54 protein-coding genes, 1 tRNA gene, 1 other RNA gene and 2 pseudogenes (2 of these 58 cut by a window edge) are annotated in these 57,671 nt (G+C 37.5%); 12 read left to right on the top strand and 46 right to left on the bottom strand.

What is annotated here, in order from left to right; all coding sequences use genetic code 11:
* From OOL07_RS01205 to OOL07_RS01185, 5 genes are all read left to right on the top strand, one after another.
* Window positions 1-222 carry the 3' portion of a DMT family transporter gene (locus OOL07_RS01205; protein ID WP_264694376.1) on the top strand. It extends 681 nt beyond the left edge of the window, so the window shows 222 of its 903 coding nt (coding positions 682-903); its start codon lies beyond the left edge, outside the window; the stop codon is at window positions 220-222.
* Between the two features lie 63 nt (window positions 223-285).
* On the top strand, window positions 286-462 hold the full coding sequence (locus tag OOL07_RS01200) for a hypothetical protein (RefSeq protein ID WP_264694374.1): 177 nt from the start codon (window positions 286-288) through the stop codon (window positions 460-462).
* Between the two features lie 27 nt (window positions 463-489).
* Window positions 490-1,101, top strand: a complete 612-nt coding sequence (locus OOL07_RS01195; protein WP_264694371.1) for a dioxygenase family protein — start codon at window positions 490-492, stop codon at window positions 1,099-1,101.
* 133 nt (window positions 1,102-1,234) lie between these two features.
* Complete coding sequence (gene gcvPB, locus OOL07_RS01190; protein WP_264694369.1) at window positions 1,235-2,683, top strand: aminomethyl-transferring glycine dehydrogenase subunit GcvPB; 1,449 nt, start codon at window positions 1,235-1,237, stop codon at window positions 2,681-2,683.
* A 51-nt stretch (window positions 2,684-2,734) separates the two neighbouring features.
* Window positions 2,735-3,676, top strand: coding sequence for a carbohydrate kinase family protein (locus OOL07_RS01185; protein ID WP_264694367.1), 942 nt, complete (start codon window positions 2,735-2,737; stop codon window positions 3,674-3,676).
* On the opposite strand, the gene OOL07_RS01180 is transcribed toward OOL07_RS01185, so the two are convergent.
* Window positions 3,648-5,732, bottom strand: coding sequence for a thioredoxin domain-containing protein (locus OOL07_RS01180; RefSeq protein ID WP_264694365.1), 2,085 nt, complete (start codon window positions 5,730-5,732; stop codon window positions 3,648-3,650). The two genes, OOL07_RS01185 and OOL07_RS01180, sit on opposite strands and share 29 nt — an antisense overlap.
* Before the next feature lie 87 nt (window positions 5,733-5,819).
* On the opposite strand from OOL07_RS01180, the gene rluD reads away from it, so the two are divergent.
* Entirely contained in the window at window positions 5,820-6,776 is a 957-nt protein-coding gene (gene rluD / locus OOL07_RS01175) for a 23S rRNA pseudouridine(1911/1915/1917) synthase RluD (RefSeq protein ID WP_264694363.1), read from the top strand.
* Window positions 6,777-6,793: 17 nt separating this feature from the next.
* Here rluD and nuoN read toward each other — a convergent pair whose 3' ends face one another.
* The 24 genes from nuoN to carA all read right to left on the bottom strand — a co-directional run bounded on the left by nuoN (window position 6,794) and on the right by carA (window position 32,635).
* A complete protein-coding gene (gene nuoN, locus OOL07_RS01170; RefSeq protein WP_264694361.1) occupies window positions 6,794-8,239 on the bottom strand; it encodes an NADH-quinone oxidoreductase subunit NuoN in 1,446 nt (481 codons plus the stop codon).
* A 24-nt stretch (window positions 8,240-8,263) separates the two neighbouring features.
* Window positions 8,264-9,778 carry an NADH-quinone oxidoreductase subunit M gene (locus OOL07_RS01165; protein ID WP_264694359.1) on the bottom strand — a complete coding sequence of 505 codons (1,515 nt, stop codon included), beginning with the start codon at window positions 9,776-9,778 and terminating at the stop codon, window positions 8,264-8,266.
* 5 nt (window positions 9,779-9,783) lie between these two features.
* Entirely contained in the window at window positions 9,784-11,739 is a 1,956-nt protein-coding gene (gene nuoL, locus OOL07_RS01160; protein ID WP_264694358.1) for an NADH-quinone oxidoreductase subunit L, read from the bottom strand.
* Between the two features lie 6 nt (window positions 11,740-11,745).
* Window positions 11,746-12,051, bottom strand: coding sequence for an NADH-quinone oxidoreductase subunit NuoK (gene nuoK, locus OOL07_RS01155; protein ID WP_197744620.1), 306 nt, complete (start codon window positions 12,049-12,051; stop codon window positions 11,746-11,748).
* A 15-nt stretch (window positions 12,052-12,066) separates the two neighbouring features.
* Entirely contained in the window at window positions 12,067-12,663 is a 597-nt protein-coding gene (locus OOL07_RS01150) for an NADH-quinone oxidoreductase subunit J (protein ID WP_264694356.1), read from the bottom strand.
* A 30-nt stretch (window positions 12,664-12,693) separates the two neighbouring features.
* On the bottom strand, window positions 12,694-13,182 hold the full coding sequence (gene nuoI, locus OOL07_RS01145; protein ID WP_264694353.1) for an NADH-quinone oxidoreductase subunit NuoI: 489 nt from the start codon (window positions 13,180-13,182) through the stop codon (window positions 12,694-12,696).
* Between the two features lie 16 nt (window positions 13,183-13,198).
* Window positions 13,199-14,221 (bottom strand): NADH-quinone oxidoreductase subunit NuoH, encoded by a 1,023-nt coding sequence (nuoH, locus tag OOL07_RS01140; protein WP_264694351.1) that lies wholly within the window; start codon window positions 14,219-14,221, stop codon window positions 13,199-13,201.
* A gap of 3 nt (window positions 14,222-14,224) precedes the next feature.
* Window positions 14,225-16,615: an NADH-quinone oxidoreductase subunit NuoG gene (gene nuoG / locus OOL07_RS01135; RefSeq protein WP_264694349.1), complete on the bottom strand. Its 2,391-nt coding sequence runs from the start codon at window positions 16,613-16,615 to the stop codon at window positions 14,225-14,227.
* Between the two features lie 33 nt (window positions 16,616-16,648).
* A complete protein-coding gene (gene nuoF / locus OOL07_RS01130) occupies window positions 16,649-17,914 on the bottom strand; it encodes an NADH-quinone oxidoreductase subunit NuoF (RefSeq protein WP_264694347.1) in 1,266 nt (421 codons plus the stop codon).
* On the bottom strand, window positions 17,911-18,405 hold the full coding sequence (gene nuoE / locus OOL07_RS01125; RefSeq protein WP_264694345.1) for an NADH-quinone oxidoreductase subunit NuoE: 495 nt from the start codon (window positions 18,403-18,405) through the stop codon (window positions 17,911-17,913). Before nuoE ends, nuoF begins: the two co-directional genes overlap by 4 nt.
* 31 nt (window positions 18,406-18,436) lie before the next feature.
* Window positions 18,437-19,690, bottom strand: a complete 1,254-nt coding sequence (locus OOL07_RS01120; protein WP_264694343.1) for an NADH-quinone oxidoreductase subunit D — start codon at window positions 19,688-19,690, stop codon at window positions 18,437-18,439.
* On the bottom strand, window positions 19,683-20,369 hold the full coding sequence (locus OOL07_RS01115) for an NADH-quinone oxidoreductase subunit C (RefSeq protein WP_413774097.1): 687 nt from the start codon (window positions 20,367-20,369) through the stop codon (window positions 19,683-19,685). Before OOL07_RS01115 ends, OOL07_RS01120 begins: the two co-directional genes overlap by 8 nt.
* A 35-nt stretch (window positions 20,370-20,404) precedes the next feature.
* On the bottom strand, window positions 20,405-20,881 hold the full coding sequence (locus tag OOL07_RS01110) for a NuoB/complex I 20 kDa subunit family protein (protein ID WP_197744612.1): 477 nt from the start codon (window positions 20,879-20,881) through the stop codon (window positions 20,405-20,407).
* Window positions 20,872-21,228: an NADH-quinone oxidoreductase subunit A gene (locus OOL07_RS01105; RefSeq protein ID WP_264694336.1), complete on the bottom strand. Its 357-nt coding sequence runs from the start codon at window positions 21,226-21,228 to the stop codon at window positions 20,872-20,874. Before OOL07_RS01105 ends, OOL07_RS01110 begins: the two co-directional genes overlap by 10 nt.
* A 166-nt stretch (window positions 21,229-21,394) precedes the next feature.
* Window positions 21,395-21,479, bottom strand: a tRNA-Leu gene (locus tag OOL07_RS01100).
* Window positions 21,480-21,488: 9 nt separating this feature from the next.
* A complete protein-coding gene (gene secG, locus OOL07_RS01095; protein ID WP_264694334.1) occupies window positions 21,489-21,950 on the bottom strand; it encodes a preprotein translocase subunit SecG in 462 nt (153 codons plus the stop codon).
* Window positions 21,951-21,958: 8 nt separating this feature from the next.
* The gene (gene tpiA / locus OOL07_RS01090; protein WP_264694332.1) at window positions 21,959-22,717 is read right to left on the bottom strand and encodes a triose-phosphate isomerase; all 759 of its coding nucleotides are present in this window, start codon (window positions 22,715-22,717) and stop codon (window positions 21,959-21,961) included.
* A 71-nt stretch (window positions 22,718-22,788) separates the two neighbouring features.
* Entirely contained in the window at window positions 22,789-24,135 is a 1,347-nt protein-coding gene (gene glmM, locus OOL07_RS01085; RefSeq protein WP_264694331.1) for a phosphoglucosamine mutase, read from the bottom strand.
* A gap of 2 nt (window positions 24,136-24,137) precedes the next feature.
* Entirely contained in the window at window positions 24,138-24,929 is a 792-nt protein-coding gene (gene folP / locus OOL07_RS01080) for a dihydropteroate synthase (RefSeq protein ID WP_264694330.1), read from the bottom strand.
* A gap of 205 nt (window positions 24,930-25,134) precedes the next feature.
* Window positions 25,135-27,048 (bottom strand): ATP-dependent zinc metalloprotease FtsH, encoded by a 1,914-nt coding sequence (gene ftsH, locus OOL07_RS01075; RefSeq protein ID WP_264696302.1) that lies wholly within the window; start codon window positions 27,046-27,048, stop codon window positions 25,135-25,137.
* Window positions 27,049-27,128: 80 nt separating this feature from the next.
* Window positions 27,129-27,755, bottom strand: coding sequence for an RlmE family RNA methyltransferase (locus OOL07_RS01070; protein WP_264694328.1), 627 nt, complete (start codon window positions 27,753-27,755; stop codon window positions 27,129-27,131).
* A gap of 8 nt (window positions 27,756-27,763) precedes the next feature.
* Window positions 27,764-28,240 (bottom strand): transcription elongation factor GreA, encoded by a 477-nt coding sequence (gene greA, locus OOL07_RS01065; RefSeq protein ID WP_264696301.1) that lies wholly within the window; start codon window positions 28,238-28,240, stop codon window positions 27,764-27,766.
* A 2-nt stretch (window positions 28,241-28,242) separates the two neighbouring features.
* Complete coding sequence (carB, locus tag OOL07_RS01060; RefSeq protein WP_264694326.1) at window positions 28,243-31,464, bottom strand: carbamoyl-phosphate synthase large subunit; 3,222 nt, start codon at window positions 31,462-31,464, stop codon at window positions 28,243-28,245.
* A 16-nt stretch (window positions 31,465-31,480) separates the two neighbouring features.
* Window positions 31,481-32,635, bottom strand: a complete 1,155-nt coding sequence (gene carA, locus OOL07_RS01055) for a glutamine-hydrolyzing carbamoyl-phosphate synthase small subunit (RefSeq protein WP_264694324.1) — start codon at window positions 32,633-32,635, stop codon at window positions 31,481-31,483.
* Between the two features lie 207 nt (window positions 32,636-32,842).
* Between carA and hemB the strand changes: the two genes are divergently transcribed.
* Both hemB and aroE read left to right on the top strand, forming a co-directional pair.
* A complete protein-coding gene (gene hemB / locus OOL07_RS01050; RefSeq protein ID WP_264696299.1) occupies window positions 32,843-33,808 on the top strand; it encodes a porphobilinogen synthase in 966 nt (321 codons plus the stop codon).
* Window positions 33,809-33,811: 3 nt separating this feature from the next.
* Window positions 33,812-34,639, top strand: coding sequence for a shikimate dehydrogenase (aroE, locus tag OOL07_RS01045; protein ID WP_264694322.1), 828 nt, complete (start codon window positions 33,812-33,814; stop codon window positions 34,637-34,639).
* Window positions 34,640-34,656: 17 nt separating this feature from the next.
* On the opposite strand, the gene ssrS is transcribed toward aroE, so the two are convergent.
* The 3 genes from ssrS to OOL07_RS01030 form a co-directional block, all read right to left on the bottom strand.
* Window positions 34,657-34,844: non-coding RNA, 6S RNA (ssrS, locus tag OOL07_RS01040), on the bottom strand.
* A gap of 30 nt (window positions 34,845-34,874) precedes the next feature.
* Window positions 34,875-35,204, bottom strand: coding sequence for a cell division protein ZapA (locus OOL07_RS01035; protein WP_264694320.1), 330 nt, complete (start codon window positions 35,202-35,204; stop codon window positions 34,875-34,877).
* Window positions 35,201-35,413 carry a TIGR02449 family protein gene (locus OOL07_RS01030; RefSeq protein WP_264694318.1) on the bottom strand — a complete coding sequence of 71 codons (213 nt, stop codon included), beginning with the start codon at window positions 35,411-35,413 and terminating at the stop codon, window positions 35,201-35,203. The genes OOL07_RS01035 and OOL07_RS01030 overlap by 4 nt, the downstream gene beginning before the upstream one ends.
* Window positions 35,414-35,584: 171 nt before the next feature.
* Here OOL07_RS01030 and pepP point away from each other — a divergent pair, with 171 nt between their 5' ends.
* The 3 genes from pepP to OOL07_RS01015 are packed head-to-tail and all read left to right on the top strand — an operon-like array spanning window position 35,585 to window position 39,348.
* Window positions 35,585-36,895, top strand: a complete 1,311-nt coding sequence (gene pepP, locus OOL07_RS01025; RefSeq protein ID WP_264694316.1) for a Xaa-Pro aminopeptidase — start codon at window positions 35,585-35,587, stop codon at window positions 36,893-36,895.
* A gap of 6 nt (window positions 36,896-36,901) precedes the next feature.
* Entirely contained in the window at window positions 36,902-38,113 is a 1,212-nt protein-coding gene (ubiH, locus tag OOL07_RS01020) for a 2-octaprenyl-6-methoxyphenyl hydroxylase (RefSeq protein WP_264694314.1), read from the top strand.
* The gene (locus OOL07_RS01015; RefSeq protein WP_264694312.1) at window positions 38,110-39,348 is read left to right on the top strand and encodes a UbiH/UbiF/VisC/COQ6 family ubiquinone biosynthesis hydroxylase; all 1,239 of its coding nucleotides are present in this window, start codon (window positions 38,110-38,112) and stop codon (window positions 39,346-39,348) included. The genes ubiH and OOL07_RS01015 overlap by 4 nt, the downstream gene beginning before the upstream one ends.
* A gap of 141 nt (window positions 39,349-39,489) precedes the next feature.
* On the opposite strand, the gene OOL07_RS01010 is transcribed toward OOL07_RS01015, so the two are convergent.
* From OOL07_RS01010 to OOL07_RS00930, 17 genes and pseudogenes are all read right to left on the bottom strand, one after another.
* Window positions 39,490-39,702 (bottom strand): hypothetical protein, encoded by a 213-nt coding sequence (locus OOL07_RS01010; RefSeq protein WP_264694310.1) that lies wholly within the window; start codon window positions 39,700-39,702, stop codon window positions 39,490-39,492.
* Between the two features lie 281 nt (window positions 39,703-39,983).
* Window positions 39,984-40,244 carry a hypothetical protein gene (locus OOL07_RS01005; RefSeq protein ID WP_264694308.1) on the bottom strand — a complete coding sequence of 87 codons (261 nt, stop codon included), beginning with the start codon at window positions 40,242-40,244 and terminating at the stop codon, window positions 39,984-39,986.
* Window positions 40,245-40,357: 113 nt separating this feature from the next.
* Window positions 40,358-41,029, bottom strand: coding sequence for an RDD family protein (locus OOL07_RS01000; protein WP_264694306.1), 672 nt, complete (start codon window positions 41,027-41,029; stop codon window positions 40,358-40,360).
* A 112-nt stretch (window positions 41,030-41,141) separates the two neighbouring features.
* Window positions 41,142-42,206, bottom strand: a complete 1,065-nt coding sequence (gene fba / locus OOL07_RS00995) for a class II fructose-bisphosphate aldolase (protein ID WP_264694303.1) — start codon at window positions 42,204-42,206, stop codon at window positions 41,142-41,144.
* A gap of 78 nt (window positions 42,207-42,284) precedes the next feature.
* Complete coding sequence (gene pyk, locus OOL07_RS00990; protein ID WP_264694301.1) at window positions 42,285-43,754, bottom strand: pyruvate kinase; 1,470 nt, start codon at window positions 43,752-43,754, stop codon at window positions 42,285-42,287.
* Window positions 43,755-43,816: 62 nt separating this feature from the next.
* Window positions 43,817-44,992 carry a phosphoglycerate kinase gene (locus OOL07_RS00985; RefSeq protein ID WP_264694299.1) on the bottom strand — a complete coding sequence of 392 codons (1,176 nt, stop codon included), beginning with the start codon at window positions 44,990-44,992 and terminating at the stop codon, window positions 43,817-43,819.
* A 71-nt stretch (window positions 44,993-45,063) separates the two neighbouring features.
* The gene (gap, locus tag OOL07_RS00980; protein ID WP_264694297.1) at window positions 45,064-46,077 is read right to left on the bottom strand and encodes a type I glyceraldehyde-3-phosphate dehydrogenase; all 1,014 of its coding nucleotides are present in this window, start codon (window positions 46,075-46,077) and stop codon (window positions 45,064-45,066) included.
* A 77-nt stretch (window positions 46,078-46,154) separates the two neighbouring features.
* Entirely contained in the window at window positions 46,155-48,152 is a 1,998-nt protein-coding gene (tkt, locus tag OOL07_RS00975) for a transketolase (RefSeq protein WP_264694295.1), read from the bottom strand.
* Between the two features lie 162 nt (window positions 48,153-48,314).
* Window positions 48,315-49,115 carry a 4-hydroxy-tetrahydrodipicolinate reductase gene (dapB, locus tag OOL07_RS00970; protein ID WP_264694293.1) on the bottom strand — a complete coding sequence of 267 codons (801 nt, stop codon included), beginning with the start codon at window positions 49,113-49,115 and terminating at the stop codon, window positions 48,315-48,317.
* Window positions 49,116-49,137: 22 nt separating this feature from the next.
* Window positions 49,138-50,250 carry a molecular chaperone DnaJ gene (gene dnaJ / locus OOL07_RS00965; RefSeq protein WP_264694291.1) on the bottom strand — a complete coding sequence of 371 codons (1,113 nt, stop codon included), beginning with the start codon at window positions 50,248-50,250 and terminating at the stop codon, window positions 49,138-49,140.
* A gap of 58 nt (window positions 50,251-50,308) precedes the next feature.
* Window positions 50,309-52,189 (bottom strand): molecular chaperone DnaK, encoded by a 1,881-nt coding sequence (gene dnaK, locus OOL07_RS00960; RefSeq protein WP_413774116.1) that lies wholly within the window; start codon window positions 52,187-52,189, stop codon window positions 50,309-50,311.
* Between the two features lie 141 nt (window positions 52,190-52,330).
* The gene (gene grpE, locus OOL07_RS00955) at window positions 52,331-52,936 is read right to left on the bottom strand and encodes a nucleotide exchange factor GrpE (RefSeq protein WP_264694287.1); all 606 of its coding nucleotides are present in this window, start codon (window positions 52,934-52,936) and stop codon (window positions 52,331-52,333) included.
* Window positions 52,937-52,983: 47 nt separating this feature from the next.
* On the bottom strand, window positions 52,984-54,048 hold the full coding sequence (gene hrcA / locus OOL07_RS00950) for a heat-inducible transcriptional repressor HrcA (RefSeq protein ID WP_264694285.1): 1,065 nt from the start codon (window positions 54,046-54,048) through the stop codon (window positions 52,984-52,986).
* A 24-nt stretch (window positions 54,049-54,072) separates the two neighbouring features.
* A pseudogene (gene dnaQ, locus OOL07_RS00945) lies at window positions 54,073-54,756 on the bottom strand (DNA polymerase III subunit epsilon); the annotation flags it as partial.
* Window positions 54,757-54,792: 36 nt separating this feature from the next.
* Window positions 54,793-55,224: pseudogene (rnhA, locus tag OOL07_RS00940) on the bottom strand (ribonuclease HI); the annotation flags it as partial.
* Window positions 55,217-55,975 (bottom strand): class I SAM-dependent methyltransferase, encoded by a 759-nt coding sequence (locus tag OOL07_RS00935; protein WP_264694283.1) that lies wholly within the window; start codon window positions 55,973-55,975, stop codon window positions 55,217-55,219. The pseudogene rnhA and the gene OOL07_RS00935, both read right to left, overlap by 8 nt.
* A gap of 78 nt (window positions 55,976-56,053) precedes the next feature.
* Window positions 56,054-57,034, bottom strand: coding sequence for a dihydroorotate dehydrogenase (locus OOL07_RS00930; protein WP_264694281.1), 981 nt, complete (start codon window positions 57,032-57,034; stop codon window positions 56,054-56,056).
* Window positions 57,035-57,056: 22 nt separating this feature from the next.
* On the opposite strand from OOL07_RS00930, the gene trmL reads away from it, so the two are divergent.
* Window positions 57,057-57,515 carry a tRNA (uridine(34)/cytosine(34)/5-carboxymethylaminomethyluridine(34)-2'-O)-methyltransferase TrmL gene (gene trmL / locus OOL07_RS00925; RefSeq protein ID WP_264694279.1) on the top strand — a complete coding sequence of 153 codons (459 nt, stop codon included), beginning with the start codon at window positions 57,057-57,059 and terminating at the stop codon, window positions 57,513-57,515.
* Here trmL and hemF read toward each other — a convergent pair.
* Window positions 57,505-57,671, bottom strand: the final stretch of a protein-coding gene (gene hemF, locus OOL07_RS00920; RefSeq protein WP_264694277.1) for an oxygen-dependent coproporphyrinogen oxidase. It continues 763 nt past the right edge of the window; 167 of the gene's 930 nt are visible here — the last part of the coding sequence; its start codon lies off the right edge, out of view; its stop codon occupies window positions 57,505-57,507. The two genes, trmL and hemF, sit on opposite strands and share 11 nt — an antisense overlap.

Genomic DNA, 57,671 nt, shown 5'->3' with positions numbered 1-57,671 from the left:
AGTATTTTATCAAGTGCCTTAGGTTGGATTCTTTGGCTCTACGCCCTGCAGCACTTATCAGCTAGTATTACTAGCTTAAGCTCTCTTGGAGTTCCAGTGATCACTATTATCCTTGCAGGCATGATTCTTAATGAAATCCCCACACTGCCTGAAACAGTTGGTGTCATACTTATCTTAATAAGCCTTGCTATACTTAGTATAGCTTCCTCCTTAAGGCATTGAATTTTATAAATTAAACGAATAATTCTACCTTTAAATTATATTGGTAAGACTAAAACTAATTAGATGATCTCAGATAAAGTTATTAACTCTTTTAATAGTGTAGAGAAAATGCCCATATTATTTTTGGGGCACGGTAGTCCGATGAACGCTATTGAAGAAAATGAATTTGTTATTGAATTTCGAAACCTTAGTAAGAAAATCCCAAAACCAAATGCTATTTTATGTATATCAGCACATTAGGAAACCCAAGGAACCCAAGTAACAGCTATGGAAAATCCAGCTACTATTCACGATTTTTTTGGATTTCCTCAAGAACTCTTTGAAGTACAGTACCCAGCACCAGGTAGCCCTACACTCGCAACAGGAATAAAATTGCTTATAAAATCTACTGAAGTAAGTTTAGATTATACTTGGGGTCTTGATCATGGAGCTTGGTCGGTAATTAAGCATCTTTATCCAGATGCAGATATACCTATTGTTGAAATGAGCCTAGATGTTAATAAAACACCTCAGCAGCATTATGAATTAGCTCAAGAATTAATACCTCTTCGGGAAAAAAGTGTACTAATCATTGGTAGTGGTAATATTGTTCATAACCTTAGGAAAGTAGACTGGCGAAAACTAAACGAAGAATTTGCTTATGATTGGGCGATGGAAGCTAATGAAAAAATAAAAAAGCTTATTTTAGATGATAATCATCAGGCACTTATTGATTTTGAAACCCAAGGAGCAGCCTTTCAGCTTGCTATTCCTTCTGTGGAGCACTATCTTCCACTACTATATATTCTTGGATTGAAAGAAAAGAACGAATCAATTAGTTTCTTTAATGATAAACCAATAGCTGGTGCCTTATCTATGACTAGCTTAAAAATTGAGTGAATATAGATAGATTGTAATAAAGAAATTTTAAGTACCTATATTCTCACTATGTACTAATTAATGTTAACCAGCTTCTTGCTATATTACACTTGAGAGACAAATTTTTTTAATAAACTAAAATCTATTTTACACTATGCTGATTTTTGAATCTTCACGCCCAAACCGACATGCACCAACTCAAATTCCTAAAAATAATTCTATTACAGAAGATTTACCACAGGATCTATTGAGAAAAACTCCTCCTAGGTTACCTGAAGTCTCTGAATTGGATGTAGTCCGGCATTACACCCGGTTATCTCAAAAAAATTTTTCAATCGATACCCACTTCTACCCCTTAGGTTCCTGTACTATGAAGTACAACCCTAAGATTTGTCATACATTAGCTCATCTGCCTGGATTCTTAGAGCGACACCCAGCAACGCCTGATTTTCTAAGTCAAGGCTATTTATCTTGTCTTTATGAGCTGCAAGAAATTCTAGCTGCTATTACAGGGATGAAGGCTATTAGCCTTGCTCCTATGGCTGGAGCTCAAGGAGAATTTACTGGAGTTGCAATGATCCGAGCTTATCATGATGCAATGGGTAATCATGAACGGCGTGAAATGCTAGTTCCTGATGCAGCCCATGGTACCAATCCTGCAACAGCAACCATGTGCGGTTTTCAAGTACGGGAAATTCCTACCAATGCGGAAGGAGATATAGATTTAGCAGCACTTGATAAAGTACTCGGACCAAAAACCGCAGGAATTATGTTGACTAATCCTTCTACCTTAGGGATTTTTGATCGTAATATTAAAACGGTTGCCGATAAAGTGCATCAGGCAGGTGGGTTACTCTATTATGATGGAGCAAACCTAAATGCTATTTTAGGTAAAGTAAAACCTGGAGATATGGGTTTTGATGTCATTCATCTTAACTTACATAAAACCTTTGCTACGCCTCATGGTAGCGGCGGCCCTGGAGCCGGACCTGTTGGTGTTGGTGAAAAATTACTCCCTTTTCTTCCTATCCCCCGAGTAGGTAGAAGAGCGGATGGACAATACCGCTGGCTTGTAGAAGAGGATTGCCCACAGAGTATTGGTCGACTTTCTGCTTGGATGGGGAATGCAGGAGTTTTACTCCGTGCTTATATTTACATTAGATTGTTGGGTCGAGAAGGTATGGAGCGAGTATCTGATTTCTCTGCTCTAAATGCTAACTATCTTGCAAAGAGAATGAGCGAGCTAGGATTTGATTTAGCTTATCCAACTCGTCGTGCTGGTCATGAATTTGTGGTTACCTTAAAACGACAAGCTCAAGAAATGAATATGACAGCAACTGATGTGGCTAAACGATTACTAGATCTTGGTTTTCATGCGCCTACTGTTTATTTTCCCCTCTTAGTCCCTGAGTGTCTTTTGATAGAGCCAGCAGAGACAGAGAGTAAACAAACTCTTGATTCTTTTGTTGATGCCATGGCACAAATTATAAGAGAGGCACACGAGGATCTAAATCAGCTTAAATCCGCTCCTCACAATTTACCAGTACGTCGCCTTGATGAGGTCAAAGCAGCACGAGAATTGGATATCGCTTGGCAGGGTTAAAGTGAAGCTATATGATTCTTTAAATAAAAATTTCATAATCAAGGAGAAAACATGCCAGCATTAATTTGTGGATCATTTGCCTACGATACGATCATGGTGTTCCACGATCAGTTCAAAAAGCATATCCTTCCAGATAAAGTACATATGCTCAATGTTTCTTTTTTAGCACCTAAGCTACGTAGAGAATTTGGCGGATGTGCAGGCAATATCGCTTACAACCTTAAATTACTTCAAGGAGATCCTATCCCTATGGGGACGGTAGGAGATGATTTTACTTCCTATCGAGAATGGTTTACTAAAAAGGATATTCCACTCCAATATGTACGTTTAATTGATAATACTTATACTGCACAAGCATTTATTACTACAGATACCGATAGTAATCAAATTACAGTATTCCATCCAGGGGCGATGAATTTTTCCCATGAAAACAGAATTGAAGATGCTAACAGAAATAAGGATATTGATATTGGTATTGTTTCTCCTGATGGTCGAGATGGAATGATTCAGCATGCTAAGCAATTCTATGAAGCAGGTATTCCATTTATCTTTGATCCAGGGCAGGGATTGCCTATGTTTAGTGGAAATGAGCTTCTTACTTTTGTGCAACAAGCGACTTGGATAAGTATGAATGATTATGAAGCACATTTATTTCAAGATCGTACTCAGTTATCTATTGAAGAGCTTGCAAAACAAGTAAAGGCACTTATTATAACGCAAGGTGGTGATGGCTCTACTATTTATACTGAAGAAAAAGAGGTTAAAATTCCACCTGCTAGGGCTGCTACTCTATCGGATCCAACAGGGTGTGGCGATGCTTATCGGGCAGGGTTACTTTATGGTATTAGCCATGGTATGGATTGGGAAACCACCGGTCATATTGCTTCTTTATTAGGAGCAATTAAAATCGAATCCCATGGCACTCAAAATCATTATTTTAAGATTACAGAGTTTTGGGATCGGTTTAAAGATAATTTTGGTTACTGCCTTTAAGCTGGCTTTTAAATGATTCAAATTCAGTGATGGGGGCTAAACAAGTCTGACCATGGCAAATATAAGCTGTTACTCCATTTAAATTAATAGGCTGATATTTTTCTAGCTGTTTAGGCAAATACTTATTAGTATACAATGGAATTGCAAGCACTATTCTGCGTTGCATGTGGTGCTCAAAAGCAGGACGATGCCATGGAATCAATGCTGATTCAGGTCCTCGTAATATAATTATTTCTGGAGGATAAAGATATAATTCTAGTGCTTTAAGCAAGCTACAATGGGCATGAGGAGTTTGTTGGACACTAAACCAGCTCGTTTTTAAACATCGTTCAGCTGCTTCCAAATAAGCCATATTATCAAATAAATGCCCAAGCCGTATTAGGTTGTACGTCATTACCCCATTTCCTGATGGCGTTGCATTATCTGTTAAAGGTATCAAACGGGAAATAGGTACCTCTTGATCATGGGCAGTGAAATAAAAACCGCCCTGATCCTTATTCTCAAAGTGAGTAAGCACCGTATCAGTAAGTTGAATTAAAAAAGTAAAGAGCTCATCTTTCCATCGTATTTGTAATAAAGTTATTAGTGCATCGATAAGAAAAGCATAATCATCAAGATAAGCAGGGTATCTTGATTTTTTGTCTTTGTAAGTAGCCAGCAAACGATCATTTATCCATAAATTATTATGGATAAATCTTAATGCCTTCTCGGCAGAATCAATAAAATTAGGTTGATCTAATACTTGCCCTGCAGTTACCATACCTTTAATCATTAATCCATTCCAAGAAGTCAGTATTTTTTCATCTCGAGTTGGGTAAATGCGATTGCTTCTAGCGACACGTAGTTTTTCTTTAATAGTGATAATTTGTTTTTGAGTACTATCAAGAGGTAGTTCTAGTTTTTGAGCTAAAATTTCCTCACTAATAGTACAATGTAGGTGCCAATAATCTTCAAAATTGCTAGGCTGATCTAGCCCAAAATACTGATTGGCTAATTGATATTCACTGTCATCTAATATGGGTTGGATTTCCTTTTCAGACCAAACATAGTATTTACCTTCATGGCCTTCTGAGTCTGCGTCTAGAGATGAGTAATACCCTCCTTCTGGAGATTGCATTTCTCTAATCACCCAGTTTCCAGTCTCGAGTAAGACTCTACGATATAATTTCGTTTTTAATAAACTATAGGCTTTACTATAGAGAAATAATAATTGCCCATTGTCGTAAAGCATTTTTTCAAAGTGAGGAATTTGCCATTTTCCATCAACTGAATAACGATAAAACCCTCCACCTATCTGGTCATAAATTCCTCCTAATGCCATATAATCTAAAGTGATCTGAAGTTTAGTAGTGGATTGCTGTTGTTCTTCTTTTGTTAAATAAGATCCTATAGTTTCATTCAAATATCGTTCAATGATAGGAGGATTAGGAAATTTAGGAGCACCTTTCATCCCGCCATATTGAAAATCAAAGGATTGGGATAATTCTTCCTGCGATTTCTTTAGAGGAGAAAAATCTAAGCTGGAAACTTTATCAATCTGGATTCGTTTATCAATATTTCTAAAAGCAGCTAATAAACGGCTATTTTGGGCATAAATTTCTGAAGAATTTGTGTGAAAATACTGGGAAATTTGCTGTAATAAATCTTTAAACCCAGGTAATCCATATCGGCTTTCAGGGGGAAAATAAGTACCACCGAAAAAGGGGACTTGTTTTGTAGGCTCTAAAAATAAAGTTAATGGCCAGCCGCCTGTTCTACCAGTTAGCATCTGTTGTGCCAACTGATAGATTTGATCTAAATCAGGGCGCTCTTCTCTATCTACTTTAACATTGATAAAGTGTTGATTCATAATGAGTGCTGTATCTTTATTTTCAAAAGATTCGTGAGCCATGACATGGCACCAATGGCAAGCAGAGTAGCCAATAGAGAGTAAAATAGGTTTTTTTTCTTGAGAGGCACGATCTAGTGTATCTTTATTCCAAGGATGCCAATCTACTGGATTATCTACATGTTGTAATAGGTAGGGGCTTGTTTCGTTTTGAAGGTGATTTTTCATAGCGCTAATAAAATTTTATATAAATAGCTAGATTTACCCTTTCAGTATACTGGCTTAAAATTTTTTCTGTATAGTAATACAAATTTTATGAAAGGATTAATACAAGAAAATACGATCATTCCTCTAGAGTTAGAAGGAAAGCGTCTAGATCAGACACTTGCTCAAATCTTTCCTGCCTATTCTCGTACTCGTCTTCAAATGTGGCTAAAGAATGGTCAAGTAAAAATTAATGATACTTCAGCTCGCCCTCGAGATATAGTATCAGGCGGAGAATCTGTAATACTACATGCAGAAGTAGAAACTGAAACTGAGTGGAAACCTCAGCCTTTACCACTTCATATTATTTATGAGGATGAAGCTCTCATTATTATTAATAAGCCAGCTAATTTAGTAGTACATCCAGCAGCAGGCAATTATGATGGTACTTTAGTCAATGGATTATTGAACTATGCTCCCGAATTAGAAGCAATACCTCGGGCAGGGCTTATTCATAGATTAGATAAAGATACTACAGGTCTGTTAGTCATTGCTAAAACTATTCCAGCTCATACTAATTTAGTGCAGCAGTTACAAAATTATCAGATACATAGGGAATATCGAGCAATTACTACAGGGGTAATAACAAGTGGAGGTGTGATTAGGGCACCTATAGCCCGCCATCCTATCGATCGAAAAAGAATGTCTGTAAATGATTCTGGAAAACCAGCTGTTACTTACTATAGAGTATTATCCCGTTTTCAGTCCCACACCTACGCAGCCTGTTTTTTAGAGACAGGTAGGACACATCAAATCCGAGTTCATCTAGCTTATATCAATTACCCCTTACTTGGAGATCCTGTTTATGGCAGGCGTCTCCAAATCCCAGAAAAAAGTAATGAAATGCTGACTGACAGGTTACGTAATTTTAAGCGGCAAGCACTACATGCCGTTCGCTTAGAGCTTACTCATCCATTAAATGGGCAGAACATGGCTTGGGAAGCGCCACTTCCAGAAGATATGAAAAATATACTTACTTTACTTAAAGAAAATAATAATTTTAAATAAAGGTAATATTGTACTCTTTAGCTTAAAGCAGATAAGCATAAATTCATCAAGGAACTTGGGAAAAGCCCTAATCCTAATAATGCTAAACTATTACCGCTCATACACCATTGAAAATCAGCTTTTACACTCAAAGGAGTAGTTTCACTAGATTTATCAAAGTACATATATTTGACTACTCGTAAGTAGTAGAAAGCACCTATAACAGAAGAAACTACCGCAACTATAGCTAACCAGATTAATCCCTTATCTATTATAGCCATAATAACTGCCCACTTAGCATAGAATCCCGCAGTGGGTGGAAATCCCATCATCGCGAACATTAAAATGAGCATCATAAAAGCAAACCAAGGGCTACGCTCATTTAATCCTTTAAAATTTTCTATTTGATCAGACTCAAACCCTGATCTAGAAAGTAATGCAATCATTCCAAAGCTACCAAGGCTCATAAGAGTATATATTATGATATAAAACATAGAAGCTGCGTATCCTGTATGAGTACCTGTAAGCGTACCTAAAAAGAGAAATCCCATATGGGATATAGCAGAATATGCAAGCATACGTTTAATATTACTTTGGGCAATTGCTACAATATTTCCAAGCACCATGGAGAGAGAAGCAAGAATAATCATCATGCCCTCCCATTGCGGCTGTATTCCTTCTAAGCTATCTACTAGCAAACGCATAAGCATTGCAAACGCAGCAACTTTAGGAGCAGTACCGATATAAAGGGTTACTGCTGTTGGTGCGCCATGATATACATCAGGAAGCCACATATGAAAAGGCACTGCTCCAAATTTAAAAGCAAGTGCTGCCATAATAAAGACTAACCCAAATGCTAAGACGATACTCGAGTTACCATCAGTATTTTTTGCAATTGTATTTGCTATGGCATCAATTTCAAGGCTCCCAGTTACTCCATATATCATAGACATACCATAGAGCAACATACCAGAAGCAAGCGATCCTAGCACAAAATATTTCATTGCTGCCTCAGCAGCTAAGTTATTATTTCTATTTAGTGCCACCATAGCATACTGGCTTAGGGAGAGGAGCTCCAAACCTAAATAAAGAAGTAGAAAATGATGAGCTGAAGTAATAACCATAATCCCTAACATCCCAAAGAGGCCAAGGATATAAAATTCCCCTTTTTCTAAATTTCTGGCTTGAAGATAATCCCGGGAATATAAAAAGACCAAAAAAACAGTTAGATAAATAAATATTTTTAGCGAGTCGCTTAAAGGATCTTTAATATAGCTATTATTAAATGTGATGCTATGGGAAGAGGAATCAAAATAGTATAGCGTAACTAATGCTAAAATTATTAACGTAGCTTGTGTAATTTTATATGCTATTTTACCGCTTTGTGCACCACTATAAGCAACCGCTAATAAAAGTACGCAGCCCATTCCTAGAGTTAATATTTCTGGCAGTGCAGGTAAAAAATTGGGCGTATCGAAACTCATCTTGTTTATTCTGTGGCTTATAATTTAAATTAATTTTGACACTGTGATTTGGGATAATAGGTGATCTATAGATTCGTGCATAACCTCTAATAAAGGTTGAGGCCATACTCCGAGAAATAATACTGCTACTGCTAATGAGCCAAGGATTAGAAACTCCCTTGTACTTAAATCTTTCAAAGCAGCTACATTATCATTTGATACTTCACCAAACACAACTCGCTTAATCATCCATAGAGAATAGGAAGCACTTAGAATTAGTGTAAGTGATGCCCAAAAAGCATACCAAAAATTAGCTTGAAACGCTCCTAAAATCACTAAAAACTCACCTACAAAACCGGAGGTGCCAGGTAATCCCGTATTTGCCATTGCAAATAAAACCCAGAACGCACCAAAGATAGGCATTGTGTTAATGACACCACCATAATCCTTAATAAGACGAGTATGCATGCGATCATATAAGACCCCCATACATAAAAACATACCAGCAGATACAAGACCGTGGGAAATCATCTGCACTAGTGCGCCTGAAAGCCCTAGGGTAGATCCTTCTCCTTCAGTTCCTTGAGCAAAGATTACAAAGCTAATAAATAGCCCTAAAGTAACAAATCCCATATGGGAAACACTAGAATAAGCAATAAGTTTTTTAATGTCTTGTTGCACGATAGCAACTAACCCAATATAGACTATAGCAATCAAAGAAAGGGTAATAATGAACCAATCTAAAGCAAGGCTAGCATCGGGTACAATCGGTAGGCTAAACCGCATAAGACCATAAGCACCCAGCTTTAAAGCGATTGCTGCTAGTATAACCGATCCTCCAGTAGGGGCTTCAACGTGAGCATCCGGTAACCAAGTATGCACAGGCCACATAGGTATTTTTACTGCAAAGGCAATTAGAAAAGCAAAAAATAATCCTATCTGAGCTTGCATTCCTAAAGGGACTTCATGAAAGCTAAGAATATCAAAATTACCAGTAACACTCCTTAAGTAGAGAATTGCAATTAAAAAGAAAACTGATCCAAAAAAAGTATAGAGGAAAAACTTAAGTGTAGCGTAAACTCGATTAGGTCCTCCCCAAATACCAATAATCAGAAATAGAGGTATCAATGTACCTTCAAAAAATATATAAAATAAAATGCTATCTAATGCTGCAAAAACTCCATTCATTAACCCTTCCATAATTAAAAAACTAGCCATATATTGGGCTAATTTATATTTAATTATTTGCCAACCAGCAATGACTACTAGGAGGGTAGAGAATGTATTTAAAATAATAAGCGGCATCGAAATACCATCAATACCTACATGGTAATAAACTTTAAAAGCTTCTAACCATACTATTTTTTCTTGAAACTGCATTGTAGCTTCACTGGTATCAAACCAAATATATAGAAACCAGCTTATTAGAAAAGATAGCCCTGCAAAGAATAGTGCAGATTTACGAATTTGATCGGTAGGACGGTTACTTATCCCAAGTACTACTAAACCACCCATAATTGGCAACCAAATAACTAATGAGAGAATTGGAAACTGTAACATTATTCCTATCCCTTATAAATTACAAAGCCACCAATGAGAAATAAAAGACCCAAAATCATGGCAAAAGCATAATGAAAAAGATAACCAGATTGTAAATGGCGTGAAATTTGAGCGGTGACACTTACTACTCGTGCTGATCCATTTACCATTAAACCATCAATTAGTAGCCGTTCTCCAAATCGAGAAAATAAATTCCCGATATAACGAAAGCCCCCTGCAAAGAAAATTTCATTAAATCGATCAAAGCCATATTTATTTATTAGAACCCAATAAATTAGAGAGAATCGAGATCTAATTTGGTTAGGTAATTTAGGATAAGCAATATATAAAAGCCACGCAGTGATTACACCTGCAGCTGCTAAAAGAAAAGGAAGACCTTTAAATCCTTCTAAAATAAATGGAATAATCCCTTCATGTAATTCAGTACCCATTTTTTCTAATACGTTATGATTCGGCAATACTGCTATTGCTTCGCCAAAAAAACCATCAAACAAAAGGGTTTTTATATAGATTCCTACAATGACAGAAGGTATAGCCAATAAAATAAGCGGAATGGTAACGACATATGGAGATTCTTTAAGATGACTCTTCGTATGCTCATCCATTCTTTCTTCTCCATGAAAGGTAAGAAATAACATTCGAAATGTATAGAAGGCTGTCACAAAGACTCCGGAAACTACCATCAAATAAGCAAAACTAGATCCCGGCATATTAGAAAGGTGTACTGCTTCAATAATAGAGTCTTTGGAGAAAAAACCTGAGAATCCAGGAAATCCGATTAACGCAAGTGCACCAATAATCATTGTCCAATAGGTAATAGGCATATATCTTTTTAATCCGCCCATTTTCATCATATCCTGTTCATGATGCATCGCAATAATTACGGAACCAGCACCTAAAAATAAAAGTGCCTTAAAAAATGCATGAGTCATTAAGTGAAAAATACTTGCTGAATAAGCAGAAACACCAAGAGCAACCGTCATATATCCTAATTGGGATAAAGTAGAATACGCAATAACTCGCTTAATATCATCTTGTACGATACCCACAAGCCCCATAAAAAATGCAGTACATGCACCGATGATTAGCACAAACCCTAAAGCAGTCTCTGATAACTCATATATAGGCGACATTCGAGCCACCATAAAAATTCCTGCAGTTACCATAGTAGCAGCATGAATAAGCGCAGAAATAGGTGTAGGTCCTTCCATAGAATCAGGTAGCCAAACATGTAGTGGCATTTGGGCAGATTTACCCATTGCTCCGATAAAAAGAAGAATGCCTATTACTGTAGGTACTGCATAAGAAGTATTAGGAAATAGTGATATTGTTTTTTCTGATAATGACGGAATTGCTGCAAACACTTCACTATAATCTAAGCTACCTGTATACATTAATACACAGGCAATTCCTAATAAAAATCCAATATCTCCTACACGGTTGACAAGAAAGGCTTTAAGATTAGCATAAATCGCTGATTCTTTTTTATACCAAAATCCTATTAATAGGTAGGATATTAATCCCATTATTTCCCAACCTACAAAAAGTTGCAGAAAGTTATTAGCCATAACCAGCATTAACATGGAAAATGTAAATAGTGCAATATAGCTAAAAAATCTCTGATATCCAGGATCATCATCCATATAACCAATGGTGTATATATGTACCATTAAAGATACAAAACTTACAACTACCATCATGAGAGCACTCAAATGGTCGATTAAAAATCCTATTTCTAAGTGGAAATTCCCCGTACCTATCCAAGTGTAGATATGCTCATTATAGGTAGCTCCACTTGTTACTACTTGAATGAAAACAATGGAAGATAACAGGAAGGAAATTGCAACTCCAGCTATTGCTGCACGATGAGACCAGACACGTCCAACTTTACGACCAAATAAACCTGCAATAATACAACCGATTAAGGGTGCTATTATTATTCCGATAGTTTGGGCTTTCATCTCGTTCTAGCCCTTTAATTTATCCCAGTCACCAACATTAATAGTATGTCTGGTGCGAAATAACACTACAAGAATTGCAAGACCAATAGCACTTTCTGCTGCAGCGACTGTTAATATAAAAAAAACGAATACTTGACCAGATATATCTTCTAGGAAATGTGAAAATGCAAGAAAATTTATATTAATTGCTAACAACATAAGCTCAAGTGACATGAGGATGATAATAATATTCTTCCGATTTAGGAAAATCCCAGCAACGGAAAGACAGAACAATAGTGCGCCTAAAACTAAAAAATCAGATAGTGTTACCATTATCGCTTATTTAACCTATTTACGTGTTTCCGAGTTGGTCATTTTAACCAGCCTAACTCGATCTTTGGGATTCACTTGTACTTGTTGTGACGGATCTTGATGTTTATTGGTACCTCTCCGCAGAGTGAGAGTGATCGCAGCGACAATAGCTATTAGCAAAATTGCTGCAGCAAGCTCAAAAGGATAACTATAGACTGTATAGAGGATATTCCCTAGCTCCTCTGTGTTACTATAGTTTGAATCGTGAGGTGTGGGTACAGGTACAGATAAGCCAAAATTCTCTGGCTTTAATACCGCCATCATCTCAAATGCAGTGAGTGCTGATACTATAAATCCTACGGGAAGATATTTGATAAACCCTTCTCGTAAGGAAACTAAATTAATATCTAACATCATAACTACGAATAAAAATAAAACCATTACTGCACCGATATAGACCAGTACTAGAATAATAGCTAAAAATTCTGCTTCAAGTAACAACCAAATTGCTGCACTTGTAAAAAAAGCTAAAATTAAAAATAAGGTTGCTTGAATAGGATTGCGTACTGTAATTACCATAGATGCCGCAAACAGCAAAATAGCAGAAAAGATATAAAATAGTATTTTTTCCATAAATAATATATAAAACTTGAGTGCTATTAATTATCGATAAGGTGCATCCGCTGTCCTATCAGCAGCAATCTGATGTTCATATTTATCACCAATCGCTAATAATTGCTCCTTATGCATAATCTGTTCGCCACGTTCTTCAAAATGGTAATCAAAAACTCTTGTCAATACAATTGAGTCAACAGGGCATGCTTCTTCGCAAAAACCACAATAAATACACTTAAAAAGATCAATGTCATATCGAGTTGTACGACGAGTTTTATCTTCCCTTTGATGAGAGTCAATAGTAATGGCCAAAGCAGGACATACGGCCTCGCATAATTTACAAGCAATACACCTCTCTTCTCCATTAGGGTAGCGTCGTAGAGCATGAAGCCCTCTGAATCTAGGAGATAAGGGAGTTCTTTCTTCTGGAAATTGGACAGTTATTTTTCTAGCAAATAGATAACGACCTGTTAGTCTTAGACCAAGAATTAGTTCCCAGAGTAAAAAACTTTTTAAATAAGAACGTAAGATATTCATATATAGCCTCCTCTATTTATGCAAACCAAGGACCTATATGTGTAATTCTAGCCCCACCTACTACTAATAGCCATACGATTGTAATAGGAATAAACACTTTCCATCCCAATCGCATAATCTGATCATAGCGATATCGTGGATAAGTAGCACGAAGCCAAAAATAAAAAAATAAAAAAAATGCTGTTTTTGCTAATAGCCAAAAAAGGCTAGGAATGGATGCAAATGTTGACTCAAATCTGGTACCTTCAAAAGGAGACAGCCATCCACCTAAAAACATTAAAGCGGCTAGGGTTGAAACTAAGATCATTTCCACGTATTCAGTAAGATAGAAAAGTGCAAATGCGGTTCCTGAGTACTCTACATGATACCCTGCAACAATTTCTGATTCACCCTCTGCCATATCAAAAGGGGCACGGTTAGTTTCTGCTACTCCTGAAATGTAATACACTAAAAATAAAGGAAACAATGGAAGCCAAAACCAATGCCATATACCGCCTGTTTGTGCATTTACTATCTTGCTAAGATTAAGACTACCTGCAGCAATCAGCACCCCAACTAAAGCAAAGCCCATAGCAATTTCATAAGATACAATTTGTGCAGCCGATCGCATAGCACCTAAAAAAGCATATTTAGAATTAGAAGCCCATCCTGCTAAGATAATTCCATACACGCTCATAGAACCAATAGCTAGAATATAAAGCAGCCCAGCATTAATATCTGCTAGGACTAACTCTGGACTAAAAGGAATAACAGCCCATACAGAAAGTGCCGGAGCGATAGCAAGCACAGGAGCTAAGAAGAATAAATACTTATTAGCACTGGTAGGAATAATGATTTCTTTAAGAATTAATTTAACTACATCTGCAATTGGCTGTAACCAACCTCTAGGACCTACTCTATTGGCAGATACTCGAACTTGCATAAACCCAATAATTTTCCGCTCAGCAAAAGTAAGCCATGCAACTGTAAGTAGTAAAGGCAATATAATACCAACAATCTTAATAAGGATAACTAAGACAGTTAAAAAATAACTAAACATTGCTTACTTTAATTCCCCTGATGCGACTTGCACATAAGTAAATGGAGCACCTAAAGATGCTGTTTCTTCAATCCCTGTAGCTAATTGTATGCACCCTTCAGCAACTAGATCACTTATTTCAAATGGTAACCTAGTTTTGTTCCCTTCTTGGCTTATTTCAATATACTTTGCATCTTGCAAACCTAATTTATTTATATCAATACTATTAAGATAAGCAATATGGGCTGCTTGTCCATCAGGGCTTTGTTGTAGCGGATAACTACGCCTAATTAAACTATTTACTCTATAGATAGGAAGTTCTGCTATTCTTACTAATCCTATTTTTTCTTCTTTATTTTCAATACCTAGAGATTTAGGATACCAAGCGACTCTTTTAGTTTTGCCTATTTTTTTGATTTCATCTTTTAGTGCATTGCATACCTCTTCAGAGGAAAAATATTCAAATTCAGGAATTTGTAATAAGTTACCTAAAACACGCAATACCTTCCAACCGGGGCGAGCATCTCCTGATGAGTGTGTTGCTGCAGTGAAACTCTGCCAATGCCCTTCAAGATTAATAAATGTCCCTGATGTTTCTGTAAAATTGCTAATAGGTAGTAAAATATCTGCGTATTCAAGCACATGTTTACTACAAAATGCTGTTAAAGAAACAACAAAATTGGCATCTTGTAGTGCTTTTTGAGCTAGTCCAGGGTTGATACAATCAAACTCTGGTTCAACGCCTAGTAGCAAGTATCCTGAAAGCCCCTTTTCGAATATAGATTGCCAATCCAGCCCTTTTACTGGAACAAAATTACCACCAGGACCTTGATGCGGTAGTGCTCCGGCGATAGCTGCACCTATTGCATTACCCCCAGAGGGAATAAATCCTATTTGAGTATTGGTTAATTGACCTATCAAATAACTAAGTGCTTGAAGCGTTGAAAAATTTGGATGACCTTCTGCTATTTTTCCTAAAAAGATCCGTGCATTAGTAGACCCTACTAATCGTTTAGCTATTGCTCGCTCTGAACTTGTAGGCTCTATGTTATCTAGCAGTACTGTCCAATTATTTTCTAAAGTTTCTGATTTCAATTCAATTAAGCTTTTAGCGATTCCCGCAAGTCCATGGATCATTCCATAGGAGTCAGTAATTATTTTTTCTACGACTGGAAACCGCACTAAATAGTCTACTGGATTAATAATAGCTATTTTTGCTCCATGGTGGGCTGCTTTGCGAAATTTTAACCCAAGAAGAGGATGATCTTTATGGGGGTTAACACCAACTAATAGAATTAAATCAGAGTTCTCTATTTCTTCAATAGAGTGCTTAAATGCTAGATCTTCAAGATGGATTCCAAAATTATGAAAATCCTGTTGATGTAGGCGAGAATCAATATTATTACTGTGTAATCCTCGAAGGAGTTTCTGAAAAAGATAAAGCTCTTCAGTTGTGGCATAAGGAGAAATAAGACCACCTAATTGAGTACCCCCACTTTTCTCTACTATAGATCTTAATCCATGGGCTACTGCTCCTAGTGCTTCCTCCCAATCTACTTCTTGCCAAACACCATTTTGTTTTACCATAGGGTGTTTCAGCCTATCTTCGTGGGTTAATCCTAAACAGCCATAGCGATCTCTGTCTGTAATCCAAGTCTCATTAATGGTTTCATTTTCACGAGGAACGATTCGCATCACTTGATTTCGTAGAATATGCAGTTCAATATTGGTGCCCATACTATCATGAGGAGAAATAGCAGGATGCCCTGTCATTTCCCAGGCTCGTGCTTTAAAGCGATAAGGCTTATCAGTGAGCGCACCTACTGGGCATAGATCTATAACATTTCCAGATACCTCAGAGGTTAAGCTATGATCAATATAGGTACCAATTTCCATTAGCTCACCACGATCTGTTGCACCTAATTCCTTTAACCCAGCGATTTCTTCACCAAACCGAATACAACGAGTACAGTGAATACAACGAGTAAGTTCAGTTTGGATTAAGGGACCAATATCTTTATCTCTTACAACTCGTTTACCTTCTGTAAATCTAGATATATCATTACCATAGCCCATAGCCAAGTCTTGCAGCTCGCATTCTCCGCCCTGATCGCAGATAGGGCAATCTAATGGATGGTTAATTAACAAAAACTCCATTACTCCCTTTTGAGCTGCAATTGCTTTAGGCGAGTTAGTAAATACTTTCATTCCCTCCATAACAGGAGTGGCACAAGCAGGTACAGGTTTTGGTGATTTATCAGTCTCTATCAAACACATACGACAATTGGCAGCAACTGATAATTTTTTATGATAGCAAAATCTAGGAATATAAATTCCTGCTTCATCGGCAACCTGGATAACCATCTTTCCAGACTCTACGTTAAATTTTACTCCATCAATTTCGATATGAACCATCTCTGGTTTTAGCCTCCTATAACCAGCTATCTGCTAAGAAACTTTATGATCAATATAGTATTGAAACTCATTACGAAAATGCTTAATAAAACTTATTACTGGTGTCGCTGCAGCATCTCCTAATGCACAAATAGTGTGCCCGTTAATATTATTAGCGATACTAATAAGTTTATCTAAATCTTCTTGGAGACCTTGTCCATGATAAATACGGTGAATTACCCGATTCATCCAGCCAGTACCTTCCCGGCAAGGAGTACATTGCCCACAAGACTCTTCTCGATAAAAATGAGAAATTCTATTTAGAGCCCGTACCATACAAGTCGTTTCATCCATTACAATCACGGATCCTGCACCTAGCATAGATCCCGCTTTTGATATGGATTCATAATCCATATTAGTTTCCATCATAATTTCTGCAGGTACCACAGGTACTGAACTTCCTCCGGGGATTACAGCTTTTAAAGTATGACCGTTACGTACACCTCCGGCCAATTCAAGCAGATCTTTAAAAGATGTTCCCATAGGAACTTCATAATTACCAGGGCGATTTACATGCCCAGAAACACAAAAGATTTTACTTCCACCACTAGTAGGTGTACCTAGTTCAAGAAACCATTGGCTTCCTTTTTCTAAAATGACTGGAACAGACGCAAGACTTTCAGTATTATTAATTGTAGTTGGTTTGCCATATAGACCATATCCCGCAGGGAATGGTGGTTTAAAGCGTGGCTGCCCTTTTTTCCCCTCAATAGAATTTAATAATGCGGTCTCTTCACCACAGATATAAGCTCCAGCCCCAGGATAATAATAAAGATCAAAATCAATTCCAGACCCTAATATATTTTTTCCCAACAACCCTGCTTCATATGCTTCTTTAAGTGCAACACTAAATCGTTCAATAGGTTCTGCAAACTCTCCGCGAATATAATTATATCCTGTACTCGCACCAATCACATATCCAGCGATTGCCATCCCCTCTATTATTTGATGAGGATTATACCGAAGAATATCACGATCTTTAAATGTACCTGGCTCACCTTCATCTGAATTACAAACGATATACTTGTTTCCAAGTTTATTTCGAGGCATAAAACTCCATTTAACCCCAGTTGGGAATCCTGCCCCTCCTCTTCCCCTAAGCCCTGATGCTTTTAACTTACTAATAATTTCTGTAGGATCCGTTTTTTCTTCTAAAATTTTCTTCCATGAGCGATATCCTCCTATTTTAAAATAAGTATCGATTGTCCAAGGAGGATCGTATTTTAAAGTTCGAAAGCAGACTTGATTCAATGCAATCATTTTAAAGATTCGAGTATTTGATCAATTTTTTCTGGCGTTAGATTTTCATAGTAAGTACTTCCAATTGCCATCATTGGTGCACCACCACAAGCTCCTAAACACTCTACTTCTTTTAGAGTAAAGCGTTGATCCTCTGTGGTTTCATTAAAACTAATCCCTAATCGCTTCTTTAAGTGAGTGACCACTTGATCAGAATTACACAGCTGGCAAGAAATATTAGTGCAAACGCAAATTTTATGGTGCCCGACAGGCTCTAATTCAAACATAGAATAGAACGTAGCCACTTCGTAAACGCTAATAGGAGACATATCTAAGTACTCTGCTATAGCATCCATTAGCTCGTTAGTTAAATAGCCACCATTGAAGTCCTGAACGATATGAAGTGCTGGGATAACCGCTGATTGTTTTTTATCCTGTGGATATTGAGCAATCCAATGGTCAATTTGACCATATACCTCACCAGAAAGGATATTACTTCTTTGTGCTGCCACCTTAATTTTCTACCTTTTCATCGTTAATATTTTATCGGTCAATTTCCCCAAAAACCACATCCATTGTCCCGATAATAGCAACAACATCAGCAAGCATATGCCCACTTACCATCTCATCCATAGCAGCTAAGTGAGCAAATCCTGGTGCTCTAATTTTTAACCGATAAGGCTTATTTGCCCCATCAGATATAAGGTAAACACCAAACTCACCTTTAGGTGCTTCTATTGCAGTGTATACTTCTCCTTCTGGAACGCAATAACCCTCAGTGAATAATTTAAAATGATGAATAAGAGATTCCATTCCTTTTTTCATAGTTTCCCTATTAGGTGGAATAACTTTATTATTATCTATTACAACAGGGCCAGGATTTATACGTAGCCAATCTATACACTGTTTTATAATACGATTAGATTGGCGCATTTCCTCTATTCGCACTAAATAACGATCATAAGAGTCACCGTTTACACCAACTGGAATATCAAAATCTAACTGATCATATATAGCATAAGGTTGTTTTTTTCTTAGATCCCATTCTACACCAGATCCTCGAAGCATAGGACCACTAAACCCTAGCTGAAGGGCTCTTTCTGGAGTTACTGCACCAATACCTACGGTACGCTGCTTCCAAATTCTATTATCAGTAAGTAAGGTTTCATACTCATCAACGCATTTAGGAAAACGGCGAGTAAAATCCTCAATAAAATCAAGTAAAGATCCAGTTCGGTTTTGATTACGAAGTGCTACTTCCTTTTCAGAGTGCCATTTAGAAGGCTCATATAGAGACATGGCTTCAGGTAAATCACGATATACCCCCCCAGGCCGGTAGTAAGTAGCATGCATACGAGCTCCAGAAACAGCCTCATAGCAATCCATAAGATCCTCACGCTCTCGAAAACAATATAAAAATACTGTCATTGCCCCAACATCCATGCTGTGAGATCCTAGCCACATTAAATGATTAAGAATTCGAGTAATTTCATCAAACATTACTCTAATGTATTGGGCACGTGGCGGCGGCTCTATTCCTATGAGTTTTTCAATTGCTTGAACATAACCATGTTCATTACACATCATAGATACGTAATCTAAGCGATCCATATAACCAATACTTTGGTTAAAAGGTTTACTTTCCGCTAATTTCTCAGTGGCACGATGAAGTAGTCCAATATGAGGATCTGCCCGCTTAATAACCTCTCCATCCATTTCAAGCACTAGACGTAAAACCCCATGAGCTGCTGGATGTTGCGGACCAAAATTTAGAGTAAAATTACGTATTTCAGCCATGGTTATCTTTATTGCTCATAACTTGATAGCGATGATCGCTCTCTATTACCCGAGGGACCAATACTCTAGGTTCTATACTCACTGGTTCATAAACCACTCTACTTTGCTCTGAGTCATAGCGCATTTCTACATTTCCACTTAAAGGAAAATCTTTACGGAAAGGATGCCCAATAAAGCCATAGTCTGTTAGAATTCGGCGTAGATCTGGATGACCATCAAAAAGAATACCAAAAAGATCAAAAGCCTCTCGTTCAAACCAGTTTGCAGAAGTCCATAAATTCACCAAAGAAGGCACAATCGGCGTAGATTCGCTAATAAATGTTTTTACTCGTAATCGCCAGTTATATCGTATAGAAAGGAGGTGAACAACCACAGCAAATCGAGAGTCAGTGGTTGTGGATTCTTTATGTTGTTTTCTTTCTACAGCACGCCCAAATCCTGTTGATGTTGCCCTCTTAGTTGTTGACCAATCAGCAACTCCATAATCTAAATAATCCACCCCGCATAAATCGATAAGCTGCTCAAAATGAAATTCCTCTTCATTTCGGAGAATATTATGTACTGAGAGATAATGTTCACACGGAGCTTGGATAGTAAGTTCATCTTTTTCTAGATAACAAAATCTTATTTCATTACTTAACCGTTGCTCAATGCGACTTTTTAATTCAACTATCTCCATATTAATATCTAGCCAATTCTAAATTTTTATTTAACTTACCGAGCTATAGTATAGGTGCGTTTTATTTTATTCTGTAACTGCATAATGCCATAAAGCAAGGCTTCAGCTGTAGGTGGGCAGCCAGGAACATAAATATCAACAGGTATAATACGATCACATCCTCGTACAACAGAATAAGAATAGTGATAATACCCACCACCATTAGCACAAGATCCCATAGAAATTACCCATTTAGGCTCTGACATTTGATCGTATACTTTACGTAAAGCAGGTGCCATTTTATTCACTAGGGTACCTGCTACAATCATTACATCTGACTGGCGAGGACTAGGTCTAAAAAGAACACCAAACCGATCAAAATCATAGCGAGAAGCACCAGCATGCATCATTTCTACCGCACAGCAAGCAAGACCAAAAGTCATAGGCCAAAGAGATCCTGTTCTTGCCCAGTTAATGAGCTGATCCGCTTTAGTGGTTACTACTCCGCGTTCTAGTATACCTTCTATTCCCATTCTAAAGCCCCTTTATTCCATTCATAAATAAACCCTACTACTAAGATGCCTAGAAAAACAACCATTGAAAGGAAACCATATAAACCAATGTTATCTAATACGATTGCCCATGGAAAGAAAAAAGCTGTCTCCAGATCAAAAATAATGAATAAAATAGCCACTAAATAATAGCGAACATCAAACTTCATCCGGGCATCTTCAAAGGCTTCAAATCCACATTCATAGGGAGAGTTTTTTTCAGGACTTGGACGATGAGGAGCTAAACTGAAGCCTAAACCTAATAAAACCCCTCCTATAAGGAGACTTACAATAATAAATATCAGAATAGGGATATAGTTATCTAACATAGGTAATATTTTTATATTTTCTAAAGCATATAGAATTATAAACTATCCTTATTTGGATTTATCTCTAATTTTTTTAGAGCAGCGTTAGAATCTTCAATGTGTTTAACTAAACAGCATTACTTTGATATACAGGTTATCGTATCTATCTAGTTAAATAAATTATATTTGGTGCCGATGGCCGGAGTCGAACCGGCACAGGTTACCCCACTGCCCCCTCAAGACAGCGTGTCTACCAATTCCACCACATCGGCAATTTCATCTTATTCTCTTGATGTTGAATTATCTTTTTGAAGCTTACTATCTTTTTTATTGGAATCTTCTATAACATGATTCGTTACTTTATCGCTGGAATTCATATTCTCAATTTTCTCATCTATCTGAACTTTAGTTCCGTTTACTTCATTGCCTTCAGGAGGTAATGGAGGAATAACCATATTTTCATCAGCAACAATTTTTGGTTTTACTATTTCAGTAATACTTCTACTTTGAGTATCTCGATTAGAAAAATAAGCTAAAGACAGACTAGTAATAAAAAACATTGTTGCAAATATTGCGCTGGCTCGTGTAAGAAAATTAGCAGATCCACTAGCACCAAACACAGTTGCTGAAGCCCCGCTACCAAAAGAAGCCCCTTCATCAGCTCCCTTACCATGTTGAATTAATACTAATCCTACTAATATTACTGAGACAATGAGATGAATTATTAATAATAAACTGTGCATGATAGTTTTTAACTAGCTGCTTGACAAATTGTTAAAAAATCCTTTGCTTCTAAAGAAGCACCGCCTACTAATCCCCCATCAATATCAGGCATTGTAAATAACTCTGCAGCGTTATCCCCCTTAACACTACCACCATAGAGAATTCTTAATTCTTGTGCTATTTCAGGGCTCTGCTCAGAGAGATAATTGCGAATAAAACTATGAACTTCTTGTGCTTGATCTGGGGTTGCTGTATGACCTGTACCGATAGCCCATATCGGTTCATAAGCAATTACTGCTTTATTAAAAGCATGAATATCTGTATGTAAAAAAACATCATCTAACTGCTCTTTTACTACTCGCTCTGTTATTCCTTCTTCTCTCTCTCTTAGAGACTCACCAACACAAAGTATAGGAGTTAAGTTCGCTTGCTGAACGGCCACAAATTTCTTTGCAACTATACCATTAGTTTCCCCATATAAAGTACGTCGTTCAGAGTGACCTACGATCGCAAAGTGACACTCTAGATCTGCCAACATATATGGAGATACCTCACCGGTATAAGCACCTGCACTATGATGAGATACGTTTTGTGCTCCCCATTTTATGTTAGATCCTTCTAACAAATGTTTAATATCTGCTAAATATATAAAGGGAGGGCAAACTACAATCTCTACGACTTCCCCTATTTCCTCTATTCCTTCTTTTTTTAGAAGCTCTAACAGGTGATGATTTGTATCTTGTAAACCGTTCATCTTCCAATTACCAGCTACTAGGGGTTTTCGCACCTATCTATACCTCAAATGTGAAAATCAATATAAAAAGTGAAGTTTACTTTGTAAATAAGCAAAAATCAATTTTAAAGTTGATTCATACTATTAGTTACAGTCTGTGCAAGCTGTTGTGCTAATAAACTTACTTGGGATTCGCTTGGCCCCTCTACCATTATTCTAATGACTGATTCAGTTCCGGACGAGCGTAATAGCACCCTACCCTCTCCTCTTAATTGATTTTCAACATCACGCACAGCACTCATAATCACTTTATCTTCATAAGGATTTATTTTCTGATCTATATGCACATTAATAAGGCATTGGGGATATTTATTTATAGCTTCCTTTAAATCATACAAGGATTTACCGGTAGTAGCCATCTCTACTAAAATTTGAAGTGCCGATATGATTCCATCACCAGTTGTTGTGCGATCAAGGCAGATAATATGCCCTGATGATTCTCCCCCTAAAATACATTTATTATCTTGAAGCATTTCTAAAACATATCGATCGCCAACCTGAGCTCTTATTAGTGAAATTCCTAGAGTAATAAGAGCTTTCTCTAATCCAATATTGCTCATAAGGGTACCTACCACAGCAGATCCTGATAGAGTATTATCTCTTTGCCTAGATCTTGCTATGATATAGAGAAGTTCATCTCCATCTACAATTTCTCCTTTGTGATCAATCATAATGACTCGATCACCATCTCCGTCTAAAGCGATGCCTACATCCGCCTCAGATTCTAATACTTTACGCCGCAATGTTTCTGGAGAAGTAGAGCCATAACCGTCATTAATATTTAATCCATTGGGGGAAACACCAATAGTGATTACACTTGCTCCCATCTCTTTAAATACATCGGGGGCTACATGATAGGTAGCTCCATGAGCACAATCGATCACAACCTTTATTCCTGAAAGATCTACACTTGCAGGTCCTGTACTTTTACAAAATTCAATATACCTGCCAGAGGCATCAACCACCCTTTCTACTTTCCCTAAATGGGATGAACTAACTGTTTCCATAGGAGATTCAAGTTCATGTTCAATAGCTAACTCTACTTCGCCAGCTAATTTTGTTCCCGCACTAGAAAAAAACTTAATACCATTGTCATAATAGGGATTGTGAGAAGCACTGATTACTATACCTGCCTTTGCATGTAGTGTACGTGTAAGATATGCAATACCTGGGGTAGGCATCGGTCCTAACAGCCTAATATCTACCCCTGCTGAAGATAACCCTGCTTGGAGAGCAGATTCAAACATATAACCTGAAATACGAGTATCTTTGCCAATAAGCACTTTACCTTGACCTCCTCGAGCAAGTACTCTACCAACAGCCCACCCTAAATGGAGCACTACATCAGCAGTAATTGGATGAGTACCAACTTTACCGCGTATCCCATCAGTACCAAAGTATTTTTTTTTCATGCTTATTCTCTTTCATTATTAACTTTCATTACCTTGTCATATAAGGTAAGTATTTGCTTTGTTGCTCTCACGTCATGGGTTCTTATTATTTTCGCACCTTCCCATATAGCAAGAGCTGCTAAAGATACACCTCCATAGAGTCTATTTTCTAGAGGATCATCTAATAATGCACCAATAAATGACTTACGGGAAATACCTACCAATACAGGAAATCCTATGCTACAGATAGAATTTAAATATTTGAGTAACAATAGATTATGGGTAACATTTTTACCAAAGCCGAACCCTGGATCAAGAATAAGATATTCATGAGAAATACCATACTGTGTGCAGGTATTTATTCGTTCAAGAAAAAAACTTTTTATTTCTTCTACTACATTGTGATAGTAAGGGTTCATCTGCATGGTTTTAGGGGTGCCTTGCATATGCATTAGGCATATAGGCACCTTAAGACTACTTGCTACTTTCAATGCGTCTTTCGTTTGTAATGCATTAATATCATTAATAAAGCTAGCACCTGATGTAACTGCTGCTTCCATTACTTCTGGGTTACTCGTATCAATAGAGATAGGAACAGAGAGTTCTTGGCTTAATATTTTTATGATAGGAATAGTGCGTTGTATTTCTACATCTATAGAAACTGACTCTGATCCGGGCTTAGTAGATTCGCCACCAATATCGATAATATCAGCACCTTCGGAAACCATTTGGTGTGCTCTCTGAATTGCTCTATCGATATCTAAATACTCCCCCCCATCAAAAAAAGAATTAGGAGTCACATTAAGTATTCCCATGATACGAGGAGAATCAAGTGTAATTTTTTTATTTTTGCAATAAATATATTGCAGCAAGAGTAGTTTCCATTCTTATCTTCTATAAAATAGCAAGATATTCTTATAAAAAGATGATATTAAATATCCTGTTAGGCACTACGCTTAATTCAGTATAGTAAATGACATAAATAAAGCCTACGGTACATCCATGTACCTTTTAAAAATACTAGTGCTGATTAGCAGGAATTGAACTACCCTCAGTAGAAGATGAATCTTTTGAAAGCTTTATACCGTCACTAGGAGGCTCCATATTATCAGATGCTCCATACTCCTTGGGTGGACGCGGTTCCTTACCAGCCATAATGTCATCGATTTGCTCCTTATCAATAGTTTCATACTTCATAAGTGCATCCGACATAATGTGTAATTTATCCACATTTTCCTCTAGAAGATTTTTTGCTCGCTGATAGTTTCGATCAATAATGGATCTTATTTCAGAATCTATTGCTGAAGCAGTAGTGTCAGCAATATTTTTATGCTGTGTTACTGAATGGCCTAGAAAGACCTCCCCTTGCTCTTCACCATAAGCTAAAGGTCCCATTTTCTCAGAAAGGCCCCACTGGGTTACCATATTCCGAGCAAGCTCTGTAGCTCGTTGGATATCATTAGAGGCGCCCGTAGTAACCCGATCAGTGCCAAAAATAAGTTCTTCGGCTAGTCGACCGCCAAATAAGCTAGAAATCTGACTTTCAATCTGAAGTTTACTGTAGCTGTAACGATCTTCCACTGGAAGAAACATAGTGATACCTAAAGCTCTACCTCGAGGAATAATGCTTACTTTATAGACTGGATCATGAGAAGGAACTAAACGACCTACAATAGCATGACCTGCTTCGTGGTAAGCAGTAAGCTTTTTATCATCTTCATTCATTACAGCTGAGCGTCGCTCAACACCCATTAAAATTTTATCCTTAGCTTTTTCCATATCTGCCATATGAACTAAGCGTTGGTTAGCACGTGCTGCAAATAAAGCAGCCTCATTCACGAGGTTCGCAAGATCAGCTCCTGAAAAACCAGGAGTACCTCTAGCAATATAAGATGGTTCGACATCCTTATCTATTGGAACTTTACGAAGATGGACTCTAAGAATCTGCTCTCTTCCCCGAATATCCGGGAGAGATACTACAACTTGGCGATCAAAGCGTCCTGGTCTTAGCAAAGCTGGATCTAAAACGTCTGGACGGTTTGTTGCTGCAATAATAATAACTCCTTCACTACCTTCAAAACCATCCATTTCTACTAATAGCTGATTTAGTGTTTGTTCTCGCTCATCATGCCCACCACCAAGGCCTGCACCTCTTTGGCGACCTACTGCGTCAATTTCATCAATAAAGATAATACAAGGAGCATGCTTTTTAGCATTTTCAAACATATCCCGAACTCGAGAAGCCCCTACACCCACAAACATTTCCACAAAATCAGATCCGGAAATAGTAAAAAAAGGTACTTTTGCCTCTCCAGCAATTGCTTTAGCAAGGAGTGTTTTACCTGTTCCAGGGGAACCAACCATCAGTATACCTCGAGGGATTTTTCCACCTAATTTTTGAAATTTTCCAGGATCCCGTAGGAACTCAACAAGCTCTTTAACTTCTTCTTTTGCTTCATCACATCCTGCCACATCCCCAAAAGTCACTTTTATTTGCTCTTCATTCAACATACGAGCTCGACTTTTACCAAAGGATAAAGCACCTCTTCCGCCACCTCCACCCTGCATTTGGCGCATGAAAAAAACCCAGACGGCAATAAGAAGTAACATAGGAAACCATGAGATAAAAATCTGCATGAAAAACCCATTACTCTCTTCAGGTCGTGCTGCGATAGTAACCCCATTATCTAACAAGTCACCAATCAATCCAGGATCACTACCAGGGCTATAAGTAATAAACTGCCTTCCCTCCTTAGTGTCACCGCTAATGCTGCGACCATCGATAATTACTCTACTAATATGCCCGCTTTTAACATCGGAAATAAATTGGGAATAATCAAGTTGATGCCCATTTACCTGACGAGATCCAAAACTGTTAAAAACCGACATAAGTACAAGAGCAATCACTACCCATAAAATAATATTTTTTGCTATGTCGTTCAATCTACTATCCCTCCCAAATTAATCTCACACTGTTGATAGCATCTGTAAGTATTTGTGATTACAAAATTTCATTATTTACTTTTTTTCAATTTCCTTGCAAGAATATAAATTTCACGACTACAATCTCTTGAAGCCATAGGTTTGATAATCCGTGTTTGGTAAAAATATTCATGTATAGAATTATAAAAAATCTGAAATCCAGCACCTTGAAAACTTTTCATAAGTAGTGACCCACCAAGTTTTAAGTAATTCAAGGCAAAATCTAAAGCCAACTCCCCTAAATAAACAGATCGGGGCTGATCAGCTGCTATTATACCACTCATATTAGGAGCCATATCTGATAGTACAATGTCTACACTGTGGTCTCTTAATGTGCTCTTTAGCTTATTTAAAGTTTCCTCTTCACGAAAATCCCCCTGAATAAAATTAACTCTAGATAAAGGAGGCATCGGGAGAATATCTAACGCAATTACTTGCCCTGCTTGTCCAATATGATCAGAGGCGACTTGGGACCAGCTACCTGGAGCCGCCCCAAGATCTACAACAATCATTCCTGATCTTAGCAGGTTCTCTTTTGCATTAATCTCCTGTAGCTTAAAGGCAGCTCGCGATCGGTATTTTTGCTCCCTTGCTTTTAAGACATAAGGATCTTGAAAATGTTCCTGTAACCAACGAGTACTACTACCTTTTTTCCTCATTAAAAACTTTATTTATAATCTACCATAGTAATCTCATAACTTATTGTTTTACTTGGGGCCTGAACTTGCACCTCGTCTCCAATTTTTTTTCCAATTAGTGCTCGTGCGATAGGAGAGTTTACTGAAATTTTATTTTCTTTTATATCTGCTTCCAAATCTCCAACAATCTGGTAGCTTACCTCATCTTCTGTTTCTATATTTATGAGATGAGCTGTTACGCCAAATACTATTCTATTATCTTGTCTTAATTTACTTATATCAATAATTTGTGCTTGAGCTAAATTCTGTTCTAGCTCACTAATGCGAGCTTCAATAAAACCTTGCTCTTCTCTAGCGGCATGATATTCTGCGTTTTCTTTAAGATCGCCATGAGCGCGGGCCTCAGCAATTGCAGATATTATTTTTGGTCGAGCTATAGACTTAAGTTTATGTAGCTCTTCACGGAGTTTTTCAGCACCATTTTTCGTTAGCGGTATTTTACTTATATTCATGTTTTTACTCCTTGCTGTAGATCTTGCAGTCGGCAGACTGAATCTGCTATTCCTAAACGCATTGCCTCACAAGTTGCCCAAGCACCTGTTAAGGTTGTAGTGTATGTTACCTTGTATTGCAGTGCAGATCGACGGATAGCATAAGAATCGGAGACTGCTTTACGCCCTTCTGTAGTATTGATGATTAGGTCAATTTCATCGTTTTTAATCATATCTACAACGTGAGGTTGCCCTTCAAATACTTTATTAACTCGAGTATAAGGAATGCTTTCTTGATCGAATATTAAACTTGTACCTTCTGTAGTTAATAATTCAAATCCTAGTTGAATAAGTGTTCTCGCAATAGGAGCTACTCTTGGCTTATCACTATCTCGGACACTGATGAAAGCTTTGCCTCCTTTAGGAAGTATTACTCCTGCACCCAGTGAGGCTTTGTAAAAGGCTTCTCCAAAGGAATATCCAGTTCCCATAACCTCACCGGTTGATTTCATTTCAGGGCCTAAAATAGGATCTGATCCAGAAAACTTGATAAAGGGGAATACGGCTTCTTTTACTGAAAAATGTTTCGGGATAACTTCCTGAGTGATATTCTGTGATACTAAGCTCTTCCCTACCATACAATGTGCAGCTATCTTTGCTAAAGGTACTCCTGTAGCTTTAGAGACAAAGGGAATAGTACGGGATGCTCTAGGGTTGACTTCGAGCACATAGATATCATTTCCTTGAATTGCAAATTGTGCATTAATTAGACCAATAACTTTAAGCTCTTGAGTAATTATTCGCATTTGTTCTCGTAGCTTATTTTGCACTTCCGTTTTTAGACTAAAGGGAGGTAATGCACAGGCTGAATCTCCTGAGTGAATTCCAGCCTGCTCAATATGCTCCATTACGCCACCTACAATCACATGTGTTCCATCACTGACTGCATCTATATCTACTTCGATGGCATCATCTAAAAAGCGATCTAAAAGCACTGGAGAATTATTAGAGACACTTACAGCTTCTCTCATATACAAATTAAGATCATCTTTACTATAGACAATCTCCATCGCTCTGCCACCAAGGACATAGGATGGGCGAACCACTAAAGGATAACCAATTTCATCAGCAAGCTGGATAGCACTTTCTTGGGTACGAGCAGTTCTATTTGGAGGCTGTTTTAATCCAAGTTGAGAGATAAAGCGCTGAAACCGTTCCCTATCTTCTGCTAAGTCAATTGAATCTGGCGTTGTGCCAATAATAGGAATACCTACAGTTTCTAGGGGTCTCGCTAATTTTAACGGGGTTTGCCCGCCATACTGAACCACTACCCCCTTAGGCTGCTCTAGAATAATAATTTCCAAAACATCTTCGAGGGTAAGAGGTTCAAAGTATAACCTATCAGAAGTATCATAGTCGGTAGATACTGTTTCTGGATTACAATTAACCATAATAGTCTCATAGCCATCTTCCTGTAGAGCAAATACTGCATGTACACAGCAGTAATCAAATTCAATCCCTTGCCCAATTCTATTAGGTCCACCACCCAGAACAATAATTTTATCTCGCTGAGAGGGTGTCCCTTCACACTCCTCATCATAACAAGAGTAAAGATAAGCAGTAGTTGTTGCAAACTCAGCACTACAAGTATCTACTCGTTTATATACAGGGTGTATATTAAGGTCGTGTCGGTATTTTCTAACTTCTTCCTCTGTAGTCTTTAATAAAGTAGCAAGGCGGCTATCTGAAAATCCTTTACGTTTTAATTGATAGATTTGATCCTTAGTTAATTGTAGTAAATTTATATCTTTTAAATTTTGTTCAGTGTAAATCAGATCCTGAATTTGTGATAAAAACCAAGGATCAATCCCACTTAATTCATAAATCTCTGCAATTGAAAATCCAATGCGAAAGGCATCTCCAATATAATAAAGCCGATCAGCTGAAGGGACACGCAATTGATATCTTATAGTTTCTTTGGCAGTATCCAGGTCAGTTGCTATTTTTTCCTGAAACCCATCCATTCCTGTCTCTAAGCTTCGAATGGCTTTTTGCAAAGATTCTTGGAAGCACCTTCCAATAGCCATAACTTCACCTACAGATTTCATTTGGGTAGTGAGGCGAGGATCAGCTTTAGGGAATTTTTCAAAAGTAAACCGAGGAATTTTAGTAATGACATAATCTAATGCAGGTTCAAAAGAAATAGGGGTACTACTGCCTGTAATTTCATTTTGAAGCTCGTTTAAACTGTAGCCAACCGCAAGTTTTGCTGCAACTTTCGCAATAGGAAATCCGGTTGCTTTAGAAGCTAAAGCAGAAGAGCGAGATACCCGAGGGTTCATTTCAATGACAATTAAGCGCCCATCTTTTGGATTAACTGCAAACTGTACGTTAGATCCACCAGTATCAATTCCTATCTCCCGTAACACGGCGATAGATGCATTGCGCATCAATTGGTACTCTTTGTCAGTCAAGGTTTGGGCGGGGGCTACTGTAATAGAATCTCCGGTATGTACACCCATGGGATCAAAATTTTCAATAGCGCAAACGATAATACAATTGTCCGTATAATCCCGCACTACCTCCATTTCAAATTCTTTCCATCCGAGAATGGATTCTTCAATTAAAATCTCTGAGGTAGGACTCAAATCCAATCCATGTTCACAAATTTCTAAAAACTCTTCTCGATTATAGGCAATACCTCCTCCAGATCCACCCAGAGTAAATGAGGGGCGAATAATGACTGGAAACCCAAAATTTATTTGGACCTCTTGAGCTTCTTGAAGGTTATGAGCAATACCTGAGCAAGGCATACTCAGCCCAATTTTCTCCATGGCTTGTCTGAATAAATCTCGATCCTCAGCTCTATTAATTGATTTTTGATTTGCTCCAATCATCTCTACCCCGTAACCCTCTAAGATTCCGTTCCTAGCAAGATCTAGGGCACAATTTAAAGCAGTTTGCCCTCCCATAGTAGGAAGTAATGCATCAGGGCGTTCTTTAGCAATAATATTGCTGACTACTTCCCAAGTAACTGGTTCAATATAAATTGAATCTGCAATATCTGGATCGGTCATAATAGTGGCTGGATTAGAATTAACTAAGATGACTCGATATCCCTCTTCTTTAAGAGATTTACAAGCCTGTACACCAGAATAATCAAACTCACAAGCTTGACCTATCACAATAGGTCCAGCACCTAAAATGAGGATACTTTCAATATCAGTCCGTTTGGGCATATATAGCCTATATACTTTAATTAGAATTATTTTTTTGCATTAATCGTATAAAGCGATCAAATAGTGGTGCAATATCATGAGGACCAGGACTTGCTTCAGGGTGGCCTTGAAACCCAAAAGCAGGTTTATTTTTATGCTTAACCCCCTGTAGAGTCCCATCAAATAAAGATCGATGAGTTGGCTGTAGGCTATCAGGTAGCGTTTGTTCGTCAATAGCAAATCCATGATTCTGACTAGTAATAATTACTTCTTTTGTTTCTAAATCCTGAACTGGGTGATTAGCACCATGATGACCAAATTTCATTTTTTGTGCTTTTGCACCACAGGCTATAGCTAACAATTGGTGTCCCAAGCAGATTCCAAATAATGGGATATCTTTCTTTAACAACTCTTGAATTGATACTATTCCATAGTTGCAAGTTTCTGGATCTCCAGGACCATTAGAAAAAAGTATGCCATCAGGGGATAACCCCATTACTTTTTGAATGGAGGTTTTAGCAGGTACTACAGTCACTCTACAATTGCGATCAACAAGCATGCGTAAGATGTTATGTTTTACACCAAAATCATAGACAACTACATGGAATTTACTTTTAGAATGTATATCTGTAGTTGAATCATCTTTTACAAGCTGCCAACCTCTATGATTCCAATGATAAGATTCTTCAGTACTCACCAGATCTGCTAAATCCATTCCTTTAAGACCTGGGAAAGTACGGGCTTTCGCTATGGCTTCTTGTTCATTTATATTCGCTCCTGCCATAATACATCCACTCAATGCACCTTGCTCCCGTAGGTGGCGAGTTAGCTTTCGTGTATCTATATCCGCAATAGCCACAATTTGATGACGAATTAAAAATACACTTAAAGATTCCTGAGAACGCCAATTGCTAAAAGTAGGCGCATAATCTCGGATAATTAATCCACTCACATATACACGGTTTGATTCCCAATCCTCACTATTTATCCCAGTATTTCCAATATGAGGATAGGTTAAAGTTACAATTTGCTTGCAATAGGAAGGATCAGTAAGTATTTCTTGGTATCCTGTCATTGCAGTATTAAAAACTACCTCACCAACCGTATCTCCATGATGACCAATGGCAGTGCCTCTAAATAGGCTACCATCTTCAAGAGCAAGCAAAGCGTTTGGACGCAAGAAAACCTCCATTTATCATGAACAAACAATCAGTAATATATTTATAGGCTAACTTATTTTAGACAGGAGATAAAACATTAAGAATATTCAATTTAATGTTATGACTTTTCTAATTTCCTATAGAATAATTATATTTAGATTGATTATAGCTGGAGGATCTTAGTTTTGACTATACCTATTTGGGCTAGTAGGCACTTTCCTTGTACTCGATTTCGCCGTATGAGAAAAGATAATTTTTCTAGGAGATTGATGCAGGAAAACCATTTATGTAGTGCAGACCTTATCTATCCAATTTTTATTCTTGAAGGAAAACACCGAAGAGAGAAAATCTCTTCTATGCCTGGGATTGAAAGAATAAGCATTGATATTCTATTAAATGAAGCTGAACAGTTACTAACTCTTGGTGTCCCTGCTATTGCTCTTTTCCCAGTAACCCTATCGGAACAAAAATCCAATGATGCTGCCGAATCTTATAACCCTCAGGGATTGGCACAGCGGGCAATACGAGAGTTAAAACAAAAATTTCCAGAACTAGGAGTTATTAGCGATGTAGCTTTAGACCCTTTCACTAGTCATGGACAAGATGGGTTAATAGATTCTAAGGGATATGTAATAAATGATCAAACAGTTGAAGTATTAATAAAACAAGCCCTATCTCATGCTGAAGCAGGGGCTGATATTGTTGCCCCTTCAGATATGATGGATGGACGTATCGGTAGTATTAGAGATGCTCTGGAAGAGCAGGGACATATCCATACTCGCATTCTAGCCTATTCAGCAAAATATGCCTCTAGTTTCTATGGCCCGTTTCGAGATGCAGTAGGATCGGCTAGTAATTTAGGAAGTAGCAATAAGTATAGTTACCAAATGGATCCTGCCAATAGCGATGAAGCCCTTCAAGAGGTAGCCTTAGATCTTGAAGAAGGAGCGGATATGGTAATGATAAAGCCAGGTATGCCTTATCTTGATATTGTTCATCGTGTAAAAACTACATTTAAGGTACCCACTTTTGTATATCAAGTCAGTGGCGAATATGCCATGCTGATGGCTACAGCTCAAAATAACTGGTTAGATGGGAAAGCTGTAATTATGGAATCGCTCATAAGTATAAAAAGAGCTGGCGCCGATGGTATTTTAAGTTATTTTGCTAAAGATGTAGCCCATTGGTTAAGAAATCAATCCTAATTTATGGGGCAGCTAAATCTGTATGGAGTTATGGGTAACCCAATTGCTCATAGTAAGTCTCCTAATATTCATGCCCAATTTGCTCATCAAACTAAACAAAATCTGATATATAAATCAATTTTGGTTGAACTAGGAAATTTACGAGGAGCAATTACCAATTTTTATCACCAAGGTGGATTAGGGTTAAATATTACTATTCCTTTTAAGAGAGATGCTTGGCAATTAGTAAATCGTTGTAGTCCTCAAGCACAACGAGCAAAGTCAGTAAATACAATTTCTATTCATAGTGATGGTTCTTTATTTGGAGATACTACGGATGGAATCGGATTAATTCGAGATATAACCCAAAACTATAAAAAAGAGCTAAAAGATCAGAATATTTTATTACTTGGTGCTGGTGGTGCCGCAGCAAGTGTAATAGAGCCTTTACTTGCACAAAACCCTGCTCGCTTAGTTATTGTTAATCGTACTGCTGAGAAAGCTGCTGCGTTAGCTAATGAGTTTAGTGGATTTGGAAGAATTGTCGGTGGGGGTTATGAAGATCTTATAGGAGATAACTTTGATTTTATTATCAATGCAGCTGCAACTAGCCTACAGGGAACTCTGCCTCCCCTCCCTGAAAATCTACTTAATCCAAATGGCTGGGTATACGATATGATGTATAGTAACCAACCTACTGTTTTCATGGAATGGGGTAAACAACAAGGCACTGGAAAAACCCTAGATGGATTAGGGATGTTAGTAGAGCAAGCAGCAGAGTCTTTTTTTATCTGGCATAAAACTCGACCCGATACTGCTACGGTAATTTCTAAATTAAGGACATATAGCTAATTGAAAGCAGAAAATCTAAAAAACCCGCAGTGCCGTTGTGAATATTGCTCTTGAACCAATTTAAGTTCAAGTGGGCGCACCGTATAGCATAGAAGGCTTTCTAACTAAATAGACATGCACACTTATACTACAAATCCAGCTCCCTAGCATTATCAATCATAGGGTTAAAGAGTATTAACTCACTGCTCGAACACCGCAGGTATTATTTATATTACTCTCTAACTTACATTCTTGTCTAGTGATCTGTCTCGCTCTGAGAGGTTATTATTCTACGAGATTCATCTAATACAGATTTAACTTTTGTTTGAAGGGATTGAATACGCTCGTTTACTTCATAAGGAATAGCTTGCTGATTATTAGATTTAATCAGATCATAGGCGATATTAAGTGCAGCAATCACTGCTACTCTCTCCATACCTACTACTTTATTGCTTTTCTTAATTTCTTCTATCTTCTTATTAAGGTACTGTGCTGCAATTAACAATGATTCCTCTTCATTAGGTGAACAAGTAACTTGATAAGATTTACCTGAAATTTGTAGTGTGATCTGAATAGGATCACTCATAGTGCTTGTTCCATAGATCTCAGCCTAGCAATCATTGACTCAACTTTGTTTCGAGCAAACTCAGTTTGTTTAATTAGTTTAGTTCGTTCTAAGGAAAGCTCCATGACTCGATCGTGTAGAATTTGATTTTTCCCTTTTAACTGATTACATAAAGTAATTAATTCATTGACTTGTTGTTCTAACTGTTCGATAGTTGCATCTCTAGCCATAGGTATTTAAATACCCCCTAAGTTTATTATCGTTTTAAGAAATTTAATATAATGCTGTATTATTATAAGTGATGACTACTGCAAATGTTAGTTTTATATAGTACTTTAAGCTCTATATTCATACTTTTATCTAGAAAATACACTCTAATTTAGGCTAGATTATAAATCACTATGGACTTAAACGAATTTTCCTATCGTCGTAATCAACTGTTAAAAATGATGGGGGAAAATAGTATTGCTATCCTTCCTACTGCAAGTATCCACTACCGTAATCGAGATGTTACTTTTCCATTTCGAGCAGATAGTAATTTTTACTATTTAACAGGATTTCCTGAACCTGAATCTGTTGCTGTTCTTATTCCAAATCGAAGCCAAGGGGAATATATTCTCTTTTGTCGAGAACGAGACCCTGAAAGGGAAACTTGGGATGGGCGAAGAGCAGGTATTGAAGGGGCGTGTGAAATATATGGGGCTGATGATGCTTTTCCTATTACTGATATTGATGATATTTTACCTGGTTTATTAGAGGGTAAAGTACATATCTACTATGCTATTGGTCATGATCAAGATTTTGATCAACGTATCACAGCCTGGATTAATCAATTGAGGCAAGCCACACGATCTGGTGTAAAAGCCCCTATGGAATTGATTATTTTGGATAATTTACTCCACGAAATGCGTCTTTTTAAAAGCAGTGAAGAAATAAGTACAATCCGTACCGCGGCGCGTATTTCAGCGGAAGCTCACATTCATGCGATGCAAGTTTGTCACCCAAATATAATGGAATACGAAATAGAGGCAGGGTTTTTGCATCATTTTTTCCGTCAAGGGTGCAAGGCACCAGCCTACTCATCCATTGTTGCAGGGGGTAATAATGCTTGTATTCTCCACTATACAGATAACAATGCCTCTTTACGATCGGGAGATTTGATACTTATTGATGCAGGGGCTGAATATGATTATTATGCCGCAGATATTACCCGAACTTTCCCAGTTAATGGTCGATTTTCTCCCGCTCAAAAGATAATTTATGAACTTGTATTGAAAGCACAGCTAGCAGCGATTGATAAGGTACGCCCGGGTAATCATTGGAATGATCCCCATGAAGCAGTAGTACAGGTATTGACTGAAGGGTTAGTAGCTATTGGTTTACTTAGAGGAGAGATCAATACACTTATAGAAACTGAAGCCTATCGCAAGTTTTATATGCATCGTACAGGACATTGGCTTGGCATGGATGTACATGATGTAGGTGATTATAAAATAGATGGTCAGTGGCGTAGCTTTGAGCCTGGAATGGTACTTACAGTGGAGCCGGGATTATATATTCCGGAAAATTGCTCTGAAGTAGGTAGTCAATGGTGGGGTATTGGGATAAGAATTGAAGATGATGTATTAGTTACTTCAGAGGGGTGTGAAATTTTAACCGCAGCTGTACCTAAAACAGTAGATGAAATTCAAAATATTGTAGGAACTTCTTAGTAATTCATGCCCTCCTTTGATTATGATTTGCTTATTGTTGGTGGTGGTCCAGTAGGAGCTAGCTTAGCTCTAGCTTTAGCCTCGCAACCATTACGAATAGGTATTATTGAGCTTAGTCCACAACAAAGTAATATAGATTCTAGAGCATTGGCGCTTGCCTTTGGATCTTTTCGTATTATGGATAGTATTGGTTATTGGGCTGATATTGCTCAAGAAGCTACCCCTATTGAGCATATTCATATCTCTAACCGAGGATATTTTGGAATAACTCATTTAGATTCTACTCAAATACACCTACCTGCTCTAGGTTATGTAGTAAAAATGGGGTTTCTTAATCAAGCTATTTATCAAAGGCTAAAAGATTTTTCTCAAATCGAATTAATTCGTCCTGCTAAAGTAATTCAGATTCAGAATCGATCTAATCATACTCAAGTACAAATTACCTTAAATAGTGAAATACATACCCTTTCTGCTCAATTATTAATCGCAGCTGATGGAGCTCATTCCGTAGTACGCCAGCTATTACAAGTTCCTGTATATAAAAAAGATTATGATCAGACTGCTATTATTACTAATATTGAGACCGAACACCCACATCAATTTACTGCTTTTGAGCGATTTACCGATACGGGTCCTCTTGCATTATTACCCCTAGCTAAAAATTATTCTAATGTAGTTTGGACGGTAAAAAGTAGCCAAGCACCTTATTTAATCGAAATTAAAGATGAAGAGTTTCTCTCTAAATTACAGGATCGATTTGGAAATCGTTTAGGAAAATTTATACATGCTGATCAACGCTATGCATTTCCCTTACAACTTATTAAAACTCGTCAGCTAATAAGCGATCGAGTGGTATTTATTGGTAATGCTGCCCATAATCTTCATCCAGTAGCAGGCCAAGGATTTAATTTAGGCCTTCGAGATATAGCAGCATTGGCAGAAGTACTGACTAATGCTCATAGACAAAGTCAAGATTTAGGAAATCAAGCAGTTTTGGCTACCTACAAACAATGGCGACAATGGGATCATCGTATTGTAACTCAATTTACTGATACCCTTATTCATCTTTTCTCTAATAACTATCCTCTATGGGGATTAAGTCGAGGATTAGGCTTAGCTACCTTGGATATTTTTCCACCCTTTAAAAAGGTACTTATGCAACAAGCCATAGGATTAATGGGGCAACAACCTAGATTGGTGCAAGGACTTTCATTATGAATTTTAGATCCTCTTCTACCCATTACGATGTGCTTATCGTAGGTGCAGGTATGGTAGGTGCTTGTTTAGCACTCGTGCTTAGCCAATCTGAAAAAAAATATCGTATCGCTCTCATTGAAGCTCATCCTCCTAAATTAAATACTTTGCTCTCAGAAGAATATGACTTACGTGTGAGTGCTATTACTCGTGCTTCTGAAAATATTTTCAGAAATATGCATGTTTGGGAGGAGATAGAAGCAAAGCGAGTTAGTATTTTTAGAAAAATGCACGTATGGAATAAAGCTCGTATTGGCGAAATTCACTTTGATAGTGCAGAAATTGGTGAGTCCCATCTGGGGTATATAATTGAAAATAAACTGATTCAAAGTACCCTACTTGAAGCTTGTAAAAACCAAGAAAATATTGATTTTTATATGCCAGGGAATCTTCAAGGAATTATTCAAAAAGATGAAAAAATAAGCCTTCAATTAGAGGAAGGCCCTTGCTTAAAGGGTAGTCTAATTGTCGGTGCAGATGGTGCTCAATCTAAAGTAAGGGAATTAGCTGGAATTAGTATTCAAAACCAAGATTACCTGCAAAAAGGACTTGTTGGAACTATCTATACTGAAAAATCCCATGATGAAACGGCTTGGCAACGATTTCTACCTGATGGAGGTATTCTTGCCTTTCTACCTTTAAAAAATCTCCATCAATGTTCCATCGTATGGAGTACTGCTTCAGAAGAGGCGGATCGATTAGAAACCTTAGATGATTCAGACTTTGCTATGGCACTAGGCACTGCCTTTGAGTATCGCCTCGGTGCTACGAAAATTATTAGCAATCGAACTACTTTTCCTTTATGTAGGCAACAGACAAAAACCTATATACAACCTCATATTGCTTTAATTGGTGATGCTGCCCATACAATTCATCCCTTAGCTGGGCAAGGCGTAAATTTAGGATTACTTGATGCAGTAGTGCTAGCACAAGTATTAAGCGATCAAAAAAACAAAGAAATAGGAGATTTTTTAACTTTACGGCGTTTTGAGCGCTGGAGAAAGGGAGATAGTTTTGCAACTCAACTAGCAATTGATAGCTTAAAAAATTTATTTAATAATTCGTTACTTCCAATACGGATTGTCAGAAACCTAGGGCTAAGTGCAACGGATAAGGCTACCCTAATTAAAAACCTTATTCTTCGCTATGCTTCAGGACTTAAAGGAGATTTACCTATTTTAGCTCAGAGCAAATTTTAGCTTTGCTCTAGAAAAAAATTTTATTTACGAGGGCGAATTAAACAAAGCTCTTAGGAATTGAAAGTAATATTCTTTTCTACATTAATTGAAAAATAAGTAGATTACATTTTTTTAGCAAAATCTTCATTAGAAATACTAAATTTATCTTAGATTTTTCATCCAAATTACTAAGCATCCTAATCCCATAATTTCAATACCAATATAAATAGAATGGACGGGGCTACGGTAAAGAAATGCTATCCCTACCAGAATAACAATGAAATAACCTATTTTTGAAGATTTTAGTTTTTCTAGGATTGAAAACCAAAGTAAGCTGACAACAATACTAGCCAGAATTAAAGTTGAAAGTAGCATTAGCTATGAATTTTTGATTTTAGGCTTAGGTAGGTATTTTCCTTCTTTTGCTAAATATTGACTTACAGTAGTTAAGGCTTTTGACGCTACATATACTGCAACGGCATAAATCGCAGTTTGCCATACTCCTCAACCTCTATAAACTACGGCGGCATCGGATATTTTATCCTAAAGTGTTATTCTTCCTGAGCGGGATCTAAAGTATGCTAAGAAATAAGTAAATAAATTAATAATAGGCAAATAAAATGCCAATCCTAATATGACCGCTAAGAAAGAGCGTTTTAAAGCATGCCATAAAGTAAGATAAGCTCATTACGGTGCTTCAATTCTAATACTAAATACCCCAATTTTCCGAGGGTAGTCCTTACTATCCAAAGGGGTAGTACTTCAAGAATAGCTGCAATAAACACACTGTAAAACCAAGCGATAATTATTTCTGTACCATGACTACCCAGATAAATCTTAACAATAGTATCGGGTGCAGCAAATAGAGTAAGTATAAAGAAGTCATCAATAGTACGAGAAAAAGATCTCCGCCACAAATAATAAGAGTTAGGCGATTTTAATTTCTCTCCACAGTGGCAACAAAATTTATACTTGTATCAATAGTAACGTTGCATTTAGGGCAATCCATAATATTAAAAAATAAGATAGACTAGAATGGAGGTAATCCTAGTTCATTCAAAAGCTTATTTATATAGGCTAATGAAGCAAGCACAAGTGTAATATTAATTAAAATAAGAGACGAATAGGCAATGGTTGCTCGCCATAAACTCCACTGGTATTGAATACTAGCATTAGTGGCCCTATCCCATGGAGTAGTATTCGTTTTTTTTAATTGGATATAATAGTGAAATTGACTAAAGATATAAAGCCCCGATCCCATAATATTGGCGAGTAAAGAGCGCTTTATCCCTACCAAAAAAGAAAGGTTTTCACCATTTGAATGTTGAACTTTAATTCCAAATAGCCATTTCCCTAAAGTAGTACCTACTTTATTTAGAAATAAAGCTTCATATACTATAAGAAGTAATAAAGTGCCGATAAGAGTATAGAATAAAATTAGAAAAATACCCTCACTACTATAATTCTCTAGCCCAAAATCTTTGAAAAAATAACTTAATACAGCACTCACTAGGATGATGTCAATACTTCGAGCAAAGTATCGTCGCCATGGATAAGATTGCTGATTCTGTCCCGCTTCTATAACTAAAGAGTGTAGTTTAACTTCCTTTTTTCTCTGATTTTGTGTATCAAATAAGGTAGTGCAGTTTAAACAAAAACTTTGCTCAATACTCGTAGGGATATTACACTTAGGGCAATTCATGCAGGTGGGAAACTGTGATGTACTAAAACAATGAGATAGCAAGAAGGAAGATAAATCCTTCTGCTATCTTAAGGTTAGCCAATAATAGGCTAAATAAATTTTATTATTTTGTCTAATTTACTCGAGGATTTAAGCTACCGCTTGTATAGCGTTTAGTCATCTCTTCAAGGGAAATAGGCTTAATTTTTGATGCATGACCTGCCGATCCAAATGCTTCATATCTGGCTTGGCAAATATCTTTCATCGCAATTGTAGTAACTTTAAGATATTTTCTAGGATCAAAATTCTTTGGATTTTGAGCAAGATGTTTACGGATTGCTCCAGTAACAGCTAAACGTAAATCGGTGTCAATATTAACTTTACGCACCCCATGGCGAATACCCTCTTGAATTTCTTCCACAGGCACACCATAAGTTTCACCAATATCTCCGCCAAACTCGTGAACAATTTTTAGCCAGTCTTGTGGTACAGAGCTAGATCCGTGCATGACTAAATGAGTATCAGGAATTCGTGCATGAATTTCTTTGACCCGACTAATCGCTAAAGTCTCCCCAGTAGGCGGCTTAGTGAATTTATAGGCTCCATGGCTTGTACCAATAGCGATAGCAAGAGCATCTACTTTAGTTTTTTTGACAAAATCTGCAGCTTCTTCTGGATCGGTTAACAATTGGCTATGATGCAGCTTACCTTCCGCTCCTGATCCATCTTCTTCTCCTGCCATACCTGTTTCTAAAGAACCTAAGCAACCTAGCTCCCCTTCCACAGAAACACCACAACTATGGGCCATTTCTGAGACTTGGCGGGTGACATTTACATTATATTCATAGCTAGATGGGGTTTTCATATCTGCCATTAAAGAACCATCCATCATTACTGAGGTAAAATCAGATTGGATAGAACGTACACAAACGGCAGGTTCTGATCCATGGTCTTGATGCATACAGATAGGAATGTAAGGATATTGTTCTACCGCTGCTTCAATGAGGTGACGTAAAAATGGTTCGCCTGCATAAGATCTAGCACCTGCAGAAGCTTGCATAATCACAGGACTATCAACAGCTTCAGCTGCTTGCATAATTGCATGAACCTGTTCCATATTATTTACATTAAATGCAGGGACACCAAAATTATGCTCTGCAGCATAATCTAATAATTGACGTAATGTTATTAAAGCCATTATTTACCCTCTTGTAATTATTAAAGTAGCCTCCTAATGTTTTTAGGGGGCAGTTTTATCAATAAATTGCTAAACTGTTTATGTAATTGGTATCAAAGCGGGTTCATCACCTACTCGAATAACACGCATAGTATTGGTGCTTCCCTGTACTCCAGCCAGATCCCCCTGAGTAATAAGGACCCAATCTCCTTCATGTACTGCCCCTCTTCGCTGTAATTCATTAATTGCTTCCCTATCAATAGCCTCACAATCAACTGCACCACATCCTGTAGGTTTTGGATAAAAACTTATAGGATAAACACCACGATACAGGGTTACTCTGCTGCGGGTTTCTACATGAGGTGATAAAGCATATATGGGTATACCGGAGCTGATTCTGGACATCCATAAAGGAGTAGCTCCAGACTCAGTTAAAGCGGCAATAGCTTTCACGTCAAAATGGTTAGCTAGATACATGGCAGCCATAGCGATTCCCTCATCTACTTTACGGAACCGAGTATTTATTCGATGATTTGATGCAGTAATCTGCCTTTGTTTTTCTGTTTCACGGCAGATTCTATCCATAGCAGCCACTGCTTTTACTGGATAATTCCCAGATGCAGTTTCTGCTGAGAGCATAACGGCATCTGTTCCATCTAAAACTGCATTGGCTACATCTGATACCTCAGCACGAGTTGGAATAGGATTTGTAATCATGGATTCCATCATTTGGGTAGCTGTGATAACAACCCGATTTAGCTCTCTTGCTAAGTGAATAATATTTTTTTGTACAGGAGGTAGTGCTGCATCACCAATTTCAACCCCTAGATCTCCTCGAGCAACCATGACTGCAGCAGAAGCATGGATAATTTCTTCCAACTGCTCTAAAGCTTCAGCCCGCTCAATTTTAGCGACAATACCCCCTTTACCGCCTGCGGCTTGGAATAATGTTTTTGCTTCATTAACGTCAGCGGCACTTCGGGGAAAAGAGATAGCCAAATAATCTGCTTGAAGATCAGCAGCATGCTGGATATCTCTTCGATCTTTATCAGTAAGTGCTTTAGCTGAGAGCCCTCCTCCTTGGCGATTAATTCCTTTATTATTTAATAAGTAACCACCGATCACAACACGGCAATTAATTCTAGACCCAGAAACTTCTTCTACCCATAGAGTAATCCGACCATCATCGAGTAGTAAAGTATCGCCCGAACTTACATCATCTGCTAATGCTTTATAATCAACACCAACTTGAGTTTCATCACCTTCATTTTCTGGTAAATTTACATCTAAAGCAAACCGAGCATTATCTTCTAAATATATTTTTCCTTCTTTAAATTTAGCAATTCTTATTTTTGGCCCTTGTAAATCTACTAAAATACCAACATGTTTTCCATGAGCTTGAACACGTGTTCTTATGAGCTCTGCCCTTTTCCGGTGCAGTTCATGATTCCCATGGGAAAAATTTAGACGAGCTACATTAATCCCTGCTTCAATCAGTTGATCAATAATTTTAGGATCGTCTGTAGCAGGCCCTAAGGTCGCAACGATTTTAGTACGTCTGATTAACATAGCAGATGATAGCTATTACCAAATAAAATTTTAAAATTATAAATATAATTAAATCTAGCTACTTATTTTGCCCGCTCTTCAAGAATACTAATAATAGGCAATTTCTTTCCTTCTAAAAACTCTAAGAATGCCCCTCCACCAGTAGAAATATAAGAAATTTTATCACTAATTCCATATTTACTAATCGCAGCTAAAGTATCTCCCCCTCCGGCAATGGAAAAAGCAGAACTCTCTGCAATAGCTAGAGATAGCTCTTTTGTTCCTTCTCCAAACTGATCAAATTCAAATACACCGACTGGACCATTCCAAATGATAGTTCCTGCAGTTTTTAATATATCTGCAAATTGTTTAGAAGTTTTTGGCCCGATATCAAAAATCATGTCATCATTAGTAACCTCACTAACAGATTTAAGGCTAGCGGGTGTATTTTCTGAAAACTCTTTACCGCAAACGACATCTACTGGTACAGGAATATTGCTTCCCCTTGCTTTAGCCTCGCTCGCTAATTGAGCAGCAGTTTCTACTAAATCTGCTTCATAGAGAGATTTACCAATATTATGTCCTTCGGCAGCGATAAAAGTATTTGCAATTCCTCCGCCTACTATCAGCTGATCAACTATTTTTGATAGTGTCTCAAGTACTGTAAGTTTCGTAGATACTTTAGATCCCCCTACAATAGCTACCATAGGTTTTGCAGGATTATCTAATGCTCTTCCTAGTGCTTCTAACTCTTTAGCAAGAAGAGGACCAGCACAAGCTATAGGAGCATATTTTGCTACACCGTAGGTAGAGGCTTGAGCACGATGAGCACTACCAAAAGCATCCATTACATAAATATCACAAAGATTCGCCATTTTTTTAGACAAATCCTCATCACATTTTTTTTCACCTTGATTAAATCGGACATTCTCGCAAAGTACAACCTGCCCTTCATTTAAGGAAATGCCATTTAACCAATCTTTAACTAAAAGTATTTCTTGACCTAGTAATTGGGTTAGGTACTTTGCTACTGGAGCTAGAGAAAACGCTGCATCAAATACTCCTTCTGATGGACGTCCTAAATGAGACATGAGCATAACTTTAGCTCCTGATTTAATTGCCCGCTGTATGGTTGGCAAAGAAGCTCGAATACGAGTATCGTCCGTGATCCTACCATCCTTTAATGGTACATTCAGATCTTCACGAATTAGGACTCGTTTCCCAGTTAAGTCTACATCCATCATTTTCAATATTGACACGAAGCTCATTCTCCTAAACATATAGAGGTTAAAGAATAATATTTTCTCTAACCCCTAACTATTTTTATAAATTACTTAGCGTTCATTAATGCAACGGTAGTATCCAACATGCGATTGGAAAAACCCCACTCATTATCATACCAAGCAAGCACTTTTACTAGATTGCCTTGCATCACTTTAGTCAGTGTTGATTCGTAAGTTGAAGAACAAGGATCATGATTAAAATCTATAGAAACTAAAGGTATATCATTATAGCCTAGTACATCTTTCAAGCTACCCTCAGCAGCTTCACGCATCATCCCATCAATTTCAGTTTTAGTCGTATCACGACAAGCAACAAAGACAAGATCAACTAAAGAAACGTTGATAGTTGGTACTCGTATAGCAAAACCATCTAATTTACCATTTAATTCTGGTAGTACGAGCCCCACTGCTGCAGCTGCTCCTGTTTTTGTGGGAATCATTGAATGGGTAGCAGCTCGTGCTCGATGGAGATCAGTATGATATACATCAGTTAATACTTGATCATTAGTATAAGAGTGAATAGTCGTCATTAATCCATGATGAATTCCGATACCATCCTGGAGCACCTTTACTAAGGGTGCTAAACTATTAGTAGTGCAAGATGCATTAGAAATAATAGTGTCAGAAGCTTTTAGAGTGTGATGATTAACTCCATAGACAATAGTAGCATCTACATCTTTACCACCAGGAGCGGAAATAATTACTTTTTTGGCTCCTGCCTTGATATGAGCCCCTGCTTTCTCTTTTGAAGTAAATAGCCCAGTACATTCATGGACTACATCTATGCGTAACTCTCCCCAAGGTAGCTTAGAAGGATCCCTTTCGGCAATAACCTTAATTTTATCCCCATTGACTAGTAAATGATCGTCCTCAGCAGATACCTTTCCAGGAAATTTACCGTGAACTGTATCATATTTAGTCAGATGAGCATTTGTTTTCGTATCGCCTAGATCATTAATTGCTACTATTTGAATTTCGCCAGTACGATGGTGCTCGTACAAAGCACGCAAAACATTGCGACCAATGCGGCCGTAACCGTTAATTGCGACTCTTATTGTCATGATTTTCTCCGTATTTTTTTAATAAAGCTACCCCAAAATACCGCAAACACTAATTTATGAAAAATGCGGATTTTTAACTATGAAACCAAATTTTTTGCAACTGTAGTTAGATTTTCTACAGTCAATCCAAAATATTTATATACCTGCTCAGCCGGTGCTGATTCCCCAAAAGTATCTACTCCGAGTACTTTACCTTCCAGCCCTACATATTTTCGCCAATAATCTGGAATTCCAGATTCTACTGCAATGCGAGCCTTCACCTTAATGGGTAATACAGATTCTCTGTAGGATTCATCTTGATTATCAAAAGCATCTGTCGAAGGCATAGAAACTACTCTTGTTTTAATTCCGCTATTAGAGAGAGATTCAAATGCTTTTTCTGCTAATTCTACTTCAGAACCTGTTGCAATAATAATTAAATCCGGAGTACCTTCACAATCACGAAGAATATATCCTCCACGAGTAATATTTTTTATTTGCTCAGGAGTTCTTTTCTGACAGGGCAGTCCTTGGCGGCTTAATAATAATGCAGTTGGACCATTAGTATGCTCAATGGCTATTTTCCATGCAACTAGAGTTTCTACTGTATCACATGGACGCCATACGGACATATGAGGAATATACCGTAAAGTAGCTGCCTGCTCTACTGCCTGATGGGTCGGACCATCTTCTCCTAAACCAATAGAATCATGGGTGTAAACAAAAATACTTTGTGTACGCATAAGTGCAGCGACCCGTATTCCATTACGAGCATAATCGGAGAACATTAAAAATGTACCACCATAAGGGATAAACCCTCCATGGACAGAGATTCCATTGAGAATGGTAGACATCCCAAACTCTCGTACTCCGTAGTGGATGTAATTACCCGTATCGTCGCTTCTAGTTATTTCCTTAGAGCCAGACCAGTTAGTTAGATTAGATCCTGTTAAGTCTGCAGATCCACCAAGAAGTTCAGGTAAAATATGGGCATAGGCTTCAATAGCATTTTGGGAAGCTTTACGAGTAGCCACTTTTTCTGCTTTAACATCAGCGGTAAGAATAGCTTCCATTGCTTTTTCCTCCCAATTTTTTGGGAGCTTTCTTGCTAATCGGCGCTCGAATTCTGCAGCAAGCTCTGGATAAGCTGATTTATACGCCGAGAACTTTTCATTCCAAGCTTTTTCAGCTGTCGCTCCTTTTTCTGTAGCATTCCAGCTATTGGAAATTTCACTTGGAATTTCAAAAGGTGGATAATGCCATCCTAATTTTTCTCGAGTGGCAGCAATTTCAGCATCCCCTAACGGTGATCCATGACAATCATGGGTGCCTGCTAAGTGGGGAGAGCCAAAACCAATAATTGTTTTACAACAAATTAAGGTAGGCTTATCTGTAACTAATTGTGCTTCTAGAGCAGCTTGGCGGATAGATTCTGAATTATGCCCATCTACACCACGAATCACGTGCCAACCATAAGCTTCAAAGCGTTTTGGTGTGTCATCTGTAAACCATCCTTTTACATGACCATCAATAGAGATACCATTATCGTCGTAAAAAGCAATAAGCTTCCCTAACCCAAATGTTCCAGCTAAAGAGCATGATTCATGGGAAATACCCTCCATCATGCACCCATCACCTAGGAAAACATAAGTATGATGATTAACAACGTCATGACCATCACGATTAAAGTGAGTCGCAAGTATTTTCTCGGCAAGAGCCATTCCTACCGCATTACTAATACCCTGACCTAAAGGACCAGTCGTTGTTTCAACACCCGGTGTATGGCCATATTCTGGATGCCCTGGTGTTTTCGAATGAAGTTGACGAAATTGCTTAAGATCCTCTAAAGTAACTTTATAACCCGTTAAGTGAAGTAAGGAATAAAGTAACATGGATCCATGACCATTAGAAAGGACAAAACGATCACGGTTAGCCCAATGAGGGTTATTTGGATTATGGCGGAGAAAATCATTCCATAATACTTCAGCAATATCTGCCATCCCCATAGGTGCTCCTGGATGACCAGATTTTGCTTTTTGCACTGCATCCATGCTCAACGCACGGATAGCATTAGCTAGCTCTCTGCGAGAAGGCATTATTACCCCCTAAATTATATAATTAATTTTACTTAAGTGAGTAGTTGCCTACCTCACACCCCAAAAAATTGCCAAAAAAACAAATATTAGAAATAACTGAATTATAACCTAAGATATTCTCATTCTTACGTACAAGTAATTTCTCTAAGATTGAGAATAAAATTATGAAAAATCAAGCACATTTTGCATATTGTATAAACCTGGAGATTTATCTATTACCCAATTAGCTGCTCTTATTGCTCCATAAGCAAAAATCATTCGATTAAGTGCTTTATGACTAATTTCTACCCGCTCTCCCTCCATTGCAAACACAACGGTATGTTCCCCAGGAGTATCACCTATTCGGAGAGAAGAGAATCCTATCGTTTTAGATTCCTCATCTCTAGATTTGCGCTGACCCGATACTATACATGAATTTAAATCTAGATTAAGTTCTTGAGCAATAACATCCCCCATACGAAGTGCAGTTCCTGAAGGAGAATCAGATTTATGCCTGTGATGGGCCTCTATAATTTCAATATCCGCTTCTTTCCCTAAAACACGTGCAGTTATTTCTAATAATTTCAAACATAGGTTAACTCCTACACTCATATTAGGTGCAAAAACAATAGGGATACGATGGGATGCTTTAATTATCTCTTGATACTGATCTGAAGTAAATCCAGTAGTACCTATGACTATAGGTTTAGCATTTTCCTCACATACTTGAAGATGTGCTAGTGATACTTCTGGGCGGGTAAAATCAATAATGAGATCAAAATCTTCTTTTTTCTCAGCTAGATGAGTAATAATCGATACTTGCAATATGCCTACACCAGCTAATACCCCAATATCCTCACCAATAAAGGGGCTGTCAGGATGCTCGCTAGCAGCACTAATCATAATATTTTTATCTTGATGACCTGCTTGAACTAGTGAACGCCCCATGCGTCCAGCTACACCTGTAATTGCTACTCGAATCATAGTTATTATTTTAAAATTACCACTAAGGCTTTATTTCTTCAAAAAAATTCTTCACTCTCTCTAGCCAAGAATGGTGTTTAGGGCTATGACTTGTATTTTGCCCTATAGAATCTCCAAGTTTCTGCAAAAGCTCTTTTTGCTCTGTATTTAGATTTACCGGCGTCTCTACCATGATTTTACATAAAAGATCGCCGACTGATCCTCCATGTACAGGAGTAACTCCTTTTCCTCTTAAACGAAAAGCTTGCCCAGTTTGAGCGCCAGCAGGAATTTTTAAAGCAGCTTTCCCTGTTAAAGTAGGAACCTCTAAGGTACCACCTAAAGCCGCTGTAATTATATTGACTGGGACTTCGCAGTGTAGATTATCCCCCTCTCGAGAAAAAATAGGGTGATCTTTAATTTGAACTTCTACATACAAATCACCTGCTGATCCACCGTGTTCACCTGCTTCTCCTTCGCCAGCTAAACGAATCCTATCACCAGTATTTACTCCAACAGGAATTTTAACTGAGAGAATTTTGTGCTCTTTTACCCTACCCTGTCCATGACACGATCCGCAAGGTGTGCTAATAATTTGACCGGTACCATGGCATCGCTGACAAGTTTGTTGCAGAGAGAAAAACCCTTGCTGCATCCGCACTTGCCCATGACCGTTACAAGTGGGGCATGTAGTGGGAGAAGTCCCTGGTTTTGCTCCACTACCATGGCATATTTTACATTCTACATAAGTAGGGAGACGAATTTTTGCGGTAGTACCTGCAACAGCCTCTTCTAAGGTAATAGTTAGATTATAACGTAAATCAGATCCTCGATAAGCTTGTTGCCCACCACCCCTAGATGCACCAAAGATATCACCAAAGATATCGCCAAAAATATCATTAACATTAGCACCTGCACCATATCCTCCAGCACCCACCCCTGCATGGCCCATTTGATCATAGGCCATGCGTTTTTTTGAATCGGAAAGCACATCATAGGCTTCTTGGATATCCTTAAACTTCTCCTCAGCCTCTTTACTATCCGGATTACGGTCTGGATGGTATTTCATAGCTAACTTTCGATAGGATTTTTTAATTTCCCCTTCCGAAGCTTGTTTAGAAATACCTAAAACTTCATAGTAATCACGTTTCGCCATGCTTTAAGTCACTAATTTTTAATTTGGTGCAGTTTTTAAAATAGTTGTAATAAAGTAGTTATTTTTTATCTTCCTTAACTTCTTCAAAGTCTGCATCTACAATATTTTCATTTCCTGGTTTATGTTCATGATGGGTGTGATCATGATGAGTATGCTCATCGTTCTGTCCTTGATTTTGACCATAAAGATGCTCTGCCATCTTGCTAGATGCTTCTGTAAGTGCTTTAAGTTTTGCTTCAATAGCATCCTTATTATCACCTTTCATGGCAGTTTTAAGATTTTCAATTGCACTTTCTATACCACTTTTCTCCTCTGCTGAAATTTTATCCTTTACTTCACTTAAGGATTTTTCAGTTGCGTGGATTAAACTATCTCCTTGATTTCTAATATCAATAAGTTCTCTAAATTTTTTATCTTCTTCCGCATGAGATTCTGCATCTCGAACCATCTTTTCAATCTCTTCCTCACCCAATCCACTAGAAGCTTTAATAACAATAGACTGCGCTTTACCTGTTGCTTTATCTTTAGCAGAAACATTGAGAATACCATTAGCATCAATATCAAATACCACTTCAATTTGAGGCATCCCTCTTGGAGCAGGTGGAATTCCTACTAGATCAAACCGACCAAGGGATTTATTATCTACCGCTCTTTCTCGCTCCCCTTGCAGTACATGGACTGTAACTGCTGTTTGATTATCATCAGCAGTTGAAAATACTTGATCCTTACGGGTAGGAATTGTAGTGTTTTTTTCTATGAGTTTAGTCATTACCCCACCTAAAGTTTCAATGCCTAAGGACAGCGGAGTAACGTCAAGTAATAGTACTTCTTTTACATCTCCTGAAAGTACACCTGCTTGAATTGCAGCACCCATAGCTACAGCTTCATCTGGATTAACATCTTTACGAGGCTCTTTCCCAAAGAATTCTTTAGTTACCTCCAGTACTTTAGGCATACGGGTTTGACCACCGACTAAAACCACCTCATCAATCTCAGAAGCACTTAGCCCTGCGTCTTTAAGTGCAATTTTACATGGAGTTAAGGTACGAGTAATTAAATCTTCAACTAAAGATTCTAGTTTGGCCCGTGTTAAGCGAACATTTAAATGCTTAGGCCCACTAGCATCAGCAGTAACATAGGGCAAATTAATATCTGTTTGCTGGCTGGAAGAGAGCTCTATTTTTGCTTTTTCAGCAGCATCTTTAAGGCGTTGCATGGCTAAAGGATCGCCTAGTAAATCAATCCCCTGTTCTTTTTTAAATTCACTAGAAATATAGTCGATAACACGCTTATCAAAGTCTTCACCACCAAGGAAAGTATCTCCATTAGTGGAAAGTACCTCAAACTGGCTTTCTCCTTCTATTTCAGCAATTTCAATAATCGAGACATCAAAAGTACCCCCACCAAGATCATATACTGCAATTTTTTGATCTCCTTTTTTCTTTTTATCTAGCCCATACGCAAGGGCAGCAGCAGTAGGCTCATTAATAATTCTTTTTACTTCAAGCCCTGCAATTCGACCAGCATCTTTAGTCGCTTGCCGCTGGGAGTCATTAAAGTAAGCAGGTACTGTAATTACTGCTCCTGTAATTTCCTCTCCTAAATAATCTTCTGCAGTTTTTTTCATTTTGCGAAGCACATTAGCAGAAATTTCAGGAGGAGCCATTTTTTTACCCATGACTTCTACCCAAGCGTCCCCATTATCTGCTTTAGCAATTTTATAAGGAACAAGCTTAGTGTCCTTTTGCACTACTTCCTCATCAAAGCGACGACCAATAAGACGCTTAATTGCGTAGAGAGTATTTTGGGGATTAGTGATTGCTTGGCGTTTTGCTGATTGACCCACTAAAGTTTCATCATCTTTAGTAAATGCAATTACAGAAGGGGTAGTACGATCTCCTTCAGAATTCTCGATAACTCGAGGACTATTCCCATCCATAAGGGCAACACAAGAGTTTGTTGTTCCTAAATCGATACCAATTATTTTTCCCATTACTGATTTACTCCAGAAATTTATTTTATTTATTTTAAGAAATTAAAAACCTGTCTATTTATTATTATTGGGGCATATTTTTTCATTTCAAGTCTCTAGATCTTCATCAGAGGGTGTTTTTCTACTTAATTTAGAGACAACTACCATAGCAGGTCGTAACAAGCGATCATTCAATAAATAACCTTTGCGTACTACGGCAACGACAGTGTTGGGATCGAAATCATCACTCTCTTGGGTAGATATTGCTTGATGGAACTCAGGGTTAAAAGGCTCATTTACAGGAGTTATTTCTTTGATTCCAAAACGATCAGTGATTTGATTAAATTCTTTAAGAATAAGTTCTGTACCTTCTCGTAAAATGTCTACACTTGCATTTTCTTCCTGTGCTTGAGATAAACCCATCTCTAAACTATCTCTTAAAGGGAGTAAATCCTGAGCAAATTTCTCTAAAGTATACTTTCTCGCCTTTTCCAGTTCCCTCTCATATCGGCGGCGTTGATTTTCTAAATCAGCTTTTGCACGCAATACTTCATTCCAATTAGAGTCCGCTTTACTAAGTGCTTCTGTTAAGCGATCTTCTATCTCACTAATATGGGAAAGGGATTCTTGATTTTGAGTTTCTTCAATATGGTTTTCTTCTACTTTAGAAGGATTGTGATTTTTTTCCGGAGAAGTGGTTTCTTCAGATATCATATTAATTCTCCAAAATAATTTAATAAATTATGGATTTTAGCTACAAACTAGCTGTGCTGATTAAGTGCGTTACCTAATAATTGGGCAGTAATATCCACTAGGGGAATAACCTGCTCATAATCCATACGGATAGGGCCAATAATTCCAAGAACACCAATAGCCCCCTTAGACCCACCATAACGAGCAGTTACTACACTACAGCCATTGAAAACTTGATAGCCGGTTTCTTCACCAACAAAAATTTGAATTCCATCTGCGTTTAAGCACTGATCGAGTAAATGAAGAATATCTTGTTTTTCATTAAAGGCATTAAATAATTGTCGTAGCCGTTCTTTATCAGAAAAATCAATATAGTCTAATAAATTTGTTTGACCAGTTACGACACAATCTTCTGTTTTAGTTTGGTTAGTTGAAAATACTTGGTTTGCTACTTCCATTGCAGTATGGATAATTTGATCTACGTTTTCCTGAACTTCAGCCATTTCCTTAATTAAATGCCAACGCACAGCATATAGATCTTTACCTTTAAAGATACTGTTGAGATAATTAGCAGCTTGCTGCAACTCTGATATAGAATATTTCTTTGTTACATAAATAATACGATTTTGTATTTCACACTCATTAATCACTAAAACCGCAAGTACCCTATTTTCTGATAGAGGTAAAAATTCTATTTGGCTTAAGGTACGGCTTTCTCGGCGAGGCACCATCACTACTCCTGCAAACCGGCTAATCTCTGAGAGTATTTGCGAGGCAATAGTTAATAGAGACTGAGGATCAGTATTCGCATCTAGCTGAGTTTTAAGTATCTGAACAGAATCTACGCTTAAAGTTTTAGGGTTAAGTAGAGAATCAATAAAAAATCGATACCCTTTAGAAGTAGGGATTCTACCAGAAGAGGTATGAGGAGAAAACACCAGTTCTAGTTCTTCTAGATCAGCCATCGTATTACGAATAGTTGCTGGGCTTAAAGCCAATTGACTTTCCCGAGAGAGCATCCTTGAACCGATAGGTTCCCCATCTCGTATATAGCACTCTATAATTGTTTTAAGTATATATTGAGAGCGTTCATTTAATATTACTGTATTGTTATTATTATTTAATTGAAACATAAATTTAAGTACTTATTAATCTTTCTACCATGAAAAAGTACTATGATTTACTAGCCACTGTTTATGAGCTAACTTTTCCTCTTCATTTGGTTCTAATACTTTCAATTTTACCCGATCAGTTGAAATACGGTGAATCTCTTGATATGACTGCTCTTTTTTATACCCATAAGAAGAACGAGTTATTCCGAATTTTAAGTCTTCCTGCCCTCTTGTCATAGCTAGGTACACTTCAGCAAGTAGCTCTGAATCCAAAAGAGCACCATGTAGTTCTCGACGAGTATTATCAATTCCATAACGCTTACATAGGGCATCTAAATTATTTTTTTGCCCTGGATGACGCTGTCGTGCTAACTGGAGTGTATCTATTACTGCACAGCAAGAATTTATCCCTTCCCATTCTGTGTTAACCCTCTTTAATTCGATGTTTAAGAAGTTAATATCAAATGAAGCATTGTGGGCAATTAGCTCTGATCCACGAATAAAAGCAACAAAATCATCAGCAATTTCTGAAAAAGATGGTTGATTTACTAAAAACTCATTAGTTAGCCCATGAATTTTTGTTGCCTCTACATCAATTTCTCGACCTGGGTTAATATACCTATGAAATGTACTGCCTGTTTTATGGCGATTAATGATTTCAATACAGCCGATTTCAATCACTCTATGCCCTTCTTCAGGCTTTAATCCAGTGGTTTCTGTATCAAATACAATTTGCCGATCTATATTTTCTGGATGAGTTTTTTTAATTGCATTTCTTGCAATAGAATCTGCTCGCTCATTCTCCGGGTGACCGTTATGGCTGCGCACCCAATGCCATTCTATTTTTTTATACTGTGTAACAATTTCATCAAGCTTTTGCCATAAATCTATATTCTTTACAGATCGGTTTTGATTTGTTTTCCATCCTCGCTGTTTCCAATTAAAAATCCACTGGGTAATTCCTTGGCGTAAATACTCAGAATCAGTAGTAATATCAATTGAATTAGGTGCTAACTCTAGTGCTTTATTAAGTGCTCTAATAGCAGCAGTAAGCTCCATACGGTTATTGGTGGTATCAAATTCAGCTCCAGATATTTCTTCTTTTTTTCCTTGATAACAAATCAGAGCACCCCAGCCACCAGGACCTGGGTTTCCTAAACAAGCTCCGTCTGTAAAAATTTTTATTTTCTCAATCATAAAAATGCACTTGTGCTACTGGCTCTACTATTCCCGATACTTCCACACCACCTTGTTTTTCCCATTTAAGATCTACTGGATTTAAGCGAACTACTTGCTTATTGGCAATAAGCAAATAACCTTCGAAAAAAAAAGGAGATAAGTAACGTTTAGTATTAGCCAAAGAATATAAATTTTTTATTAATCTAGAATATTTTGTGGTCGAATGAAATAAAAAATAACGGGATCTTACCACTTTAAACCCCGATAAAGCTAGCCATCTTTGAATATGAGTTAGACTATAATAGTGTCCATACCAAGGTATTTGCTCACCCTTATAGGGAAAAAAGCGACGAATCCCTAGAAAACTCCATGGATTTAAGCCCAAAATAATTAATGTACCATTAGGGATTAATACCCGCTGTACCTCTTGTAATAAAAAGTGAGGGCTAGAGGCATATTCTAACGTATGAGGTAGTAACACAACATCTATGGTTTCAGAACCAAAAGGCAAAATATCTATTTTGGAGATAATACTAGGCATCTGAAATTCTTTCGATATTTCTGTATCTACAATAATTTGATCTAAAATATAACTGGAAGATAACAGATTTATCTCTTGGCTTAGAGATCCTAGCTGAACAATATGATATCCAAATAAGCTAGGAAGGATATTGCCAAGTTCTAATTGTTCCTCTTCTAATAAACGTATACCTGAAGAGGTGTTAAGCCAAGCATAAAAGCTTTGACGGGATAGATGATTAAAATCCATTATCTCTTATCTTAGCTAGTTTATGAAGGAGGATAGATTTAGTGCTAAAGTTATTTAACTAAGTAATCTTCTCTATTTCTAGCATGTCATTGTCCCACTATGTAAGTTACCTATAATCTGATCAATATGTGTAAAACCATATTTTTCCATATAACCTATAATACCGGCATTGATTTTAGGGCAAATCAACGGATCATAAAATAAAGCAGTCCCAATACCTATTGTAGTGGCCCCAGCAATAAGAAACTCCAGAGCATCTCTAGCAGAGGTAATACCTCCTTGACCAATAATTGGTACATTGTGTTTCTTACATACTTGGTAGACCTGATATACCTTAAGTAGTGCAATAGGTTTAATTGCAGGACCAGATAATCCTCCTTGGACATTACCCAAAAATGGGACTCTATTTTCAATATCAATACTCATGCCAGTTAAAGTATTAATAACTGCAAAGGCATCTGTTCCTGCTTCAAGGCAACGGCGAGCATTTTCTTCAATAGAAGTTTGATTTGGAGAGAGTTTAGTAATAAGTGGTTTAGAAGTTACTTTGCGGCAAGCCTCAACCACCCTAGCAGACATATTAGGATCGTTACCGAAAATAACTCCCCCTTCTTTTACATTAGGACAAGAGATATTAATTTCAATCGCACTAATTGGGGAATCATCAAAACAGCGAGTAACTTCCACATATTCTTCAAGGGTCGCACCAGAGACATTAGCAATATAGTAGGTTTCACTAAAGTCTAATTCTGGTAGAATGTGCTTAACCACATAATCAACTCCCGGATTTTGTAACCCAATAGCATTTAACATCCCTGCGGGGGTTTCGTAAACTCGATGAGGGTTATTTCCTAGCCGAGGTTTTGCGGTGGTTCCTTTAAGACAAACTGCCCCTACATCTTGATTAGAAAATCCAACTACTCGAGTATATTCTTCCCCAAAGCCAACACAACCTGAGAGCAATACAATAGGGCTTTGTAGATTAAGTCCGCAAAAATCTACTTTTAACTGACTTAGATTTGTTTTATTTATATCTGCACTTGGTAACGATTCAGTCATGGATTAATTTAGATTATTACTTATGTTTCATATTGTTTTATTCGAACCTGAAATTCCACCAAATACTGGGAATATTATTCGTTTATGTGCCAATACAGGATCTTATCTGCATTTAATTGAACCTTTAGGGTTCACACTCAATGATAAACAGCTACGTCGTGCTGGGCTTGATTACCATGAGTGGGCAGAAATAAAGGTACATCCAAATTTATCCTCTTTTCTATCTAGCACAAAAATAGATCATATATGGGCTTGTTCTACTAAAGGACAGCAACCCTACTATCAAGTACAATTTAAACCTAATGATGCCCTATTATTTGGTCCTGAAACTAGAGGGCTTCCTAAAGAGGTTTTAAGTACTTTATCCAAAGATCAAATTCTAAAAATTCCTATGTTGCCTCATAGTCGAAGTTTAAACCTATCTAATGCTGTAGCTATTGTAATTTATGAGGCTTGGCGACAGCAAAGCTTTAATTTTTAATCATTGCTAGCCAATTTTGAGGACGAAGAAATTTTTCATAAAGTGAATATTCCGGTGTTCCAAACTCTGGTTTCCAATCATAATGCCATTTAACTAGTGGTGGTAATGACATTAAGATAGATTCGGTACGACCACCAGATTGAATCCCAAATAGAG

Source organism: Candidatus Nitrosacidococcus sp. I8 (genome assembly GCF_945836005.1).
Taxonomy (GTDB): domain Bacteria; phylum Pseudomonadota; class Gammaproteobacteria; order Nitrosococcales; family Nitrosococcaceae; genus Nitrosacidococcus.
The sequence above is the reverse complement of the archived record's forward strand: the minus strand, read 5'-3'. Positions and strand labels throughout refer to the sequence as shown.

Bases quoted from the DNA above. Each gene is read 5' to 3' on its own strand.
- OOL07_RS01200 (WP_264694374.1), top strand. From the start codon at position 286: ATGATCTCAGATAAAGTTATTAACTCTTTTAATAGTGTAGAGAAAATG.
- OOL07_RS01195 (WP_264694371.1), top strand. From the start codon at position 490: ATGGAAAATCCAGCTACTATTCACGATTTTTTTGGATTTCCTCAAGAA.
- gcvPB (WP_264694369.1), top strand. From the start codon at position 1,235: ATGCTGATTTTTGAATCTTCACGCCCAAACCGACATGCACCAACTCAA.
- OOL07_RS01185 (WP_264694367.1), top strand. From the start codon at position 2,735: ATGCCAGCATTAATTTGTGGATCATTTGCCTACGATACGATCATGGTG.
- OOL07_RS01180 (WP_264694365.1), bottom strand. From the start codon at position 5,732: ATGAAAAATCACCTTCAAAACGAAACAAGCCCCTACCTATTACAACAT.
- rluD (WP_264694363.1), top strand. From the start codon at position 5,820: ATGAAAGGATTAATACAAGAAAATACGATCATTCCTCTAGAGTTAGAA.
- nuoN (WP_264694361.1), bottom strand. From the start codon at position 8,239: ATGAGTTTCGATACGCCCAATTTTTTACCTGCACTGCCAGAAATATTA.
- OOL07_RS01165 (WP_264694359.1), bottom strand. From the start codon at position 9,778: ATGTTACAGTTTCCAATTCTCTCATTAGTTATTTGGTTGCCAATTATG.
- nuoL (WP_264694358.1), bottom strand. From the start codon at position 11,739: ATGAAAGCCCAAACTATCGGAATAATAATAGCACCCTTAATCGGTTGT.
- nuoK (WP_197744620.1), bottom strand. From the start codon at position 12,051: ATGGTAACACTATCTGATTTTTTAGTTTTAGGCGCACTATTGTTCTGT.
- OOL07_RS01150 (WP_264694356.1), bottom strand. From the start codon at position 12,663: ATGGAAAAAATACTATTTTATATCTTTTCTGCTATTTTGCTGTTTGCG.
- nuoI (WP_264694353.1), bottom strand. From the start codon at position 13,182: ATGAATATCTTACGTTCTTATTTAAAAAGTTTTTTACTCTGGGAACTA.
- nuoH (WP_264694351.1), bottom strand. From the start codon at position 14,221: ATGTTTAGTTATTTTTTAACTGTCTTAGTTATCCTTATTAAGATTGTT.
- nuoG (WP_264694349.1), bottom strand. From the start codon at position 16,615: ATGGTTCATATCGAAATTGATGGAGTAAAATTTAACGTAGAGTCTGGA.
- nuoF (WP_264694347.1), bottom strand. From the start codon at position 17,914: ATGATTGCATTGAATCAAGTCTGCTTTCGAACTTTAAAATACGATCCT.
- OOL07_RS01120 (WP_264694343.1), bottom strand. From the start codon at position 19,690: ATGGCTGAAATACGTAATTTTACTCTAAATTTTGGTCCGCAACATCCA.
- OOL07_RS01115 (WP_413774097.1), bottom strand. From the start codon at position 20,369: ATGGAGATAGTTGAATTAAAAAGTCGCATTGAGCAACGGTTAAGTAAT.
- OOL07_RS01110 (WP_197744612.1), bottom strand. From the start codon at position 20,881: ATGGGAATAGAAGGTATACTAGAACGCGGAGTAGTAACCACTAAAGCG.
- OOL07_RS01105 (WP_264694336.1), bottom strand. From the start codon at position 21,228: ATGTTAGATAACTATATCCCTATTCTGATATTTATTATTGTAAGTCTC.
- secG (WP_264694334.1), bottom strand. From the start codon at position 21,950: ATGCACAGTTTATTATTAATAATTCATCTCATTGTCTCAGTAATATTA.
- glmM (WP_264694331.1), bottom strand. From the start codon at position 24,135: ATGAAAAAAAAATACTTTGGTACTGATGGGATACGCGGTAAAGTTGGT.
- folP (WP_264694330.1), bottom strand. From the start codon at position 24,929: ATGGGAATACTTAATGTGACTCCTAATTCTTTTTTTGATGGGGGGGAG.
- OOL07_RS01070 (WP_264694328.1), bottom strand. From the start codon at position 27,755: ATGAGGAAAAAAGGTAGTAGTACTCGTTGGTTACAGGAACATTTTCAA.
- carB (WP_264694326.1), bottom strand. From the start codon at position 31,464: ATGCCCAAACGGACTGATATTGAAAGTATCCTCATTTTAGGTGCTGGA.
- carA (WP_264694324.1), bottom strand. From the start codon at position 32,635: ATGGAGGTTTTCTTGCGTCCAAACGCTTTGCTTGCTCTTGAAGATGGT.
- hemB (WP_264696299.1), top strand. From the start codon at position 32,843: ATGAGAAAAGATAATTTTTCTAGGAGATTGATGCAGGAAAACCATTTA.
- aroE (WP_264694322.1), top strand. From the start codon at position 33,812: ATGGGGCAGCTAAATCTGTATGGAGTTATGGGTAACCCAATTGCTCAT.
- OOL07_RS01035 (WP_264694320.1), bottom strand. From the start codon at position 35,204: ATGAGTGATCCTATTCAGATCACACTACAAATTTCAGGTAAATCTTAT.
- OOL07_RS01030 (WP_264694318.1), bottom strand. From the start codon at position 35,413: ATGGCTAGAGATGCAACTATCGAACAGTTAGAACAACAAGTCAATGAA.
- pepP (WP_264694316.1), top strand. From the start codon at position 35,585: ATGGACTTAAACGAATTTTCCTATCGTCGTAATCAACTGTTAAAAATG.
- ubiH (WP_264694314.1), top strand. From the start codon at position 36,902: ATGCCCTCCTTTGATTATGATTTGCTTATTGTTGGTGGTGGTCCAGTA.
- OOL07_RS01015 (WP_264694312.1), top strand. From the start codon at position 38,110: ATGAATTTTAGATCCTCTTCTACCCATTACGATGTGCTTATCGTAGGT.
- OOL07_RS01010 (WP_264694310.1), bottom strand. From the start codon at position 39,702: ATGCTACTTTCAACTTTAATTCTGGCTAGTATTGTTGTCAGCTTACTT.
- OOL07_RS01000 (WP_264694306.1), bottom strand. From the start codon at position 41,029: ATGAATTGCCCTAAGTGTAATATCCCTACGAGTATTGAGCAAAGTTTT.
- fba (WP_264694303.1), bottom strand. From the start codon at position 42,206: ATGGCTTTAATAACATTACGTCAATTATTAGATTATGCTGCAGAGCAT.
- pyk (WP_264694301.1), bottom strand. From the start codon at position 43,754: ATGTTAATCAGACGTACTAAAATCGTTGCGACCTTAGGGCCTGCTACA.
- gap (WP_264694297.1), bottom strand. From the start codon at position 46,077: ATGACAATAAGAGTCGCAATTAACGGTTACGGCCGCATTGGTCGCAAT.
- tkt (WP_264694295.1), bottom strand. From the start codon at position 48,152: ATGCCTTCTCGCAGAGAGCTAGCTAATGCTATCCGTGCGTTGAGCATG.
- dapB (WP_264694293.1), bottom strand. From the start codon at position 49,115: ATGATTCGAGTAGCAATTACAGGTGTAGCTGGACGCATGGGGCGTTCA.
- dnaJ (WP_264694291.1), bottom strand. From the start codon at position 50,250: ATGGCGAAACGTGATTACTATGAAGTTTTAGGTATTTCTAAACAAGCT.
- dnaK (WP_413774116.1), bottom strand. From the start codon at position 52,189: ATGGATGGGAATAGTCCTCGAGTTATCGAGAATTCTGAAGGAGATCGT.
- grpE (WP_264694287.1), bottom strand. From the start codon at position 52,936: ATGATATCTGAAGAAACCACTTCTCCGGAAAAAAATCACAATCCTTCT.
- hrcA (WP_264694285.1), bottom strand. From the start codon at position 54,048: ATGTTTCAATTAAATAATAATAACAATACAGTAATATTAAATGAACGC.
- OOL07_RS00935 (WP_264694283.1), bottom strand. From the start codon at position 55,975: ATGGATTTTAATCATCTATCCCGTCAAAGCTTTTATGCTTGGCTTAAC.
- OOL07_RS00930 (WP_264694281.1), bottom strand. From the start codon at position 57,034: ATGACTGAATCGTTACCAAGTGCAGATATAAATAAAACAAATCTAAGT.
- trmL (WP_264694279.1), top strand. From the start codon at position 57,057: ATGTTTCATATTGTTTTATTCGAACCTGAAATTCCACCAAATACTGGG.